Consider the following 54,794-nt stretch of genomic DNA (forward strand, 5'->3'; position numbering starts at 1 on the left):
GACACGAGGCCGCTCCTACAGGGGCTGGACTCAAGGCATAAAAAAAGGGCCCGGAGCGTGCGCTCGGGCCCTTGAAAGGTTGAGAGGTGTCTAGTCCCTCGACCTGGTGAGACTGTTTGCAGCGATCTGGTTACGCCTTCAGCGGAACCAGACGCGGAGCGATCATGTTTTCCGGACGCAGGATGTCGTTGAGCATCGCTTCGTCCAGCAGCTGTTCCTCGCGCACCAGTTCCAGCACGCCGCGGCCGGTTTCCAGGGCGACGCGGGCGATACGGGTGGCGTTTTCGTAGCCGATGTACGGGTTCAGGGCGGTGACCAGGCCGATCGAGTGCTCGACCAGTTCACGGCAGCGCTGTTCGTTGGCGGTGATGCCGACGATGCAGTGCTCGCGCAGCATGTCCATGGCGCGTTGCAGCAGGCGGATCGAGTCGAAGATCTTGTAGGCGATCAGCGGTTCCATCACGTTCAGCTGCAGCTGGCCACCTTCGGCGGCGACGGTCAGGGCCAGGTCGTTGCCCATGATGGCGAAGGCCACCTGGTTGACGGCTTCCGGGATCACCGGGTTGACCTTGCCTGGCATGATCGAGCTGCCCGGCTGGCGCGCCGGCAGGTTGATCTCGTTGATGCCGGTGCGCGGGCCGCTGGACAGCAGGCGCAGGTCGTTGCAGATCTTCGACAGCTTGACCGCGGTGCGCTTGAGCATGCCGGAGAACAGCACGAAGGCGCCCATGTCGGAGGTGGCTTCGATCAGGTCGGCGGCCGGGACCAGCGGCTGGCCGCTGATGGTCGCCAGGCGCTGCACGGCCAGGGCCTGGTAGCCTGGGTCGGCGTTGATGCCGGTGCCGATGGCGGTACCGCCCAGGTTGATTTCGGTCAGCAGTTCCGGGGCCAGCGAGCGCAGGCGCTGCAGGTCTTCGGTCATGGTGGTGGCGAAGGCGCGGAATTCCTGGCCCAGAGTCATCGGTACGGCGTCCTGCAGCTGGGTGCGGCCCATCTTCAGTACGTGGTCGAATTCCTTGCCTTTGGCGGCGAAGGCCTGGATCAGGCTGTCGAGGCTGGCCAGCAGGGCGTCGTGGCCCAGCAGCAGACCCAGACGGATCGCGGTCGGGTAGGCGTCGTTGGTCGACTGCGCCATGTTCACGTCGTTGTTCGGGTGCAGGTACTGGTACTCACCTTTCTGGTGGCCCATGTGCTCCAGCGCGACGTTGGCGATGACTTCGTTGGCGTTCATGTTGGTGGAGGTGCCGGCACCGCCCTGGATCATGTCCACCACGAATTGTTCGTGGAAGTCACCCTTGATCAGTCGGGCGCAGGCTGCGCTGATGGCAGCATGCTTGGCATCGCTCAGGTGCCCCAGCTCACGGTTGGCGTCGGCAGCGGCCTGCTTGACCATCGCCAGGCCGACTACCAGTTTCGGGTAGTGCGACAGCGGAACGCCGGAGAGGTGGAAGTTGTTGGCAGCGCGCAGGGTCTGGATGCCGTAGTAGGCATCGGCAGGGACTTCAAGGGTACCAAGCAGATCTTTTTCGACGCGGAACGATGCAGCAGCGGACATGATGGATATCATCTCGATTTTGACCCGGCACCTGCCGGAATGGCGCCAATGCTAGGGCTGGCCGGATTTTGCGGCCAATGCTGTTGCACGCTAACCTATGCGCAAACGGCATACGGTTTGATGTGACGCCGATTGACAATCGAGCGTGTTCCATTTTGGTGCACGCGTTGCGGAGTAGTCGATGAACCTCGAAAGCAAGTGGCTGGAAGATTTCAGTGCCCTGGCCTCCACCCGCAGTTTCTCCCAGGCGGCCGAACGCCGTTTCGTCACCCAGCCAGCGTTCAGTCGGCGCATACGCAGCCTGGAAGCAGCGCTGGGGTTGACCTTGGTGAATCGTTCCCGCACGCCCATCGAGCTGACCGAGGCAGGACAGCTGTTCCTCGTCACCGCGCGCACCGTTGTCGACCAGTTGAGCGAAGTTCTCCGCCATTTGCATCACCTGGAAGGTGGCCAGGGCGAGGTGATCCAGGTGGCGGCGGCGCACTCGCTGGCATCGGGCTTTTTCCCCCGTTGGGTGGCCCAGTTGCGCAACGAAGGTCTGAACATCGCCACCCGCCTGGTGGCCACCAACGTCGGGGATGCGGTGCATGCTCTACGCGAAGGCGGCTGCGACCTGATGCTCGCGTTCTACGACCCGGACGCGGCGCTGCAGATGGACGCCGAGATCTTCCCGTCGCTGCACATGGGCAACACCGAAATGCTGCCGGTGTGCGCGGTGGGCGCCGATGGCAAGCCGTTGTTCGACCTAGAAGGCGAGGGCAGTGTGCCGCTGCTGGCCTACAGCGCTGGCGCCTTCCTCGGTCGTTCGGTCAACCTGCTGCTGCGTCAGCGCAACCTGCGCTATACCACTGTCTATGAAACCGCGATGGCCGACAGTCTCAAGAGCATGGCGCTCGAAGGCATGGGCATCGCCTGGGTGCCGAAGCTGTCGATGCGCGGCGAGCTGGAGCGTGGCGAGCTGGCGATCTGCGGCGCCAGCCAGTGGCACGTGCCACTGGAAATCCGCCTGTACCGTTGCGCGCTGGTGCGCAAGGCCAACGTGCGGCTGCTGTGGCGCAAGCTTGAGGGTGGTTCAGTTGACCCGAAAGTCAGCCAAACCCCCGAAAAATAAGGCCGACAGTTGGTCGCCGGGGGTGCCGTGATCGCCTCGCGTTACGCTATACTGCGCGGCCCCTCGACCGGATAGATCCGGTCATGATCAGCAAACAAGCCACGCCGGTCGTCCCGCGTGGCTTGTTGTTTTTTGACGCGCCCGCGGGCGCACAAGCGAAGAGGCTCGACGATGAGTGCACTGGTTGGCGTGATCATGGGCTCCAAGTCCGATTGGTCCACCCTTAGCCACACCGCCGATATGCTGGAAAAACTCGGCATTCCCTACGAGGTGAAGGTGGTTTCCGCCCACCGGACCCCGGACCTGCTGTTCCAGTACGCCGAAGAGGCCGAAGGCCGCGGCATCGAGGTGATCATCGCTGGTGCCGGTGGCGCCGCCCACCTGCCGGGCATGTGCGCCGCCAAGACCCACCTGCCGGTGCTGGGCGTGCCGGTGCAGTCGTCGATGCTCTCGGGCGTCGACTCGCTGCTGTCGATCGTGCAGATGCCGGCGGGCGTGCCCGTTGCCACCTTGGCTATCGGCAAGGCTGGCGCGATCAACGCCGCGCTGCTCTCGGCGAGCATTCTCGGCGCCAAGTACCCGCAGTTCCACGCGGCGCTCAAGCAATTCCGCACGGAGCAGACCGACACCGTGCTGGACAATCCAGACCCGCGGCAGGCTTGAGGCTGACGACATGAAGATCGGTGTAATCGGTGGTGGCCAGCTGGGCCGCATGCTGGCCCTGGCGGGCACTCCGCTGGGCATGAACTTCGCCTTCCTCGACCCGGCCCCGGACGCCTGCGCCGCCCCGCTGGGCGAGCACCTGCGCGCCGACTACGGCGACCAGGACCACTTGCGCCAGCTGGCCGACGAGGTCGACCTGGTGACCTTCGAGTTCGAAAGCGTGCCGGCCGAGACGGTCGCTTTCCTCTCGCAGTTCGTGCCGGTCTACCCGAGCGCCGAGGCTCTGCGTATCGCTCGCGACCGCCTGTTCGAGAAGAGCATGTTCCGCGACCTGGGGATTCCGACCCCGGCCTTCGCCGACATCCTTTCGCAGGAAGACCTGGACGCCGCCGTCGCCAGCATCGGCCTGCCGGCCGTGCTCAAGACTCGCACCCTGGGCTATGACGGCAAGGGCCAGAAGGTCTTGCGCAAGCCCGAGGATGTGGTTGGCACCTTTGCCGAGCTGGGCAGCGTACCGTGCCTGCTGGAGGGCTTCGTGCCGTTCACCGGCGAAGTGTCGCTGGTGGCCGTACGTGCCCGCGATGGCGAAACCCGCTTCTACCCGCTGGTGCACAACACCCACGACAGCGGCATCCTGCGCCTGTCGGTGGCCAGCGTTGCCCACCCGCTGCAAGCGCTGGCCGAAGACTACGTCGGTCGTGTCCTGCAGAAGCTGGACTATGTCGGTGTGATGGCGTTCGAGTTCTTCGAAGTCGACGGCGGCCTGAAGGCCAACGAGATCGCCCCGCGGGTGCACAACTCCGGGCACTGGACCATCGAAGGCAGCGAGTGCAGCCAGTTCGAAAACCACCTGCGTGCCGTGGCCGGGCTGCCGCTGGGTTCGACCGCCAAGGTCGGCGAGAGCGCCATGCTCAACTTCATCGGCGAAGTACCGGCGGTGGACAAGGTCGTGGCCATCGACGACTGTCACCTGCACCACTACGGCAAGGCCTTCAAGGTCGGGCGCAAGGTCGGTCACGCCACCCTGCGCTGCGCCGATATGGCCACCCTCAAGGCCAAGATTGCCGAGGTAGAGGCTCTGATCGCCGGCTGATCGAACTTCTGCCCGGCAATTGCCCTCTGAAATGGCGACAAGCCAAAGCGCTGTCTAGGCTTTGGCTTGTTTCACTTTCACCACAGAGGGATTGTCATGGGCATCATTGGAACCATCTTCATCGGCCTGATCGTCGGCCTGCTGGCGCGTTTCCTGAAACCGGGAGACGACAGCATGGGCTGGATCATGACCATCCTCCTTGGCATCGCCGGATCCCTGGCCGCTACCTATGGCGGACAAGCCCTGGGCATCTATCAGGCCGGGCAGGCGGCGGGCTTCTTCGGCGCCCTGGTGGGCGCCATCATCCTTCTGGTGATCTACGGCTTCATCAAGAAGAACTGAACACAGGCTAGAATGCCCGGCAATTCACTCCCTGAGTTGCCGAGCATTCCCATGCGTGCGTTATTCCTCATCCCATTGCTGCTGGCCAGCGCCCTGGCCCATGCCGAACTGCCCGAGACCGACTGGCTGGAACTGATGCCCAAGTCGGACCAGAAGGCCCTCGAGCAGATGCCCGAGATCGATCACGACTCCCCGGAAGCCCAGGGCACCTTCACCGCCAAGGGTGGCTTGAAACAGAGCAAGGGCCTGCCGGCGGTGATGTATTCGACCAAGACGGTGGCCGCGATGAACGGCAGGCAGATCCGCCTGGGCGGTTATCCGGTACCGCTGGAAAGCGATGCCAAGGGCAACAGCACGCTGTTCTTCCTGGTGCCGTACCCGGGTGCGTGCATCCATGTGCCGCCGCCGCCGCCGAACCAGTTGGTGCTGGTGCGCTATCCGAAGGGGCTGAAGATCGACGATATCTACACGCCGTTGTGGGTGACCGGCACCTTGAAGGTTGAGAAGGTCAGCAATGACCTGGCGGACGCGGCGTATGCGCTGCAGGCGGGGCAGGTGAGGGTGGTGGAGGATGCCGACCTGTAACGCATTCTGGGGCTGCTTTGCAGCCCATCGCGACACAAGGCCGCTCCCACAGGGATCACGCGAGTCCTGTGGGAGCGGCCTTGTGTCGCGAAAGGACCGCGTAGCGGTCCCGGCAACCTCAGAGCACTTCGCTACCGATCGCCACGCTCATCGCATGACTCGCCCCCGGCTTGAGCACCACCACATCATCCAGCACATTCGCCGTCTCGATGCAAAGCATCCGCTGCCAGCCATCGTCGGCCATGTCCGGCAGGTCGCGGGCGCGCTCGGTCCACGGGTTCCAGATCACCGCGGTGCGTGAGCCGCCGGCCTGCAGGGTGATGCGGCGGTTCCAGTGTGGATCGACGATGGCCAGGCGCTCGGGTGCGTTCAGGTAGATGCGGTCGGTCTCGCCCGCGAAGCCCAGGTTGCCTTGCTGCGTGCGCCGCTCCCAGTTGGCCAGGGTCTCGATGTAACCAAGACCATCGACACCCTCCACCTGCACCTGGCGCACGTCGCTCACGGCGAAGTAGCTATGCAGGGCCTGGCTCAGGGTGACGCTGTCGTTGCCGAGGTTGTAGCTGGTGAGCGTCAACTTCAGGTGGGCGCCCAACGTCACCTGCAGTTTCAGCTCCACTTCGTGGGGCCAACCCGGCAGGTCGCCCTGGGCTTCGGGCAGGGTGAATTCGATCAGTAGCTGGTCGCCGGCTTCCTCGACCCCCAGTAGCTGCCAGTCCCGACCGCGCACCAGGCCATGGGCTGGCGCCTGTTCGCCCTGGTACATGGCTTTGACCGAATCGGGGTTGCGCTCGAAGATGCCGAACCAGGGCCAGCACACCGGGGCCCCGGCGCGCACCGACTTGCCCTGGCGAAAGATGGCCTGGTCGCTCAACCACAGCAGCGGTGGCTCGTCGAGGCGCTGATAGCTCAGCACCTGGGCGCCCTGTTGGGCAATCAGTAGTTCGGCAGTATCGCTGGTGATGCGCCAGCAGTTGAGTTCGCCGTGAAGCTCGGTCTCGACCGTGAAGTTAGCCATTGCGCTCGTCTCATTGATTGTCTGTCAGGCCGTTGGACCCGGTGACGTGCAATGAGTTTACCGCTCGCCTGGCTCAGCGACGAGGCACCGAGCGGGTGCGACCACTGCCATCGATGGCGACGAACACGAACACCGCCTCGGTGACCTTGCGCCATTCGCTGGACAGCGGGTCGTCGCTCCACACCTCGACCATCATCTGGATCGAGCTGCGGCCGATTTCCAGGGTCTGGGTATAGAAGGACAATTGCGCGCCCACGGCCACCGGGACCAGGAAGGCCATGCGGTCGATGGCCACCGTGGCCACCCGGCCACCGGCGACGCGGCTGGCCATGGCGGTGCCGGCGAGGTCCATCTGGGCGACCAGCCAGCCACCGAAGATATCGCCAAAACCGTTGGTTTCGCGCGGTAGCGCGGTGATCTGCAAGGCCAGGTCGCCTTGCGGGATAGGATCTTCTTGTTCGAGCTCAATCATGCCGTGGGGCCTCTGACCCGTAACGCTTCGTTGGTGGCGCAGTAACGGACGCCGTAAAAACGATTCAGCAACGCGCATACTACGCTGATTTCGCTTCGGGGCGGCCAAAGGGAGACTCTGCGAAACAGTCTGACGATACGACACGACGTTTTCGCACAATATCCCTTGTGCGGAGCAACCTTTTCCTACGAGCGGGCAGTATATATACCCACAAAGCCAGCGACGACCGTGCATTGATGAATATCTGTAGGGATTTTGTACCGCTATGAGCGCGGTTCGGCAATTTGCTATCTTCGCTGCCTGACCATTCCAGAAGCCGCACGCCAAGCGGCCTGCATACCTACAAGAAGAGAACGAACAGCGATGACCTCCGTGCAGAGCAGTATCGAGCAGCCGTCCCGGCCGCTGTCCCGCAGTGACTACAAGACCCTCTCGCTGTCCGCCCTGGGCGGTGCCCTCGAGTTCTACGACTTCATCATCTTCGTGTTCTTCGCCACGGTGGTGGGCAAGCTGTTCTTCCCCGCCGACATGCCCGAATGGCTGCGCCTGATGCAGACCTTCGGCATCTTTGCCGCCGGCTACCTCGCGCGCCCGCTGGGCGGCATCATCATGGCCCACTTCGGCGACCTGCTCGGGCGCAAGAAGATGTTCACCCTGAGCATCTTCATGATGGCCGTGCCGACCCTGATCATGGGCTTGTTGCCCACCTATGCGCAGATCGGCCTGTGGGCGCCGATCCTGCTGCTGCTGATGCGCGTGATCCAGGGCGCGGCCATCGGCGGCGAGGTGCCTGGCGCCTGGGTGTTCGTCTCCGAGCATGTGCCGGCGCGCAACACCGGCTATGCCTGCGGCACCCTGACCGCGGGCCTCACCTCGGGCATCCTGCTCGGCTCGCTGGTGGCGACCCTGATCAACACTGTCTATACCCCGGACGAGGTGGCGGATTACGCCTGGCGTATTCCATTCCTGCTCGGTGGGGTGTTCGGCTTCTTCGCTGTGTACTTGCGTCGCTGGTTGCACGAAACCCCGGTGTTCGCCGAGATGCAGGCGCGCAAGGCCCTGGCCGAGGAGCTGCCGCTGCGCGCGGTGCTGCGCGACCACCGTGGCGCCATCATCCTGTCGATGTTGCTGACCTGGCTGCTGTCGGCGGGCATCGTGGTGGTGATCCTGATGACCCCGGCGCTGCTGCAGAGCCTCTACCACATCAGCCCCACCGACTCGCTCAAGGCCAACAGCCTGGCCATCGTGCTGCTCAGCCTGGGTTGCATCGTGGCCGGCAGCCTGGCAGATCGTTTCGGCGCCGGACGGGTGTTCATCGTCGGCAGCCTGGCGTTGCTGGTGTCGTCGTGGGCCTTCTACCACAGCCTGCCGACCCGGCCCGACCTGCTGTTCCCGCTGTATGCGCTGACCGGCCTGTGCGTCGGCATCGTCGGCGCCGTGCCCTACGTGATGGTCAAGGCCTTCCCGCCGGTGGTGCGCTTCAGCGGCCTGTCGTTCTCCTACAACCTGGCGTACGCGATCTTCGGCGGTCTGACGCCGATGGTGGTCACCGCACTGCTCAAGTTCAGCCCCATGGCGCCGGCCTATTACGTCGCGTGCCTGTGTGCCGTTGGTCTGGCCGTGGGCCTGTACCTGCTCGCCAACAAGCGCTGACGCCTGACGCTGCCGACCCTGTGGGGGCGAGTTCACCCGCGAAGAGGTCGGACCTGCCCAGCATCTTCTGGAAACATCTTGAAAGGCCATCCCGGGTTTCCGGTGATGGCCTTTCATCCAATTGTCACATTCGAGTCATAGAGTGTTCATGCGGCCTGCAGATACTTGGGCCCGTTCCATCACAAACCCCACGATATTCCTGCTAGGAGCAAGGCATGAAACTGAAGCGTTTGATGGCGGCCCTGACCTTTGCCGCCGCTGGCGTCGCTGCCGCCAATGCGGTCGCCGCTGTCGATCCTGCGATCCCGACCTACACCAAGACCACCGGTGTTTCGGGCAACCTCTCCAGCGTCGGTTCCGACACCCTCGCGAACCTGATGACTCTGTGGGCCGAGGCCTACAAGAAGGAATATCCGAACGTAAACATCCAGATCCAGGCCGCCGGCTCCTCGACCGCGCCGCCCGCCCTGACCGAAGGCACCGCCAACCTGGGCCCGATGAGCCGCAAGATGAAGGACGTCGAGCTGCAGGCCTTCGAGCAGAAGTACGGCTACAAGCCGACCGCAATCCCGGTTGCCGTCGACGCCCTGGCCGTGTTCGTGCACAAGGACAACCCGATCAAGGGCCTGACCATGGCTCAGGTCGACGCCATCTTCTCCTCCACCCGCCTGTGCGGTGGCAAGGCTGACGTCAAGACCTGGGGCGACCTGGGCGTGACCGGCGACCTGGCCAACAAGCCAATCCAGCTGTTCGGTCGCAACTCGGTATCCGGCACCTACGGCTACTTCAAGGAAGAAGCCCTGTGCAAAGGCGACTTCAAGCCTAACGTCAACGAACAGCCTGGCTCGGCCTCGGTCGTGCAGTCGATCAGCTCCTCGCTGAACGGCATCGGCTACTCGGGCATCGGCTACAAGACCGCCAGCGTCAAGACCGTGGCCCTGGCCAAGAAAGACGGCGGCGCCTTCGTCGAAGACAACGAAGCCAACGCCCTGAACGGTACCTACCCGCTGTCGCGCTTCCTGTACGTCTACGTCAACAAGGCGCCGAACAAGCCTCTGGCCCCGCTGGAAGCCGAGTTCGTCAAGCTGGTGCTGTCCCAGGCCGGCCAGCAGGTTGTCGTGAAGGACGGCTACATTCCGCTGCCGGCCAAGGTGGTCGACAAGACCCTGGCTGACCTCGGTCTGTCCCACTCGGGCAACGTAGCAAAGAAGTAAGTAACTGAGGACGAGGCCGGTGCTCCCATGCCCGGCCTTTTCCACGAATCTCTCAGTCCGAAGCCAGGATCCCTGAGCGGCGGGCTTTTTTGCGTCACTGCACTGTCATGTTTTTGTCATACGGGACCGCTAGGGTGTGCGCATGAATGATCTGGCCAACTCCACCATGACCCAAAATTCTCCCCCCGTGCGCATTGACTTCAATACGCCCGAGTTGCAACGCAAGCGCCGCCTGCGCGCCCTCAAGGACCGCCTGACCCGCTGGTACGTCCTGGTGGGCGGGCTTGCCGTGCTGGCAGCGATCACGCTGATCTTCTTCTACCTGGCCTATGTGGTGCTGCCGCTGTTCCAGGGCGCCGAGCTGACCAGCAAGAAAGCCCTGGAGCCGACCTGGCTGCAGCAGGATGCCGGCAAGCCGCTGATGATCGCCCTCGAGGAACAGAACCTCGTGGGCATGCGTGTTTCCGACAAGGGCCAGGCCCTGTTCTTCGACACCAAGACCGGTGGCGAACTGAAGCGCGTCGACCTGCCGCTGCCCGCCGGCACCCAGGTCAGCTCCATCAGCACCGACCAGCCCGGCAGCCCGCTGGTGGTGCTGGGCCTGTCCAACGGCCAGGCGCTGGTGTTCCACCACACCTACAAGATCACCTACCCGGACAACAAGAAGACCATCGATCCGGGCATCGACTACCCCTATGGCCAGGCGCCGTTCACCCTCGACGAGCAGGGCCGTGCCCTGGAGCACGTGAGCGTCAACGTCAATGGCGAGACCCTGATGCTGGCCGGATCCACCGGCGCGCACCTGCAGGTGGTCGAGCTGACGCGCAGCGAAAACATGATGACCGGCGAGGTCACCACCGAGCAGAACCGCATCGAACTGCCGCAGATGACCGAGACGGTGAAGAACATCTTCATCGATCCGCGTCAGCAGTGGCTGTACGTGGTCAACGGCCGCGCCACCGCCGACGTGTTCAGCCTGCGCGACAAGAGCCTCAACGGTCGCTACAAGCTGTCCGAGAACGGTGACACCGAAATTACCGCCAGCGCCCAGCTGGTCGGCGGCATCTCGCTGATCTTCGGCGATTCCAAGGGTGGTCTGAGCCAGTGGTTCATGGCCCGCGACCCCGATGGCGAGTCGCGCTTCAAGCTGATCCGCAGCTTCCAGCTGGGCAAGGCCCCGGTGGTGCAGATCGACGCCGAGGAGCGCCGCAAGGGCTTCATCGCCCTGGACAGCGAAGGCAAGCTCGGCGTGTACCACAGCACCGCCCACCGCACCCTGCTGGTGGAGCCGGTCGCCGAAGGCGCGGGCATCCTCGCTCTGTCGCCGCGCGCCAACCGCATCATCATCGAGGAAGGTGGCAAGCTGCTGCCGCTGAGCCTGCGCAACCCGCACCCCGAGGTCTCCTTCAGCGCGCTGTGGGGCAAGGTCTGGTACGAGAACTACGACGAGCCCAAGTACGTCTGGCAGTCGACCGCCTCGAACACCGACTTCGAACCCAAGCTGAGCCTGTCGCCGCTGACCTTCGGTACGCTCAAGGCCGCGTTCTACGCGATGATCCTGGCCGCCCCGCTGGCCATTGCCGCCGCCATCTACACCGCCTACTTCATGGCACCGGGCATGCGCCGCAAGGTCAAGCCGGTGATCGAACTGATGGAAGCGATGCCGACGGTGATCCTCGGCTTCTTCGCCGGCCTGTTCCTCGCACCGTATCTTGAAGGTCACCTGCCGGGCGTGTTCAGCCTGCTGCTGATCCTGCCGATCGGCATCCTGGTCGCAGGCTTTGCCTGGAGCCGCCTGCCGGAGTCGATCCGCCTGCGCATTCCGGATGGCTGGGAAGCGGCGATCCTGATTCCGGTCATTCTCGCGATCGGCTGGTTCGCCCTGTACATGAGTCCGTTCCTCGAGAGCTGGTTCTTCGCGGGCGACATGCGCCTGTGGATCACCAACGATCTTGGCATCACCTACGACCAGCGCAACGCCCTGGTGGTCGGTATCGCCATGGGCTTCGCGGTCATCCCGAACATCTACTCCATCGCCGAGGACGCCGTGTTCAGCGTGCCGCGCAGCCTGACCCTGGGCTCGCTGGCCCTGGGCGCGACGCCGTGGCAGACCCTGACCCGCGTGGTCATCCTCACCGCCAGCCCGGGCATCTTCTCGGCGCTGATGATCGGCATGGGCCGCGCGGTGGGCGAGACCATGATCGTGCTCATGGCCACCGGCAACACCCCGGTGATGGAGCTGAACCTGTTCGAGGGCATGCGCACCCTGGCCGCCAACGTGGCCGTGGAAATGCCCGAATCGGAAGTCGGTGGCAGCCACTATCGTGTGCTGTTCCTCGCCGCCCTCGTGCTGCTGCTGTTCACGTTCATCATGAACACCTTGGCCGAGCTGATTCGCCAGCGCCTGCGCAAGAAATACTCGTCGCTTTGATAGAAAGGTAGAGATCCGTGAAAAAGGATTCCCTCAAAGGCTGGTTCAAGAGCGGCGCCCCCGGCGTCTGGATCAGTGGTGGCGCGGTGGCCATGGCGGTCATCATGACCGTCGGCCTGCTGGCCGTGATCGCCGTGCGTGGCCTGGGCCACTTCTGGCCCGCCGACCTGATCCAGGCCACCTACAAGGTGCCGGGCCAGGCCGACCACGTCATCATCGGTGAAGTGGTGCAGAAGGAAGAAGTGCCCCGCGAACGCCTCAAGGGTGCCGGCCTGCCGGTGCCCGACCAGGGCCCGGAGTTCATGACCCGCGAGCTGGTCAAGGTCGGTAACCGCGACCTCAACGGCAGCGATTTCACCTGGCTGGTCGGCGACTGGCTGGTGGACGAGAGCAAACCCGCCGAGCTGATCGCCCTGGAGCGCCGTGAATGGGGCAACTTCTATGGCTACCTGGTCAGCGTCAAGGAAGAGGGCCGCGTGGTCGCCCAGGGGCCTGAAGCCTGGAACGAACTGCAAGCCCGTCTCAAGCGCGCCAGCGAGCTCAACGACCAGCTGGTCAAGCTCGAGAAGAAGGACATCGGCGCCATCAACCATGGCCTCGAACGCCTGCGCCTGCATAGCCGCAAGCTGGAACTGGACGGCAAGCTGGATGCCGCCGCCCAGGCCGACATGGACGCCGAGCGCGCCGAGCTGAACAACCGCTACAAGGCCATCGAGGAGCGCCTGAGCAGCCTGCACCAGGCCTTCGCCCGGGACAGCCTGGTGGCCCGCGATGGCAACGGCCGCGAAGTGGAGATCAACCTGAGCAAGGTGGTCCACGCCATCCAGCCGAACGCCATGTCCGGTTTCACCAAGATGGGCGCCTACTTCGGCAAGATGTGGGAATTCCTCAGCGACGACCCGCGTGAAGCCAACACCGAGGGCGGTATCTTCCCGGCCATCTTCGGCACCGTGATGATGACCCTGATCATGGCCGTGATCGTCACCCCGTTCGGCGTGCTGGCGGCTGTCTACCTGCGCGAATACGCCAAGCAGGGTCCGGTGACCCGGCTGATCCGGATCGCGGTGAACAACCTGGCCGGCGTGCCGGCGATCGTCTACGGCGTATTCGGCCTGGGCTTCTTCGTCTACGTGCTGGGCGGTTCCATCGACCGGCTGTTCTTCCCCGAATCGCTGCCAGCGCCGACACTGGGTACGCCAGGTCTGCTGTGGGCCTCGCTGACCCTGGCGCTGCTGGCGGTGCCGGTGGTGATCGTGGCCACCGAGGAAGGCCTGGCGCGTATTCCGCGGACCGTGCGCGAAGGCTCGCTGGCCCTGGGCGCGACCAAGGCCGAGACCCTGTGGAAGATCGTCCTGCCGATGGCCAGCCCGGCCATGATGACCGGCATGATCCTCGCCGTGGCCCGCGCCGCCGGCGAAGTGGCGCCGCTGATGCTGGTGGGTGTGGTGAAGCTGGCGCCATCGCTGCCGGTGGACGGCAACTACCCGTACCTGCACCTGGACCAGAAGATCATGCACCTGGGCTTCCACATCTACGACGTCGGCTTCCAGAGCCCCAACGTCGAGGCCGCGCGACCGCTGGTGTATGCCACGGCGCTGCTGCTGGTGCTGGTGATCGCCATCCTCAACCTCTCGGCGGTGTGGATTCGTAACCACCTGCGCGAGAAGTACAAGGCCCTCGACCACTGATTTCCAAGCCTTAAGCCACAAGCGGCAAGCACCAAGCTGCTCGCCGCTTTGCTCAAACTTGCAGCTTGCAGCTGATAGCTTGCAGCTACAAAAGGAGTAAGAACATGCAACACGAAGCTCATACCCACGGCATCGACATGTCGGCCCTGGGCCGCGACAAGCAGAGCCTGCGCCTGGCAGAAGAGACCGTGGCCATCGAAGTGCCCGGTCTGTCCCTGTTCTACGGCGACAAGCAAGCGCTGTTCGACGTCAGCATGAACATCCCCAAGCAGCGTGTGACCGCCTTCATCGGCCCGTCCGGCTGTGGCAAGTCCACACTCCTGCGGACCTTCAACCGCATGAACGACCTGGTCGACGGCTGCCGTGTGGAAGGCGCCATCAACCTGTACGGCAACAACATCTACCGCAAGGGCGAGGACGTGGCCGAGCTGCGCCGCCGTGTCGGCATGGTGTTCCAGAAGCCCAACCCGTTCCCCAAGACCATTTATGAAAACGTGGTCTACGGCCTGCGCATCCAGGGCATCAACAAGAAGCGTACCCTCGACGAAGCGGTCGAGTGGGCCCTGAAGGGCGCAGCCCTGTGGGACGAGGTCAAGGACCGCCTGCACGAGTCCGCATTGGGTCTGTCCGGTGGCCAGCAGCAGCGTCTGGTGATCGCCCGTACCATTGCCGTGGAGCCGGAAGTGCTGTTGCTCGACGAACCTTGCTCGGCACTGGACCCGATCTCGACGTTGAAGGTCGAAGAACTGATCTACGAACTGAAATCCAAGTACACCATCGTTATCGTGACCCACAACATGCAGCAGGCGGCCCGTGTTTCGGACTACACCGCGTTCATGTACATGGGCAAACTGATCGAATTCGGTGATACCGACACCCTGTTCACCAACCCGGCGAAGAAGCAGACCGAAGACTACATCACCGGTCGCTACGGCTAACCACCGGCCACTGGGTGCTTGTGTAGGAGCGGCCTTGTGTCGCGAAAGGGCTGCAGAGCAGCCCCAGCGATTTATGCATCACGGCTGAAACCCTGGGGCCGCTTCGCGGCCCTATCGCGACACAAGGCCGCTCCTACACGCCAGGGAACGACACGAACCACTTGAAGCTTGCAGCTGCTTCGCGGAGCGAAACGATGATCAACAAAGAAAGCCTTACCCACCACATCTCCCAGCAGTTCAATGCCGAGCTCGAGGAGGTGCGCAGCCACCTGCTGGCCATGGGCGGCCTGGTCGAGAAACAGGTGAACGACGCCGTCACCGCGCTGATCGAGGCCGACTCGGGCCTGGCCCAGCAGGTGCGCGAGGTCGACGAACAGATCAATCAGATGGAGCGCAACATCGACGAGGAATGCGTGCGCATCCTCGCTCGTCGCCAACCGGCCGCCTCCGACCTGCGTCTGATCATCAGCATCTCCAAGTCGGTGATCGATCTGGAGCGCATCGGCGACGAGTCCACCAAGATCGCCCGCCGCGCCATCCAGCTGTGCGAGGAAGGCGAGTCGCCGCGCGGCTACGTCGAGGTGCGCCACATCGGCGACCAGGTGCGCAACATGGTCCGCGACGCGCTGGACGCCTTCGCCCGCTTCGACGCCGACCTGGCGTTGTCGGTGGCCCAGTACGACAAGACCATCGACCGTGAGTACAAGACCGCGCTGCGCGAGCTGGTCACCTACATGATGGAAGACCCGCGCTCGATCTCCCGGGTGCTGAGCGTGATCTGGGCCCTGCGCTCGCTGGAGCGGATCGGCGACCACGCGCGCAACATCTCGGAGCTGGTGATCTACCTGGTGCGCGGCACCGACGTGCGTCACCTGGGCCTCAAGCGCATGAAGGCCGAGGTTCAGGGCGAGTCCGTCGACGCGGGCGAAATCGCTAATGTTCCGGCCGAACCGGACGATAAATAGGATTGCTCCCGAGCATGAACGCCCGGCACTCGCCGGGCGTTTTCGTTTGCGTGCGAGCACCAGCAGGCACCCGCGAACGAGCACAGAAGTCCCGGCGTGACCAGTGGTTTGGCAAATGGCCATCAGTCGGCGGTATGCTAGCCGGGATTCAAGAGGAGTATCGATGAGTAAAGTGAATGTGCTGGTCGTGGATGATGCTCCGTTCATCCGCGACCTGGTGAGGAAGTGCCTGCGCAATGCCTTTCCGGGCATGGTGATCGAGGACGCGGTCAACGGTCGCAAGGCCATGGCCATGCTGGGCAAGGAACGTTTCGACCTGGTCCTGTGCGACTGGGAAATGCCGGAGATGTCCGGCCTCGAACTGCTGACCTGGTGCCGCCAGCAGGAAGAGATGAAAGCCATGCAGTTCATCATGGTGACCAGCCGTGGTGACAAGGAGAACGTGATCCAGGCCATCCAGGCCGGCGTCTCCGACTTCGTCGGCAAACCGTTCACCAACGAGCAGCTGCTGACCAAGGTGAAGAAGTCCCTGGCCAAGATCGGCAAGCTCGACGGCCTGGTGGCCAGTGCGCCGGCACGGGTCAACTCGGCGTTCGCCAACGACTCGCTCAGCGCCCTGACCGGGGGCCGTCCGGAAGCCGCCAAGGCCGCCGCGCCAGCCCCTGTCGCCGGCGCCAAGCCGCTGATCAATGCCCCTGCGCCGAAATCGGCGGCGGCGGCGGCCCAGGGTGGACGTGGCCAGGGCCAGCTGCGCCTGTCCAGCGGTACCCAGCCGTGCGTTATCAAGGCGCTCAGCCTCAAGGAGGCACTGCTGGTGGTGCGCCGTAGCGCCAACCTGCCACAGGTGCTCGAAGGTGCGGTGCTGGACCTGGAGCAGGGCGAGAATGCCGAAGTGGCGCGTCTGAACGGCTACCTGCACGCCATCGCCGCGCTGGAGCCCAAGCCTGAGAGCGACTGGTTGCAACTGACCTTCAAGTTCGTCGATCAGGATGCGCAGAAGCTCGACTACCTGTCGCGCCTGATCGCCCGCGGGACGGCGCAGAAGCACTTCACGCCCGGCGCCTGATTCAGGCCTGTGCATTTGACCCTGTGGGAGCGGGTGGACCCGCTCCCACGGCGACTCACTTCACTCACCCGACCAACTGTCATATCCCTCTCAAATCCGGCTGCTAGGCTTCGACAGAACGCACCTGTCAAAAAGCCACCATCATGCCGCCCGCTCGCCTGCTGCTGTTCTGTGCCTTGCTCACGGCCTCGGCGTCGAGCCTGGGCATGACCATCTACAAGACCACGGACAACTTCGGCGTGGTTTCCTACTCCGACCGCCCCAGCCCGGGCGCCAAGGCTTTCGTGTTTCGCGAACCCATGGTCGAGCGCCTGGATGGCCAGGTACGCCTGAAGACTGAGGATTTCGCTGGCGGCGTACGCTTTGTCGCGCGCAACGAGTTGTTCGTGCCGATGGAGGTGGAACTGCGAGTCGAGCGCCTGGCCAATGCCCAGGGTGGCAATGCCCCGCGTATCGTCCGGCGCCTGGTGCCGGCGCGTTCGACCCAGGTGCTCAGCGTGGTACAGGCTCGTCAGGGCGCACGCCTGAAATACGACACCCGGTTTCGCTATGCCATGGGTGATCCCGGCCAGCGCCCGCAAGGCTATCGTTATCCGTTCCCGTGGAAGGGCGGGCCATTTCGCCTGAGCCAGGGACCCAATGGACGCTTCAGCCATTTCGGGCCCAAGGGTCGCTACGCCATGGACATCGCCATGCCCGAAGGCACGCCGATCATCGCGGCGCGTGGCGGGGTGGTGGTGAAGATCGAGAACAACCAGAGCGGACGCGGCACCAACCCGTCGGGCAATTTCGTGCGGATACTGCATCCGGACGGCACCATGGGCGTGTACCTGCACCTGATGCGGGGTTCGGTGGTGGTGGGCGAGGGGCAGCGTGTGGCGCAGGGGCAGCCATTGGCCAAGTCGGGCAACACCGGCAACAGCAGCGGGCCCCACCTGCATTTCGTGGTGCAGCGCAACGTGGGGCTGGCGTTGGAGTCGATACCGTATCAGTTCGAGCGGCCGATTGGCGGGTTGCCGGATTTCACCGCAGGCAACCCTTGAGGCTTTTGGGGCCGCGTTGCGGCCCTTTCGCGACACAAGGCCGCTCCTACAGTAGATCGCAATCCCCTGTAGGAGCGCGAAAGGGCTGCGCAGCAGCCCCCAAAATATCAATCCAGCTTGAGTACCTTGGCCAGCACGATCTTCGGCCCTTTCATCTTCTTGATGATGATACGCAGGCCTTCGACCTCCAGCAGTTCCTCTTCCTCCGGCACGCGCTTGAGCGTCTCGTAGACCAGCCCTGCGAGGGTTTCCGCCTCGATATGGTCGAGGTCCACGCCCAGCAGGCGTTCGATCTTGAACAGCGGCGTGTCGCCACGTACCAGCAGCTTGCCGGGCTGATAGGCGAGGATGCCGCGCTCGGTCTTGCGGTGTTCGTCCTGGATATCGCCAACCAGCACTTCCAGCACGTCTTCCATGGTCAGGTAGCCGATCACCTTGCCGTCGGCTTCCTCCACCAGCACGAAGTGCGCGCCGCCTTTGCGGAACTGCTCCAGCAGCTGGGCCAGCGGCATGTGGCGGGATACGCGTTCCAGCGGGCGGGCCAGGTCCTCGAGGTCGACGGTCTCGGGCAGGTGATCCAGTTCGGCCAGCTCCAGCAGCAGGTCCTTGATATGCAGCAGCCCGGTGAACTCTTCGCGCTCGGCGTCATAGACCGGGTAGCGGCTGAACTTGTGGCGACGCAGCAGTGCCAGGATCTCCTTCAATGGCGCATGGGCGTCGATGCTGACCATGTCCTCGCGCGAGTTGGCCCAGTCGACCACCTCCAGCTCGCCCATCTCCACGGCAGAGGCCAGCACGCGCATGCCCTGGTCGCTCGGGTCCTGGCCACGGCTGGAATGCAGGATCAGCTTGAGCTCATCGCGACTGTAATGGTGCTCGTGGTGTGGGCCGGGCTCGCCCTGGCCGGCGATGCGCAGGATGGTGTTGGCACTGGCGTTGAGCAGGTAGATGGCCGGGTACATCGCCCAGTAGAACAGGTACAGCGGCACGGCGGTCCACAGCGACAGCAGCTCGGGCTTGCGGATCGCCCAGGACTTGGGTGCCAGCTCGCCGACCACGATGTGCAGGTAGGAGATCACGAAGAAGGCGACGAAGAACGAGATCGCCTTGATCAGCTCGGGAGTGTCGACTCCGATATAGGCCAGCAGTGGTTCGAGCAGGTGGGCGAATGCCGGTTCACCGACCCAGCCCAGGCCCAGGGAGGCGAGGGTGATGCCCAGCTGGCAGGCCGACAGGTAGGCGTCGAGCTGGTTGTGAACTTTGCGCAGGATGCTGCCGCGCCAGCCGTGCAGTTCGGCGATGGACTCGACGCGGGTGGAGCGCAGCTTGACCATGGCGAACTCGGCGGCGACGAAGAAGCCGTTGAGCAGCACCAGGAACAAGGCAAAGAGAATCATGCCGAAATCGGCGAACAACGAGGTGAGGCTGATACCAGGGGAAGGGTCCATGATGGGGTTTTACGGGGGCCGTCTTTGAAAGGGAGAGAAAAAAAGTGCCAGCTTTGGCTGGCACAGGGGATCCAATGTAGCGGCTGGAGTCGCAAAAGCAAAGGGCCGCTTCGCGCCCCATCGCCGGCAAGCCGGCTCCCACAAGGTAATGCGGAACCTGTGGGAGCCGGCTTGCCGGCGAAAGGGCTGCAAAGCAGCCCCGGTAATGTCAGGCTTTGTTTGCGACCAATTGCGCCGGCGCGAAGTGGCAGGTAAAGGTGCTGCCATGCCCCGGCACGCTGCTGATCTCCAGGCGCCCGCGATGGCGCATCAGTACGTGCTTGACGATGGCCAGCCCCAGCCCGGTGCCGCCGGTGTTGGAGGCGCGGCTGGAATCGACGCGGTAGAAGCGCTCGGTCAGGCGGGGCAGGTGCTTGGCTTCGATGCCGACCCCCGAATCCTGCACGCTCAGGTGCGCACCCTGGTCGTCGGCCCACCAGCGGATGCGGATGTTGCCTTCGTCCTGGGTGTACTTGACCGCGTTGAACACCAGGTTGGAAAACGCGCTGCGCAGCTCCGACTCGCTGCCCTTGAGACGGATGCCGGGCGCGGCCTCCAGGGTGATGCGCTGGTTGCGCGGGCCGGACAGGGCCTGGGCGTCGTTCTTGATGGCGGTGAGCAGGGTATCGACCAGCACCGGCTGGTTGTCCGAGGGGTAGTCGGTGGCCTCGAGCTTGGCCAGCAGCAACAGGTCGTTGAGCAGGGTCTGCATGCGCGAGCCTTGCTGGCTCATCTGCTGCAGGGCGCGGCTCCAGCGCGGATTCACGTCCTCGACGTTGTCCAGCAGCGTCTCGAGATAGCCGGTGATCACCGTCAATGGCGTGCGCAGTTCGTGGGAGACGTTGGCGACGAAGTCCTTGCGCATCTGCTCGAGCTGATGAATGCGGGTCACGTCGCGCACCAGCATCAGGTGTTCGTTGTTGCCGTAGCGGGTGATGTGCAGTTGCACGCGCAGGCGGTCGTTGATCGGTGACGGGATTTCCAGCGGCTCGGCGTAGTTCTCCGACTCGAAGTACTCCTTGAAGCGCGGGTGGCGCACCAGGTTGGTCACCGGCTGGCCGCTGTCCTGTGGCGTCTTGAAGCCCAGCAGGGTTTCGGCGGCGCGGTTCCACCACTCCAGGTTGCCTTCGCTGTCGAGCATGATCACCGCGTCACGCAGCGCGGCGGTGGACTCCTGGACCCGGTCGATCACCGCCTGCAGGCGGCCGCGCACGCGCTGGTCGCGGCGTTGCAGGTGGTAGATGCTGTCGAACACCTCGCCCCACAGGCCGTAGCCGTCGGGCGGTGCTTCGTCGGGCTGGTGGTTGCGCAGCCAGTCGTGCAGGCGCAGCAACTGCTTCAGCGTCCAGCCCAGGTAGATCGCCAGGCCGATGGCCAGGCTCCAGCCGTAGTAGCCGCTGACCAGTCCGCCGATCAGGCAGACGGTGATCAGCAGCAGCATGTGGCGAATCAGGGTCGCGTGCCAGTTCTGGTTCAATTGACAGTCCTTGTACAGCGGGCGCTTGGGCTTCGATCAGCTCTTGGTCGAGAAGCGATAGCCGGTGCCGCGGACGGTTTGTACCAGATTTTCATAGGCTTCACCCAGCGCCTTGCGCAGGCGACGGATGTGCACGTCGACGGTGCGCTCCTCGACATAGACGTTGCCGCCCCAGACCTGGTCGAGCAGTTGGCCGCGGGTGTAGGCGCGCTCCTGGTGGGTCATGAAGAACTGCAGCAGGCGGTATTCGGTAGGGCCCATCTCGGCCGGCTTGCCATCGATGGTCACGCGGTGGCTGATCGGATCGAGCAGCAGGCCGCCGACTTCGATCGGCGCTTCGCTGTCGCTCGGGCCGGTGCGGCGCAACACGGCTTTCAGGCGCGCCACCAGCTCGCGGGGCGAGAAGGGCTTGGTGATGTAGTCGTCGGCGCCGACCTCCAGGCCCTGGATCTTGTTGTCCTCTTCGCCCTTGGCGGTGAGCATGATGATCGGGATGTCGCCGGTCAGCTCGTCGCGCTTGAGGCGGCGGGCCAGTTCGATGCCCGAAGTGCCCGGCAGCATCCAGTCGAGCAGGATCAGGTCCGGCTTGCGGTCGACGATGATGGCATGGGCCTGCTGCGAGTTCTCCGCCTCGAGGCAGTCATAGCCGGCCATTTCCAATGCAACGGCGATCATCTCGCGGATAGGCGCTTCGTCGTCGACGATCAGAATGTTTCTGCCAACCATGCTCAATTACCTCTCCCAGGAACGGTGTCTTGGCCCGCATTAGATAACGGAATTATTGCAGCTGTGTGACAGGGCGTTGGCCATTCTGGCGACATTGCGTGACTGAACTAGGCTTCAAGGGGCCGCCAGGGCGGCTGACAGAACCCATTCCACCCCCGAAACAACGGTGATTCCAATGACACGACATACGCTGAGCTGGATGGCCCTTTGCGCTGCGCTGGCAGTGCCGGGGGTGGCGTCCGCTCATCACGCCATGGAAAAAGACGGCATGTGGGTCGATCACAATGGCATGACCCTGTACACCTTCGACAAGGATGCCGGCGGCAAGTCCATGTGCAATGGCGAGTGCGCCAAGAACTGGCCGCCGCTGATGGTCAGCGATGGCGAGAAGGCCGAAGGCAAGTGGACGCAGATCGAGCGTGACGACGGCTCGATGCAGTGGGCCTATGACGGCAAGCCGCTGTACACCTTCGTCAAGGACAAGAAGGCCGGGGAGACTACCGGTGATGGCATGAAGGACGTCTGGCACGTCGCCAAGCCCTGAGATTGCCGGGGTCGCATCGCGCCCCTTTCGCCGCGGTTCGCGGCGAGAGGGCTGCAAAGCAGCCCCAAAGGTTTTCAGCGTAACGCGTAATCCAGCACCACCCCGACAAAGATCAGCATCCCCGCCCAATGGTTGTGCAGGAACGCCTTGAAGCACGACTCGCGGTCCAGCTTGCGCGTCGACCAGAATTCCCAGGCAAAGCACGCCGCCGCCGCCAGCAGTCCCAGGTGGAACCAGCCGCCCAGCTCGAAACGATTGCCCGCCAACAGCAGGCAGCCCAGCGACAGCAGTTGCAGGGTGAGAATGATCACCCGGTCGGCCTCGCCGAACAGGATGGCGGTGGACTTCACCCCGATCTTCAGGTCGTCGTCGCGGTCGACCATGGCGTAGTAGGTGTCGTAGCCCACCGTCCACAGCAGGTTGGCGATGTACAGCAGCCAGGCGCTGGCCGGCAGCTCGCCTCCCGCGGCGGTGAAGGCCATGGGAATGCCCCAGGAGTATGCCGCGCCCAGCACCACCTGCGGGTAGTAGGTGTAGCGCTTCATGAACGGGTAGCAGAATGCCAGGGCGACAGCGCCGAACGACAGCCACACGGTCTGCGCATTGGTGCACAGCACCAGCAGGAAGCTCACCCCGACCAACACGGCGAACAGCACCAGCGCCTCGCGGGGTTTCACCCGACCGCTGGCCAGTGGCCTGTCGGCGGTGCGCTTGACGTGACCATCCACCTTGCGATCGGCGAAGTCGTTGATGCAGCAGCCGGCGGCACGCATCAGCACCACGCCCAGGCCGAAGATCAACACGTTGGCCAGGGTCGGCGACCCGTTGCCGGCGATCCACACCGCCGACAACGTCGGCCACAGCAGCAGGTAGATGCCGATCGGGCGATCCATGCGGCTGAGCTGGACGAAGTCCCAGGCCCGCGGATGCAGGCGGTTGAGCGACTTGAGCAGTTGCAGGTACATCAGCGTTTTTCCTCCTTGGCCGCCTGCCACAGGGCGGGCAGGAATACTTCGGCCACCAGCAGGTCGAGGCCGTCGCGCGTGAAGCGCGAGCGTCGTCCCCACAGTCCGGCATGTGCGGCCTCGGCGGGCAGCCACGGCTGCGGATAACGGCACACTTCGATGGGGTGGCGGACGAACGCCTGGTCACAGAACAGCAACTCGCCCAGCGAGCGGCTGCCCAGGGTCTCCAGGTCCAGCCCCCCGCGCTCCAGTGCCGTGCGGCTCGCCACGCTGCGGGCAAATACCCAGGGGTGGCCATGGCCGCGCAAGTAGACCTCGCGCACCCAGCCTTGCGCGCCGGGCGCCAGGCCCAGGGCAATGCATTCATCTTCACGCAGGGGCTGCCAACCCTCGAACAGGGGGGTGACGCTGAAGTGATCGTGGGAGAGCTGGGTCAGGCGACGGGTCAGGGAACCTTCGTCGAACAGCCAGTCCAGGGTCGGCTGGTCGAGTGTGCTCGCCAGCTGTGGATACGCCAGCCACGCGACAGCGGCTGCTTGCGGGGTTTCGTACGGCACGTCGGTATGCTTGATACAGGCCAGAGAGGCGGCGAGCTTAGCATGTTTGCCGTCGTGGCTTGCATCCTGCCAGCAGGCCCAGTACAAAGCCCACACGATTTGCGCGGTGGCCCTTTCGCCGGCAAGCCCGCGAAAGGGCCATCAGCGGCAACACAACGCCTGAGTCTGTACCGAGGAAAGACATCCGATGAAGAAGTGGCAATGCATTGTCTGTGGTCTGATCTATGACGAAGCCGAAGGCTGGCCTGACGACGGCATCGCTCCCGGCACTCGTTGGGAAGACGTGCCGGAAGACTGGCTGTGCCCCGATTGCGGCGTGGGCAAGAGCGACTTCGAAATGATCGCCATCGGCTGATCGCAACCCCTGAACTGAACAAGGAAGCACGACATGACGTCCCCTGTGGTGATCATTGGTACCGGCCTGGCCGGCTACAACCTGGCGCGAGAGTTTCGCAAGCTCGACGGCGAGACGCCGCTGCTGCTGATCACCGCCGACGACGGTCGGTCCTATTCCAAGCCCATGCTCTCCACCGGCTATGCCAAGCAGAAGGATGCCGATGGTCTGTGCATGGCCGAGCCGGGCGCCATGGCCGAGCAACTCAAGGCCGAGATCCGCACCCACACTCGCATCAGCGGCATCGACCCGGGCCACAAGCGCCTGTGGATCGGCGAGGAAGCCGTCGAATACCGCGACCTGGTGCTGGCCTGGGGCGCACAGACCGTACAGGTGCCGGTCGAGGGCGATGCCAGCGAGCTGATCTTCCCGATCAACGACCTCGAGGACTACGCGCGCTTTCGCGCCGCCGCCGCAGGCAAGCAGCGGGTGCTGATCCTCGGTGCCGGCCTGATCGGTTGCGAGTTCGCCAACGACCTGACCCTGGGTGGCTTGCAGTGCGAGGTCGTCGCCCCGTGCGAACAGGTCATGCCGACACTGTTGCACCCAGCGGTCGCCGCCGCCGTGCAGGCCGGCCTGGAAGGGCTGGGCGTGCGTTTTCACCTGGGCCCCGTGCTGACCCGTCTGCAACACGCAGGCGAAGCACTCGAGGCACACCTGTCCGACGGCAGCGTGATCAGCTGCGATCTGGTGGTGTCGGCCATCGGCCTTCGTCCCCGTACCGACCTCGCCGCTGCGGCGGGGCTGCTGGTCAATCGTGGGGTGGTGGTGGACCGCCAGTTGCGCACCTCCCACGCCAATATCTTCGCCCTGGGCGACTGCGCCGAGGTCGATGGCATCAACCTGCTGTATGTCATGCCGTTGATGACCTGTGCCCGGGCCCTGGCCCAGACCCTGGCCGGCAACTCGACTGCGGTGGCCTATGGACCCATGCCGATCACGGTGAAGACCCCGGCCTGCCCGCTGGTGGTATCGCCGCCGCCGCATGGCTGCGAGGGGACCTGGACTGTGGAAGGCGCGGGAGCCGATCTCAAGGTGCTCTGCCATGGCCCTGACGGCCAATTGCTGGGTTACGCCCTGACCGGCGGCGCGGTCATGGAAAAACTTGCCCTGAATCGCCAGTTGCCTGCCTTGATGGCGTAAATAGCGGGCGTTCTGTCGGAATTATCCTGTTCTTGCCGCGACAATGGCCGCCCAGATACTGGCGCGGCCCCTGACGGCGTGCCATCCTCACTGGCGTCTGCCGCAGCCTAGAGCCTGCGGTGCCTTGAACGCTGCTCCGTTCGGCAGCACGGCATAACAACAAGAAATCCCGTCAAAGAGGCTTCACTATGCGTAAACCAGAACTCGCCGCCGTCATCGCCGAAAAGGCCGATCTGACCAAGGAAAAGGCCAACCAGGTCCTCAACGCGATTCTCGACAGCATCACCGGCGCGCTCGACAAGGACACCGTTACCCTGGTCGGTTTCGGCACCTTCGAAAAACGCCATCGTGGCGCCCGTACCGGCAAGAACCCACAGACCGGCCAGCCAGTGAAGATCAAGGCCAGCAATACCGTTGCCTTCAAGCCAGGCAAGAACCTGCGTGACAGCGTCAATGTCCCGGCCAAACCCGCCAAGAAAAAATGATCGACAGATCTTCCCGACGGGCGCCTTGAGGCGCCCGTTGCGTTTCTGGTGATCAAATGCGGCGAACTTGCATAAACCGGGCGAGAAACGGATAAACTGCGCGACTCAGTCACTTTTCATTCGAGGCGTGTTGATGAAGTTTCGCTTTCTTCTCTGGGCCATGGGCTTGCTGATGGCCAAGGCCAGCCGCAATAGCCCGGCGTTCCAGCAGCAGCTGCAGGACAAGGACCTGGTCTTTCAGATGCAGACGCTCGATGGCAAGGTTGCCCGCCACTTCATCGTCAAGGACCTGCGCATCAGCAGCAAGGGCGGCCTGCACCCGCAGCCGGCCTTCGCCATCGCGTTCAAGGACGCCGCCTACGGCTTCGCCACGCTGCAGGCTGGCAACAAGCAGTTGGCGTTCATGCAGGGGATTCAGGACAAGAGCATCCAGATCAAGGGCAATCCGGCACTGGTGATCTGGTTCCAGGGCTTGATGAAGTACCTGAAACCGAAGAAGAAAGCCTGAAATCGCCGGGGCTGCATTGCGGCCCATCGCTGCGGTTCGTCGCCACGACAAGCCAGTTCCCGCAAAGTACAGGCTTGTACGATCCCTGTGGGAGCCGGCTTGCCGGCGAAAGGGGCGCGAGGCGCCCCCACCATTTTCAATGCGGTGTGTGGAACTGCGACGCCAGCTCGCGCAGCAAGGCCTCGGCCTCCAGCACCTTGTTCACCACCTCTTCGGCCTTGTCCCGGGTCAGGCCCAGGCGCTCGAGCAGGGCATCGGGAATCTCGTCCTGTGGCCCCGAGCCGATCCCCCGCGAGCGCAGCAGGCGAATCGCCAGGCACACCAGGTTCGGGAAGGCCGAATACTCACCGTCATACGTCGGGTCGTGCTGGAACCGTAGCGCCGTGGACAGCTCATCGGGCATGTCCCACAGCTTCATCAGCCAGGCGCCGATCTGTTCACGGCTGATCCCCAGCAGGTGCTGTTCCACATAGCTGTGGCACAGGTGCGGGTTGACCTCCAGATGGCGGCAGATCAGCGAGAAATGCGGCGGGAAGACGTGGGCCAGCAGCAGGTAGCCGAAGTTGTGCAGCAGGCCGGCCAGGTAGGTCAGGCCCGCTTCCGGCCGCTCGGCGCGCGGCATGGCGCGGGTCAGGCCCTCGATCACCGCGGCGGTGTAGATCGACTGCTGCCAGTATGGCGTGGCCTGCTGTGGATGGTCCTTGGGCAGGCTCAGGGTCTTGCCCAAGGCCAGGCCCAGGGCCAGGTTGATCACCAGATCGAAGCCGAGCACGCGGACGATGGCGTCCTCCACCGAGCGGATCTTGCCCGGTGACGCGTAATAGGGCGAGCCGGCCCAGCTGACCACCTGGGCGGCCAGGGCCGGGTCGGTCTCCACCACGCCGGTGATGTCGTCGATGCTGGCGTTGGGATCGACCCGCAGCTTGATGATCTTTTGCGCGGTGTCGGCCAGTGGTGGGATCTCGATGGTCTCTTCGAGCCGCTTCTGGATGCGCCGGGCGGTGAACGCCTGCACGGCCTTGGTGATTTCGTGTGGGTCGTCATCCGGGCGGTCGAGGTTCGGGCGAATGTCCTTGACCTCCTGCCCGAAGCTGCTGGCGCTGGCCTTGGCGAGCATCTTCTTGAACGCGGTCCGGCCGATCTCCAGCAGCAGGCCCGCCTCGCCGGACTGGATCAGCACGACCTCGTTGTCGAGCAGGCTCTTTTCGTACTGGCACGGCGAACTGGTCAGGGCCGGGATGGCGGGCAGGGTCTTGAGGTGGTGCTTGTCGAGCATCTGCCTCAGGCGTGCCAGCGGCACGGCGGTGAGTTTGCGGCCGGTCAGTTCTTCGAGGCGCTTGAGGTCCAGCAGCTGACTCTGCGGAAACAGCACCATCAGCGCGCCGATCTCGTCGTCGAGCAGCACCGCCCGCACGATGGCGGCGGCGGGCAGGGCCGGATGTTCGGGCACTTCGCGATAGCTGACGCCGAGTTTGTCGAGCAACAGCCGGATGACAGACGGTGCGTGTGGGGTTGCGGTATCCAAGGCAACTTCAGTCATGGTCTGTATCCAAAAATTTCTCTAAACGCGAAGTATAACCAGCCTGACACTCAAGCTGGATCCATTATGGGACGGGCGTCACACCTGGCCATATTGCTGGCCGTGGCGCAGCCAGCGGTCGAGCAATGGACTGACATGGTCGGGCCAGCGTGCCAGCAGGGCCTGGGCGGCATCGCGCACGGCCGGCAGCAGGTCGGCGTCGCGCATCAGGTCGGCGACCTTGAACTGCAGCAGGCCGGTCTGGCGGGTCCCGAGCATCTCGCCGGGGCCACGCAACTCCAGGTCCTTCTCTGCTATGACGAATCCGTCGTTGGTTTCCCGCATGATGCCCAGGCGTTCACGGCCGATCTGCGACAGCGGCGGGTGATAGAGCAGCACGCAATGGCTCACCGCGCTGCCCCGGCCGACTCGGCCGCGTAGCTGGTGCAACTGGGCCAGGCCCAGGCGCTCGGGGTTCTCGATGATCATCAGGCTGGCGTTGGGCACGTCCACGCCGACCTCGATCACCGTGGTGGCGACCAGCAGTTGCAGGTCGCCGGCCTTGAACTCGGCCATCACCGCCGCCTTTTCCGCAGGCTTCATGCGCCCGTGGATCAGGCCCACGCGCAGTTCGCCCAGGGCGCTGCCCAGCTCCTCGAAGGTGCTCTCGGCGGCCTGGCAGGTCAACTCCTCGGACTCCTCGATCAGGGTGCAGACCCAGTAGGCCTGGCGGCCTTCGGCGCAGGCGGCGCGGACTCGCTCGACCACCTCGAAACGGCGGCTGTCGGCCACCAGCACGGTGTTCACCGGGGTTCGGCCGGGCGGCAGTTCATCGAGGATCGAGGTGTCCAGGTCGGCGTAGGCGCTCATGGCCAGGGTGCGCGGGATCGGGGTGGCGGTCATGATCAGCTGGTGCGGGCACAACTGGCCCATCACGCCCTTCTTGCGCAGGGCCAGGCGCTGCTGCACGCCGAAGCGGTGCTGTTCGTCGATGATCGCCAGGGCCAGGTGCTTGAACTGCACCTCGTCCTGGAACAGCGCGTGGGTGCCGACCACCATGGGCGCGCCATTGGCGATCTGCTCCAGGGCGCTGGCGCGGGCCTTGCCCTTGAGCTTGCCGGCCAGCCAGGCGACTTCGATGCCCAGCGGTTCCAGCCAGCGCTTGAAGGTGATGAAGTGCTGTTCGGCCAGGATCTCGGTGGGCGCCATCAATGCCACCTGATAACCGGCCTCCAGGGCCTGCAGCGCCGCCAGGGCGGCGACCACGGTCTTGCCGGCGCCGACATCGCCCTGAACCAGGCGCATCATCGGCTCTGCCTGGCTGAGGTCGTAGGCGATTTCGTTGCCGACGCGCTGCTGGGCGCCCGTGGGCGTGAAGCCGAGATTGGCCAGGTACTGCGCCGGCAGGCGGCTGGCCTTGGGCAATACCGGCGCGCGCAGGCTGCGCAGGCTCTCGCGCAGGCGTTGTTGCGAGAGCTGATGGGTCAGCAGTTCCTCGAAGGCCAGGCGGTGCTGGGCCCAGTGGTGCCCTTCGGCGAGCTCGTCGAGGTCGGCGTCGGCTGGCGGGTTGTGCAGGTAGCGGATGGCGTCGCTCAGCGGCGCCAACTGGTAGTCGCGGGCCAGTTCGTCGGGCAGCCAGTCGGGCAGGCTGCGCGGGCCGAGCAGGCCGAGGCTCTGCTGGCAGAGCAGGCGCAGGCGTTGCTGGGTCAGGCCTTCGGTGGTCGGGTAGATGGGGGTGAGCGTCTGTTCGACCGGCGGCGGTGCCTCGTCGCCGTTCAGTGCACGGTATTCCGGATGGTAGATCTCCAGCCCCGAGGCGCCTGGGCGGGCTTCGCCGTAGCAGCGCAGGTGGGTGCCTCGCTTGAGGCCTTCCTTCTGCGCGTTGCTGAAGTGGTAGAAGCGCAGGCTCAACGTGCCGCTACCGTCCCCCAGGCGCACGACCAGACTGCGGCGCTTGCCCATGGTCACGTCGGCACCGCTGACCACGCCTTCGATCACCGCGTCCTGGCCAGGGCGCAGCTGGCCGATGGGTACCACGCGGGTACGGTCCTGGTAGCGCAGCGGCAGGTGGAACAGCAGGTCCTGCAGGTTCTCCAGGCCGACCTTGGCGAGTTTTTCCGCCATGGCCTCGCCAACGCCCTTGAGCGTGGTGACCGGGACGTTCGACAGCTCGGTCATGGGCTCAGGCCGGTTGTTCCACGGGCGGCTTGGCGACCGAGCAGAGACGGATCGAGTCGGCGAGGATCTCGATGGCCTTCGGTCGTGGGAAGCTGGCGCGCCAGGCGATGGCCACCGTGCGGAACGGCGCGGGCGCGGTCAGCGGGCGGACCTCGATGACCCCAGGGGCGTAGTGGTGGCTGTGTACGGCGGACAGCGGCAGGATCGAAACGCCCAGACCGGAGGCGACCATGTGGCGGATGGTTTCCAGCGAGCTGGACTCGACTGTGGTGTGCTTGGAGCCTTCACTGCCTTTGTTCAGTGTCGGACAGGCTTCCAGCACCTGGTCGCGGAAGCAGTGGCCCTCGCCAAGCAGCAGCAGGCTCTTGTCGTTGAGCATGGCGGTGTCGATGGTGTCCTTGGCGGTCCACGGGTGGTCCGCTGGCATCAGCGCGCAGAATGGCTCGTCGTACAGCGGCAGGGTCAGCACGTCGGCTTCGTTGAACGGCAGGGCGATGATCACCGCGTCCAGCTCGCCGTTGCGCAGCTTCTCGCGCAGCACGTGGGTGAAGTTCTCTTCGATGTACAGCGGCATCTGCGGCGCAACGCGGTGCAGTTGCGGGATCAGGTGCGGGAAGAGGTAGGGGCCGACGGTGTAGATGGCGCCGACCTTGAGCGGGGCGGTCAGCTGGTTCTTGCCGGCCTGGGCCAGTTCGCGGATGCCCTGGGCCTGCTCCAGGACCTTCTGCGCCTGGGCGACGATGCTTTCGCCGACCGGGGTCAGGCGCACCGCGCTCTTGCTGCGCTCGAAGATCAGCACGCCGAGTTCGTCCTCGAGCTTCTTCACGCCCACCGACAGGGTCGGCTGGCTGACATGGCAACGCTCGGCCGCGTGGCCGAAGTGCTGCTCTTGCGCGAGGGTGACGATGTAGCGAAGTTCGGTGAGGGTCATAACGTGCGTCCATGAAGTTGCGGCCCCAGCATAGCGGCTGCAATCGATAGACGCACGTTATCAGACTTGCCGTTTTGTGACAGAAACAAAAACGTCAGCGTCGGTCCAGCGAGTAGACGAACGGGGCGACGACTTCGATCGTGCCGTTGTTCAGCAATTCCGCCGGGGGCTTCGGTACCGTGCCGGCACGGCGGATCATCTCCATCGTGGCCCGGTCCAGCGCCGCGCTGCCGGAACCACCGGCCAGCGAGTACGAGATCACCTTGCCTTCGGCGTCGACCACGAAGCGCAGGCGGTTGATGCCCTGCAGGCCTCGACGGCGAGCGTCCTCGGGGTACTTCTTGTACTTGGCCAGATGGCGCAGCAGGTCGCTCTGCCAGCTCGGCAGGGCATTGCTGTTGGACGCGATGCTCGGCTGTGGCGCCGCCGACTTCTGCGCAGGCGAGTTGCTGGGCGGCGTGTCCGCGACATCTTCCTTGGCCGGTGGCTCGTCCTTCGGCGGCTCAGGCTTCTTCTCGGGCTTGGGCGGCTGCGGCTTGGCCTTGGGCTTGGGCGGCTTGGCGATGGCGATCTTCGGCTTCGGTGCCTCCGCCAGCTTGGGCAGGGGCGGCTCCTCGACCGGTGCCGGTGGCTTGGGCGCGGCCTTTGGCGGTGGTGGCGGCGCGGGCTCGGGCAGCGGTGCCAGCTCGACCATCATCGCTGCCGGCGGCAGCTCGAGGGCCTGGGGCACCGACCAGTTGAGCGTCAGCAGCACGGCGACCGCGTGCACACCCAGCACGATCGCCAGGCTGCCACCGTAGCGCGCCATGTTTGAGCGCGTTTTCGTCATTTCTTGGCTGCCGTCTCGAGTCCGACCAGGCCGACCTTCAGGTAACCGGCGGCGCGCATGGTGTTCATCACTTCCATCAGGTCGCCGTAGTCGACGCCTTTGTCAGCCTGGAAGAAGATGGTGGTTTCCTTGTCGCCCTTGGTCTTGGCGTCGAGCATCGTGCCAAGCTGGTCGGGCTGGGCCACCTGGTCGTCGCCGACATACAGCTTCTTGTCGGCCTTGACGCTGACGAACACCGGCTTCTCGGGCCTCGGCGCCGGCTTGGCGGTCGAGGCGGGCAGGTCGACCTTGATGTCGACCGTGGCCAGGGGCGCCGCGACCATGAAGATGATCAGCAGCACCAGCATGACGTCGATGAACGGCGTGACGTTGATTTCGTGGTTTTCGGCGAGGTCGTCGCCACCTTCGTTGAGATGCAGGCCCATGGCTTACCCCACTTTCACCATGTGCGGGGCGGCGCGCTCGCCACCCTGGTGGTCCAGATCACGGCTGACCAGCAGCAGGACCTGCGCAGAAGCGTCGGAGACCTGCGCCTTGTAGCCGGCGATGGAGCGCGCGAAGACGTTGTAGATGACCACGGCCGGAATCGCGGCGACCAGGCCCAGGGCGGTAGCCAGCAGGGCCTCGGCGATGCCTGGGGCGACCACGGCCAGGTTGGTGGTCTGGGTCTTGGCGATGCCGATGAAGCTGTTCATGATCCCCCACACGGTACCGAACAGGCCGACGAACGGCGCGGTGGAACCGATGGTGGCCAGTACGCCGGTGCCGCTGCTCATGTTGCGGCCGCTGGCATGAACCAGGCGCTCGAGGCGGAAGCTGACGCGCTCCTTGATGCCTTCCTTTTCACGGGCGTTTGCCGACAGGCGCATTTCCTCGAGGGCGTCATGCACCAGGGTGTGGGCCAGGGTGCCTTCCTTGTTCGCCAGCTCGCTGGCTTCCTTCAGGCTCACGGACCTTTTCAGGGCCGCGATTTCACCGCGCAGGCGACGCTTGGCGCCCATCAGCTCGAAGCCTTTGGCGATCCAGATGGTCCAGGTGATGATCGAGGCGATGACCAGGCCGATCATCACGGCCTTCACCACCACGTCGGCGTTCTTGTACATGCCCCACGGGGACAGGTCGTGGGCCATGCCCAGCGAGGTGTCTTCGACCACCGCCTGCACGCTCTCGTCGACCGCTGGCTGGCCTTCCACCGCTGCGTTCGCCTCGGCGGGCGCGCCGATCGGCGCGGCTGCCGGCGCCTGGCCTTCGGCGGCTGGCGCGGCCGGGGCGGTGGCGGCGGCGGGAGTCGCGGTGCCGGTGGTCGGCTCTTCGGCCATGGCTGCCGGGGCCAGAACCAGGCTGAACATCAGCGCGGCAATGGCGCGCCAGGCGCGCGACGGGGTTGGCGAAGCGGAAGGTTGAGTGCGTGTCATGCTGGCCGGACCTGATGAAGAGAAATGGGTTGAGTTCTCCAAGGCCTCGAAGCAGGCCGAGAACAGACAAGGCCGCCATTATTGCAAGTAATTCTTGTTAACAGAAGTAATGAGATTGGTTTTTTTAACCTTTGTCTAGCCGTTGATCGTGTAATCCGGCTAGCCTGCGCCTTTGGATTTGGAGTTTCGTGATGTCGGGCATCAGCGCATTGATCGTAGGTTGTGGCGATGTGGGAGGGCGTCTGGCGCTTCAGTTGCTGGCCAAAGGCTGGCAGGTCAGCGGCCTTCGGCGCTCGGTGGACCAGCTTCCTCAAGGGGTTCGGCCCATCGCCGCCGATCTGTCCGACCGCCGTCAGCCGGGCGCTTGGCCTGAGCGCGCCCCGGACTACCTGGTCTACTGCGTGGCCGCCAGCCAGCATGACGAAGCGGGCTACCGGGCTGCCTATGTTGAGGGGCTGCGTCATGTCCTGGGCTGGCTGGAAGCAAAAGGGCAACGGCCGCGGCGCTTGCTGTTCGTGTCCAGCAGCAGTGTTCATGCGCAGCAGGACGGCGAGTGGATCGACGAGACGGCGGCCACCGAGCCGGAGGGCTATTCCGGCAGGGTGATGCTGGAGGCTGAGCGTCTCGCGCTGGGCAGCGGTATTGCGACCAGCATCGTGCGTCTGACCGGCATCTATGGCCCGGGGCGCGAGTGGCTGCTGAGCCAGGTGCGCCAGGGCTATCGCGTGGCTGAAGAGCCGCCGCTGTACGGCAACCGTATCCATGCCGAGGATGCCGCCAGCCTGCTGGCTCACCTGCTGCAGGCCGAAGCCCGGGGCGTGGTGCTGGATGACTGCTATCTCGGCGTCGATGACGATCCGGTGCCACTGGCCGAGGTGGTGGCCTGGCTGCGCGAGTATATGGGTGTCACCGAGTGGTCGGATGAACAGCGGGTACGACGTACCGGCAGCAAGCGTTGCAGCAATGCGCGGGCCCGGGCGTTGGGGTGGGTGCCGCAGTACCCCAGCTATAAAGAGGGCTATGCCGCCATTCTTGAGGGAAGAAACTAACCTTCAAGGCTGGATGCGCCCCCTGTAGGAGCGGCCTTGTGTCGCGAAAGGGCCGCAAAGCGGCCCCTGGATTCATGGGTCAGCGCATGGATTGCCGGGGCTGCTTCGCAGACCTTTCGCGACACAAGGCCGCTCCTACAGGGGTCGTGTGCGTGCTTCAGTCTTTCTCCAGCACCCACTGCCGTGCGCCGGCGGCCAGCTGCGGCATTTCGTCGGGCTGGGCGCGGTTCACCGCCTGGAAGATTTCCAGTGTGTCGCCGTCACGCTTGAAGATCCATGGCGCGCCACGCTGGTTGCGCTCCAGCCACAGGCTGTCATTGCCATCGCCCATGGTCGCGCAATCGCCAGCCAGGCACAGGGCGAAGCGGTCCGGCCCAGGCAGGCCGGTGATGTTGCCGGTATCGCCGAAGCGCACCATGGCCCCTTTGCCCTGGCCCTCGACGATCTTCCATTCGCCGCCCAGATACTGCTGGTACAGCGCCTTCTCGAAGCTGCCGCCCAGGGGGGCGTTGTCCGGGCTCTTGCTGCGCACGAAGGTCTGCTCATGGCCCGAAGGGTCGATTGCCTGCAGCTCGTCGCCATCGAGTTTGAGCTGTTCGCTCTGGCCACCTTCGAAGCTGACCTGCCAGTCCTTCTCGTTGGCGCTCAGGCGCCCGTCGGCGGCTTCGAAGCCGTTGCTGAAGCTGGCCTGCTGGTTCTTGACGTCGATCTTCCATTCGAACACCGGCCCGTGCTCGCCCAGCGCCTGGCGCAGGCTGGTGCCTTTGACAGCGGCATCGATGGCGGCCTGGTTGATCCAGGTGCCGTTGAAATCTTCGGGTTTGTGGCTGGCGCAGCCGCCCAGGAGCAGGGCTGCCAGCGCGAGAGGCAATGCGTGGCGCATGGTGGGGACCTTGGGGCAGGAAAGGGCGGTGACGGGCCTGGCGCCCGTCACCCGGGGCATTACTCGAGGACCAGGATGGCGTCCATCTCGACCTGCGCGCCCTTCGGCAGCGCAGCCACGCCGATGGCGGCGCGGGCCGGGTAAGGCTGCTCGAAGTAGCGGCCCATGACTTCGTTGACCTTGGCGAAGTGGCTCAGGTCGGTGAGGAAGATGTTCAGCTTGACGATGTCCTTGAACGAACCGCCGGCGGCTTCGGCGACCGACTTCAGGTTCTCGAACACCTGCACGGTCTGGGCTTCGAAGCCTTCGACCAGCTCCATGGTCTTTGGATCGAGGGGGATCTGGCCCGACATGTACACGGTGTTGCCAGCCTTGATCGCTTGCGAGTAGGTGCCGATGGCGGCAGGGGCCTTGTCGCTGGTGATGACGGTCTTGCTCATGATGACTCCTTGCGGTTGGCGGACTACGCACGCGTCCGGGTGATACGGACCACGCCGGTCAAGGTGCGCAGCTTCTTGATCACGCGGGCCAGGTGCACGCGGTCGCGCACGCTGACCACCAGTTGGACCACGCTGATACGGCCGTCGCGTTCGTCCATGCTGATTTTCTCGATGTTGCCGTCGGCGGCGTTGACGCTGCTGGCCAGCAGCGCGATCAGGCCGCGCTGGTGCTCCAGTTCGACGCGCAGTTCGACGTTGAACTCGCCGGTGATGTCCTTGGCCCAGGAGAGTTGCAGGCACTTCTCGGGGTTGTGGCGGATCTCGCTGATGTTGCGACAGTCCTCCAGGTGCACGACCATGCCTTTGCCTGCCGACAGGTGGCCGACGATCGGGTCGCCAGGAATCGGCGTGCAGCACTTGGCGTAGCTGAGTACCAGGCCTTCGGTACCGCGGATCGCCAGCGGGCCTTCCGGCGCCGGCAGTTGCTCGCCTTCGGCGGACAGCAGGCGGCGGGCGACCACGTAGGCCATGCGGTTGCCCAGGCCGATGTCTTCGAGCAGGTCCTCGACCAGTTCCAGACGGTACTCGGCGAGGATCGCCTGGATGCGCTCCTGGGGGATCTTCTCCAGGCTGCTGTCGAAGCCGGTGAGTACCTTGTTCAGCAGGCGCTCGCCAAGGCTGATGGACTCGGAGCGGCGTTGCTGCTTGAGGGCGTGGCGAATGTGCGTGCGCGCCTTGCCGGTGACCACGAAGTTGAGCCAGGCCGGATTGGGGCGCGCGCCCGGGGCGCTGACGATCTCGACGGTGGAGCCGCTCTGCAGCGGCTCGGACAACGGCGCCAGGCGACGGTTGATGCGGCAGGCGATGCAGCTGTTGCCGACATCGGTGTGCACCGCGTAGGCGAAGTCGACGGCGGTGGAGCCTTTGGGCAGCTCCATGATCCGCCCTTTCGGGGTGAAGACGTAGACCTCGTCCGGGAACAGGTCGATCTTCACGCTCTCGATGAATTCCAGCGAGTTGCCGGCGCGCTGCTGCAGCTCTAGGATGCCCTTGACCCATTGGCGAGCGCGGGCATGGCTGCCCTTGGGCTGTTCTTCCTCGTTGGACTTGTACAGCCAGTGCGCGGCGATGCCGTTGTTGGCCATCTCTTCCATTTCGCGGGTGCGGATCTGGATCTCGATGGGCACCCCGTGCATGCCGAACAGCGTGGTGTGCAACGACTGGTAGCCGTTGGCCTTGGGAATCGCGATGTAGTCCTTGAAGCGGCCCGGCAGCGGCTTGTACAGGTTGTGCACGGCGCCGAGCACGCGGTAGCAGGTGTCGACCTTGTCGACGATGATGCGGAAGGCGTACACGTCCATGATCTCGGTGAAGGCGCGGCGTTTGCCGCGCATCTTCTTGTAGATGCCATAGAGGTGCTTCTGCCGGCCGCTGACCTCGCCCTCGATGCCGTCGGCGGCCAGGCAGTTGGCCAGCGAGGTCTCGATCTTGGCGACGATTTCCTTGCGGTTGCCGCGCGCTGCCTTCACCGCCCGATGGATCAGCGACGAGCGCATCGGATGCATGGCCTTGAAGCCGAGGTCCTCGAACTCCACGCGCACGGTGTGCATCCCCAGGCGGTTGGCGATGGGGGCGTAGATCTCGAGGGTTTCCTTGGCGATGCGCCGGCGCTTTTCGCCGGACAGCACTTCCAGGGTGCGCATGTTGTGCAGGCGGTCGGCCAGCTTGACCAGGATCACGCGGATGTCGCGGGCCATGGCCATGGCCATCTTCTGGAAGTTCTCGGCCTGCGCCTCGGCCTTGGTCTCGAAGTTCATCTGGGTCAGCTTGCTGACCCCATCGACCAGCTCGGCGACGGTCTCGCCGAACTGCTGGCTCAAGGCTTCCTTGGCGATGCCGGTGTCCTCGATCACGTCGTGCAGCATGGCCGCCATCAGGCTCTGATGGTCCATGTGCATGTCGGCGAGGATGCTGGCGACCGCCAGCGGATGGGTCACGTAGGGCTCGCCGCTGCGGCGGCGCTGCCCGTCGTGGGCCTGTTCGGCGTAGAAATAGGCCCGACGAACCAGGTTGACCTGTTCGGGGCCCAGATAGGTCGACAGCCGTTCGGCGAGGGCTTCTATACCCGGCATGGTTTCACCTCTTGCTGAAGAAGAGGGCCTTGCGCCGCACGGTGTCGACTGGGCATCAATCAGACGGCCTCGTTGTTCTCGTCCTCGAACGCGGCGAATACCGGATCTTCGGTGACGATCTCTTCGGCGGCGATGAACTCTGGAGTGACGATGCCTTCGGCGATTTCACGCAGGGCGACGACGGTCGGCTTGTCGTTTTCCCACGCAACGCGTGGCTCCTTGCCGCCGGTAGCCAGCTGGCGAGCGCGCTTGGTCGAGAGCATGACCAGCTCGAAGCGGTTATCCACGTGTTCCAGGCAGTCTTCAACAGTTACGCGGGCCATGGTCTTCCTCAGTAGCAAATGCGGTAGGCGTCCAGCCCAGAATGGGCAGGCGGACTCGATAGTTTAAAAAATCACCAGCCAATAGGGAAGGGTTGTTTTGTCGGGTGCCTGTCCTGGAGGGTGCAGTGAGGGCTATTCGCGGGTAACCCCGCTCCCACAGGGACTGCACTGTTCTCTCGGCGTGCAGCGAACCCGTGGGAGTGGGGTTACCCGCGAAAAGGCCCACGTAAAGCGCCAATCCTGACGCCGACGATAACGGTTCCCGTCACCCGAAAACAACCGCCCTTGACGCGTTAACGCAACATCGCGTCGCGCAGGCGCGGGGTCAACTCCTCGAACAGCGTCTGCACCGAGCGCAAGGCGCGGCAGTCTGGTCGGGTCAGCAGCCACAATTGGGTGTCACAACCCGGCAGCGGGCCGCTGAGCGCCTCCACACCGGGCAGATCGTGGACCATGTAGTCGGGCAGCGCCGCCACGCCCAGGCCGGTGGTTACCAGCTGGGCGATGGTCGACATGCCACTGCACTGGTAGCGCGGGATCAGCCCCGGGTGGTGCTGGTTGCGCCAGACCACGGTGGCGTGGTCCTGCATGGAGTCGTCGGGAGCGATCCACGGCACGCTGGTGGCGGACTCCTGCAAGCGCTCACGCAATGCCGGCCGGCCACAGACCACGTAGGAGGTCGAGCCCAGGCAGCGGCCCACCAGATGCTCCGGCGGCGTGTTGGTCAGGCGCAGGGCGATGTCGGCATCGCGGCGGCTGAGGTTGGCGAAGGTGTTGGAGGTGCCCATCTCCAGTGACAGTGCCGGGTAGTTGGGCATGAACTCGGCCAGCGCCGGCAGCAGCAGGCTGTGCAGCACGGCTTCGGTGCAGGTCAGGCGCACGGTGCCGCTGACCACTTGCTCGCCGCTGGTCAGCGCGATGCGCGCCGCGTCCAGCGCCTGTTCGGCGCGCTCGGCCTGCTCGGCCAGGGCCTGGGCGGTGTCGGTGGGCAGGTAGCCCTTGCGGCTCTTGACGAACAGCGCGGTGCCCAGCGCCGACTCCAGTCGGCGGATCGAGCGGAACACGGTGGAAACGTCGACCTTGAGCAGTTCGGCAGCCTTGGCCAGCGAGCGGCCACGTTCCAGTGCCAGGACCAGGGCGAGGTCCGCATGGTTGATCTGATATTGCATCGATGCACGCTCTGCTTGCCGAAATGCCAATGTCTGTTGCGTTGGGGCCATTTTATAGTGGAACGGCCCCCGGGAATCAATGCAACCGGTCGGCAACCAGCCCCCAACGATGGGCCAGTGAAAAGAACAACAGCAGCACCATCGTCGCCTTCCGAGGCGTCATCCGCAGTTCCCCACATCGCCGCTCCGAATCAAAGGATGTACAGCCATGACGTCGGTCTCCCCGTGCGCCAGTTCTTCCCGCGAGATGCTTGAGTTCCTGGATGCCCATCCGGATACCCAGTACGTCGACCTGCTGATCTCCGACATGAACGGCGTGGTGCGCGGCAAGCGCATCGAGCGCGCCAGCCTGCACAAGGTGTACGAGAAGGGCATCAACCTGCCGGCCTCGCTGTTCGCCCTGGATATCAACGGCTCTACCGTCGAGAGCACCGGCCTGGGCCTGGACATCGGCGACGCTGATCGCATCTGTTTTCCGATCCCCGGCACGCTGTGCGACGAACCGTGGCAGAAGCGCCCGACCGCGCAGTTGCTGATGACCATGCACGAGCTGGACGGCGCGCCGTTCTTCGCCGACCCACGGGAAGTGCTGCGCCAGGTGGTGAGCAAGTTCGACGACCTGGGCCTGGACATCTGCGCCGCGTTCGAGCTGGAGTTCTACCTGATCGATCAGGACAACCTCAACGGTCGTCCGCAGCCGCCGCGCTCGCCCATTTCGGGCAAGCGTCCGCAGTCGACCCAGGTGTACCTGATCGACGACCTCGACGAGTACGCCGACTGCCTGCAGGACATGCTCGAAGCCGCCAAGGAGCAGGGCCTGCCGGCCGACGCGATCGTCAAGGAAAGCGCCCCGGCGCAGTTCGAGGTGAACCTGCACCACGTCGCCGACCCGATGAAGGCCTGCGACTACGCGATCCTGCTCAAGCGCCTGATCAAGAACGTCGCCTATGACCATGAAATGGACTCCACCTTCATGGCCAAGCCCTATCCGGGCCAGGCGGGCAACGGCCTGCACGTGCATATCTCGTTGCTCGACAAGAAGACCGGCAAGAACATCTTCGCTCACGAAGATCCGCTGCAAAGCGACACCCTGCGCCACGCCATCGGTGGCGTGCTGGAGACCATGCCGGCGTCGATGGCGTTCCTCTGCCCGAACATCAACTCCTATCGCCGCTTCGGCGCCCAGTTCTACGTGCCCAACGCGCCGAGCTGGGGCCTGGACAATCGCACCGTGGCGGTCCGCGTGCCGACCGACAGCAGCGAGAACGTGCGCATCGAGCACCGCGTTGCTGGTGCCGACGCCAACCCGTACCTGATGCTCGCGGCGATCCTCGCCGGCATCCACCACGGCCTGACCAACAAGGTCGAGCCGGACGCGCCGATCGAAGGCAACTCCTACGAACAGCTGGAGCAGAGCCTGCCGAACAACCTGCGCGACGCCCTGCGCGCGCTGGACGACAGCGAAGTCCTCAACCAATACATCAGCCCGGACTACATCGATATCTTCGTGGCCTGCAAGGAGAGCGAGCTGGCCGAGTTCGAAGTGTCGATCTCCGACCTCGAGTACAACTGGTACCTGCACACGGTGTAAGCCCATGAGCGCAATTGCGGTCCCCTTGATCGGTGTCAGCGCCTGCCGCCAGCAGGTGGGGAAGAACTCGTCGCACACGGTGGGCGACAAGTATGTCGAGGCCGCGGGCTTTGCCGGGCTGCCGCTGATCCTGCCGGCCCGCGATGGCGGCAGCGACACGCAGGCCCTGCTGGCCCGGCTCGATGGCATTCTTTTTACCGGTTCGCCTTCAAATGTCGAGCCGCATCATTACAATGGCGCGCCCAGCGCGGAAGGTACCCGGCACGATCTTGCCCGTGACCGGCTGACCTTGCCGCTGCTGCAGGCGGCGATTGCCGCCGGTGTGCCGGTGTTCTGCATCTGCCGTGGCTTCCAGGAGCTGAACGTGGCCCTGGGCGGCAGCCTGCACCAGCGGGTGCAGGAGCTGCCCGGCTACCTGGACCACCGTGAACCTGAGGACGCACCCCTGGAGGTGCAATACGGCCCTCGTCACCCCGTTGGCCTTGAGCCTGGCGGGTTGTTCGAGCGCCTGGGCCTGGCTGCGCAGTTCGAGGTCAACTCGCTGCACAGCCAGGGCGTCGACCGCCTGGCCCCGGGCCTGCGTGTCGAGGCACGGGCCCCGGATGGCCTGATCGAAGCGGTGTCGATGCCTGATGCGCCGGGCTTTGTACTTGGCGTGCAGTGGCACCCTGAATGGCGTTTCGCCGAAAACCCGGTCTCGCTGCGCCTGTTCGAGGCGTTCCGCGAGGCCTGCATTGCCCATGCTGCACGGGAGGGTGAGCGCCAGAAGCGCTTCTGACGTCACCCGAAAGTCTCGGATGACTCACCCCCGACAGCGAGCTTTCAATGAGTGGAAGCGGGCCCTCCACGGCGGGCCTGTGACAACAATTCCAATAGTTACGGCAAATACTCATGAGCGATTACACAGAAGCCGGACGCCCACCCGACGTGGCGTCCGACTCGGGCAACACCCCACGCAGCAAGGGCCTGGCCAAGGGCCGCCTCGGTCTGCTGGCCAGCGTCGTGCTGGGCATTTCCACCATCGCCCCGGTCTACACCCTGACCGGGGCGCTCGGCCCGACCGTGCGCGAAGTCGGCGCCCATCTGCCGGCGGTGTTCATCGTCGGCTTCCTGCCGATGCTGCTGGTGGCCCTGGGCTACCGCGAGCTGAACTCGGCGGAGCCTGACAGCGGCACGTCCTTCACCTGGTCGGCCCGCGCCTTCGGCCCGATGATCGGCTGGATCGGTGGCTGGGGCCTGGTGGTGGCCACCACCATCGTGCTGTCCAACCTGGCTGGGGTGGCGGTGGACTTCTTCTACCTGTTCCTGGCCCAGATCACCGGCAACCAGGAACTGGCGGCGCTGGCGGACAACTTGCTGGTCAACGTCACCACCTGTTGCGTGTTCATCGCCCTGGCGGTGTGGATATGTTGTCGCGGCATGGCCACTACCATGACGGTGCAGTACGGTCTGGTGGCCTTGCAGTTGCTGGTGCTGATCGGCTTTGCCTTCGCCGCGTTCGGCGAGACCACGGCGCCGCCTCCGCTGGAATTCGACTTCGCCTGGTTCAACCCGTTCGGCGTCGAGTCGTTCTCCGCCTTCGCCGCGGGTCTGTCGCTGTCGATCTTCATCTTCTGGGGCTGGGACGTGTGCCTGACCGTCAGCGAAGAGTCGGTCGGCAGTGAAGAGGTACCCGGCAAGGCCGCCACCTGGACCGTGCTGCTGATCCTCGGCCTGTACCTGCTCACCGCCATCGCCACCCTGCAGTTCGCCGGGATCAGCGAGCATGGCCTGGGCCTGGGCAATCCGCGCATCCAGGAGAACGTCTTCGCCCACCTGGCGGGCCCGGTCATGGGGCCGTTGGCGATCCTGATGTCCATCGCGGTGCTGGCCAGCACCGCCGCCTCGCTGCAGTCGACCTTCGTCTCGCCGGCGCGCACCCTGCTTGCCATGGGCTACTACGGCGCGGTGCCGCAGCGCTTCGCCAAGGTGTGCCCGCGTTCGCAGACGCCGCGCTACGCGACCATCTGCGCCGGTATTGCCGCGGGCCTGTTCTACGTGACCATGCGCACGCTGAGCGAGAACGTGCTGGCCGACACCATCACTGCCCTGGGCATGATGATCTGCTTCTACTACTCGCTGACCGCGTTCGCCTGTGTGTGGTACTTCCGCCACAGCCTGTTCGACAGCGTGCGTCACTTCTTCATGCGCGGCGTATGTCCGCTGGTGGGCGGGGCGATCCTGTCGGTGATCTTCGTGCGCACCGCCATCGACAGCGCTTCGCCGGACTTCGGCAGCGGCTCGCATGTGGGCGGGCTGGGGCTGGTGTTCGTGATCGCGGCGATCATCTCGGCACTGGGGATCGTGCTGATGATGCTGTCGCGGCTGCGAGCGCCGGCGTATTTCCTCGGGGCTACCCTGCGTCAGCAGGCGACCATTCAGTTGCAGGACTAATGCATGGGGGCGCTTTGCGCCCCTATCGCGACACAAGGCCGCTCCCACAGGCGATCGCGTCAGTCCATATTGACGCGATCCCTTGTGGGAGCGGCCTCGTATCGCGAAAGGGCCTCGAAGAGGCCCCCGGCGGTCTTCAGCCGATCAGCTGCTTGAGCAACTCACCATGCCGCGCCTGCTGTTTCTTCAGCAACAGGCGATTTGAGGCGAATACCGCCTTCATTTCTTCCAGCGCCACGTCGAAGTCATCGTTGATGATGACGTACTCATACTCGTCGTAGTGCACCATCTCGCTGACCGCTTCCTTCATGCGCCCGGCGATGATTTCCTCGCTGTCCTGGCCGCGACCGTCCAGACGCTGGCGCAGAGCCTCCTGGCTAGGCGGCAGGATGAAGATCGAACGCGCCTCGGGCATCAGCTTGCGCACCTGCTGGGCACCCTGCCAGTCGATCTCGAGGATCAGGTCGTAGCCCTGGTCGAGGGTTTCCTGCAGGGCGCTGCGCGAGGTGCCGTAGAAGTTGCCGAACACCTCGGCGTGTTCGACGAAGTCGCCCTTGGTGATCAGCGCCTTGAATTCTTCGTGGGCGACGAAGTGATAGTTCACTCCGTGTTCTTCGCCCGGACGCATGGCGCGAGTGGTGTGGGAAACCGAGACGCGGACGTTCGGGTCGTCCTTGCGCAGTGCCGTGACCAGGCTGGTCTTGCCGGCGCCGGACGGGGCCGAGACGATGTAGAGGGTGCCGCTGCTGTGATTCATGGTAGGGGTGGCCTTACTCGATGTTCTGTACTTGTTCACGCATCTGCTCGATCAGCACCTTCAGGTTGACCGCCGCTTGCGTGCTGCGTGGGTCGAAGGCCTTGGAGCCGAGGGTGTTGGCTTCGCGGTTGAGCTCCTGCATCAGGAAGTCCAGGCGTCGACCGGCGGCGCCGCCGGACTTGAGCACCCGGCGCACTTCGGTGACGTGGGTGCTGAGGCGGTCCAGCTCTTCGGCGACGTCGCTCTTCTGCGCCAGCAGGACCATTTCCTGCTCCAGGCGCTGCGGGTCGAGCTCGGCCTGCATGTCGCCGAAGCGGTCGAGGATCTTCTGCCTTTGCGCGGCCAGCATCTGCGGCACCAGGGCGCGCAGGGTGGCCACTTCGCCCGCCATGCTGTCCAGGCGCTCGTTGATCAGCCGGGCCAATTCGGCACCTTCGCGCTGACGGCCTGCCTTGAGCTCGCTCAGGGCGTCGTTGAACAGGGCAACGGCTTCGGCGTTGAGCGCCTGCGGATCCGTCGCGTCAGCCACCAGCACGCCCGGCCAGGCCAGCACCTCCAGCGGGTTGAGCGGTGCCGGCTGCTTGATCAGGCTGGCGACGGTCTCGGCGGCGGCGACCAGCTGCGCGGCACGCTCGCGATCGACCTGCAGTGGCTTGCCGGTGCTGTCCTCGCTCAGGCGCAGGGTGCATTCGACCTTGCCACGGGACAGGCCTTGGCGCAGGCCTTCACGCACGGCACCTTCGAGGTCGCGCAGGGCTTCGGGCAGGCGCAGATGGGGTTCGAGATAGCGGTGGTTGACCGAGCGCAGCTCCCAGATCAGGGTGCCTTGGCTGCCAGCGCGCTCGACACGAGCAAAAGCGGTCATGCTATGCACCATGGGGAGTACCTCGCGTAATCAGGTGAACGGGGAGCCTGTCGGCTGCAAGGCGCAGGATTGTAGCGCAGTGCGGCCCAGGCGCCCAATCCACCCATGCTACCGGCCCATCTGCAGCCCGTAGGAAAAGGCGACAGGCTGCGCGACCGCGACGACAGGCGTGCCTTCGCCGGGCTGCGGGCCCTATAATGCTCGGCAGATTCAAAGTCCCGGTACAGGTATCCCAGATGAAACGTCCAAGTGGTCGCGCCGCCGATCAGCTCCGCTCGATCCGCATTACCCGCAACTACACCAAGCACGCCGAGGGATCGGTACTGGTCGAGTTCGGTGACACCAAAGTCATCTGCACGGTCAGCGTCGAGAATGGTGTCCCCCGCTTCCTCAAAGGTCAGGGCCAAGGCTGGCTGACTGCCGAATACGGCATGCTGCCGCGCTCCACCGGCGAGCGTAACCAGCGTGAAGCCAGCCGCGGCAAGCAAGGTGGCCGCACCCTCGAGATCCAACGCCTGATTGGCCGTTCCCTGCGCGCCGCGCTGGACATGAGCAAGCTCGGCGACATCACCCTGTACGTCGACTGCGACGTGATTCAGGCCGATGGCGGCACCCGTACCGCCTCGATCACCGGCGCGATGGTCGCCCTGTGCGACGCGCTGGCGGTGATCAAGAAGCGTGGCGGCCTGAAGGGCGGCAACCCGCTCAAGCACATGATCGCCGCCGTGTCGGTGGGAATGTACCAGGGCGAGGCCGTGCTCGACCTCGATTACCTCGAGGACTCCGCCGCCGAGACCGACCTCAACGTGGTCATGACCAGCGCCGGTGGCTTCATCGAAGTGCAGGGCACCGCCGAAGGCGCGCCATTCCAGCCTGAAGACTTCAACGCCATGCTGGCGCTGGCGCAAAAAGGCATGGGCGAGATCTTCGAGCTGCAGCAGGCCGCGCTCGCCGACTGACAGCACGCCAGGGAGGTGCGGAACATGAACGATGTCCGGCAGTGGGCGATGTTCTGCCACCTCTCGGCGCTGCTCGGGCTGGTGCTGCCGCTCGGGCATCTGCTCGGTCCGCTGGTGCTGTGGCACCTTAAGCGCGAGCAGGATCCTTTCATCGATGCCCAGGGCAAGGAGGCGCTGAACTTTCAGATCAGCGTGACCATTGCCGGGTTCGTCTGCTTCCTGCTGATGTTCGTGGTCATCGGGATCGTGCTGTTCGCCGCGCTGATGGTGGCAGTGCTGATCCTGATCATCCTGGCGGCGGTGAGGGCCAATGAAGGGAAGCCGTATCGGTACCCCTGGATCTGGCGGCCGATCAGATAAGCATGAAAAAGCCGACCTGATGGTCGGCTTTTTTGTGCGTGCCATCCTCAGATGGTCAGCGTCCAGTCGTAGTCCACGATCAATGGCGCGTGCTGGGAGAAGCGCGGCTGACGCGGCAGGCGGGCGTTGCGCACGAAGCGGCGCAGGCCAGGGGTAAGGATCTGGTAGTCGAACCGGTAGCCCAGGTTGAGCATCTCGGCCTGCTCGTTGTCCGGCCACCAGCTGTACTGGTCGCCTTCACGGCTGACTTCACGCAGCGCGTCGACATAGCCCATGTCGCCGGTGATCGCATCCATCCAGGCGCGCTCAGGGGGCAGGAAACCAACCGCCTGCTGGCTGTCACGCCAGTTCTTGATATCGAGCTTCTGCTGCGCCACGTAGAACGAACCGCAGTAGATGTACTCGCGGCGCTTGCGACGTTGCTTGTCCAGGTACTTGGCGAAGTCGTCCATCAACTTGAACTTCTGGTTCAAGTCTTCGTCGCCGTTCATGCCCGAAGGCAGCAACAGGCTGGCAATACTGACTTTGTCGAAATCTGCTTGCAGATAACGCCCGTAGCGATCGGCTGTCTCGAAGCCCAGGCCGGTGATGACTGCCTTGGGCTGCATGCGCGAGTACAGTGCCACGCCACCTTGGGTGGGCACCTCCGCATCGCAGGCGTAAAGGAAATAGCCATCGAGCTGGAAAGCTGGGTCGTCGAGTTCAAAGGCCGAGGCGCGGGTATCCTGAAGGCAGATGACGTCGGCATTCTGGGCTTGCAACCAGCTGAGCAATCCACGCTCGGCCGCAGCCTGAATGCCATTTACGTTCACACTGATGATCCGCATAAATGGCCCCAAAAATCTCGTGCGTGTATGATACCCGAGCTCAACACATTTAGCTAAATCCGTGGTGTCCGGGACCTTTCATGCAGCCGTATCAGCGCGACTTCATCCGTTTTGCCATCGATCGCGGCGTTCTGCGCTTCGGTGAATTCACCCTGAAATCGGGACGTACCAGCCCGTATTTCTTCAATGCCGGCCTGTTCAACACAGGCTCCGCGCTGGCCCAGCTGGGGCGTTGCTACGCCGCGGCGATCGTCGACAGCAAGATCCCGTTCGACGTCCTGTTCGGCCCGGCCTACAAAGGCATTCCCCTGGCGGCGGCCACTGCCGTGGCCCTCGCCGAGCAGCACCAGCTCGACGTGCCATGGTGCTTCAACCGCAAGGAAGCCAAGGATCACGGTGAAGGCGGCAGCCTGGTCGGCGCTCCGCTGGCCGGCGACGTGCTGATCATCGACGACGTGATCACCGCCGGTACCGCCATCCGCGAGGTCATGCAGATCATCAACGCCCAGCAGGCCAAGGCCGCCGGCGTGCTGATCGCGCTGAACCGCGAGGAGCGTGGCAATGGCGAGCTGTCGGCGATCCAGGAAGTCGAGCGCGACTTCGCTATCCCGGTGGTGAGCATCGTCTCGCTGACCCAGGTGCTGGAGTTCCTGGCCGACGATCCTCAGCTCAAGCAGCATCTGCCGGCGGTCGAGGCGTATCGCGCTCAGTACGGGATCTGATTCCGGCTCGACAATGAAAAAGGCGACCTTCGCAGGAAGGTCGCCTTTTTTGTGTCGCTGTTCCGGCCTCTTCGCGGGCTTGTCCGCGAAGAGGCCAGTGCAGGTTGTCAGTGCCGCTTGCGGTTGGTGATCAGTGTGCCCACGCCGCTGTCGGTGAAGATCTCCAGCAGTACGGCATTCGGCACGCGACCGTCGATGATGTGCGAGCTGTTGACGCCACCCTGGACCGCATCCAGCGCGCATTTGATCTTCGGCAGCATGCCGCCGTAGATGGTGCCGTCGGCGATCAGTTCGTTGACCTGCTCGGTGGTCAGCCCGGTGAGCACCTCGCCCTGCTTGTCCATCAGGCCGGCGATATTGGTCAGCAGCATCAGCTTCTCGGCCTTCAGTGCCTCGGCCACCTTGCCGGCCACCAGGTCGGCGTTGATGTTGTAGGACTCGCCATTGGCGCCTACGCCGATCGGTGCGATCACTGGAATGAAGTCACCCTTGACCAGCATGTTCAGCAGGTCGGTGTTGACGCTCACGACTTCGCCCACGTGGCCGATGTCGATGATTTCCGGGGTGGTCATCTCCGGGGTCTGGCGGGTGACGGTCAGCTTCTTGGCGCGGATCAGTTCCGCGTCCTTGCCGGTCAGGCCGATGGCGCTGCCGCCGTGGCGGTTGATCAGGTTGACGATGTCCTTGTTCACCTGGCCACCGAGGACCATCTCCACTACATCCATGGTCGCCGCGTCGGTGACGCGCATGCCGTCGATGAAGTGGCTCTCGATCGACAGGCGCTTGAGCAGGTCGCCGATCTGCGGGCCGCCACCATGCACGACCACCGGGTTGATGCCCACGGCCTTCATCAGCACGATGTCACGGGCGAAGCCGGTCTTGAGCTCTTCGCTCTCCATCGCGTTGCCGCCGTACTTGATCACCAGAGTCTTGCCGACGAAGCGGCGAATGTAAGGCAGTGCTTCGGACAAAACCTCGGCTACATGGGAAGCGGCATCGCGATCGAGGGTCATGCAGGGCTCCAGGTAAGGAACGGATAGTCGTCAGAACGGCAGTTGCAGGCCTGGTTGGACCCGCAGCAACTGCGTGCGGAATACAGCCTTGATTCGGTCGAGTTCTGCCGCGCTGTCGGCCTCGAAGCGCAGTACCAGCACCGGCGTGGTGTTGGAAGCACGGACCAGGCCCCAGCCGTGGGGATAGTCGACCCGCACACCGTCGATGGTGGTCAGGTTGGCGTCGCCCCAGTCGGCGTTGCGTTGCAGAGCATCAATGATGCTGAATTTACCCTCGTCGGTCACATCAATGTTGATTTCCGGCGTGGAAATATCATTGGGGAACGCGGCGAACAGGCTTTCGGCGTCCTGCCCGGCCTTGCTGAGGATCTCCAGCAGGCGCGCGGCGCTGTAGATGCCGTCGTCGAAGCCGTACCAGCGCTCCTTGATGAAGATGTGGCCGCTCATCTCGCCGGCGAGCAAGGAGCCGGTCTGCTTCATCTTCTTCTTGATCAACGAGTGGCCAGTCTTCCACATTAGCGCACGGCCACCGTGCTGTTCGATCAGCGGGGTCAGGCGGCGAGTGCACTTGACGTCGAAGATGATCTCGGCGCCCGGGTTGCGCGACAGCACGTCCTGGGCGAACAGCATCAGCAGGCGGTCGGGGTAGACGATGCTGCCGGTGTTGGTCACCACGCCGACGCGGTCGCCGTCGCCGTCGAAGGCCAGGCCGATATCGGCGCCGGTCTCTTTCACCTTGGCGATCAGGTCTTCCAGGTTCTCTGGCTTGCCCGGGTCCGGGTGGTGGTTGGGGAAGTTGCCGTCGACCTCGCAGAACAGTGGGATCACGTCGCAACCCAGGGCTTCGATCAGTTGCGGAGCGACCACGCCGGCGGCGCCGTTGCCGCAGTCCACCACCACTTTCAGGCGCTTGGCCAGTTTCACGTCGTCGGTGATCTGCTGGAAGTAGCGGTCGAGGATCTCGACTTTTTCCACACGCCCTTCGCCACGGCTCAGGTCGTTGGTCTTCAGGCGGGTCAGCAGGGCCTGGATCTGTTCGTTGGCCAGGGTGTCGCCAGCGATGACGATCTTGAAACCGTTGTAGTCCGAAGGGTTGTGGCTGCCGGTGAGCATCACCCCCGACTTGCCGGCCAGCACGTTGGCGGCGTAGTACAGTGCGGGAGTCGGTACCAGGCCTACGTCGCTGACCTGGCAGCCGGCGTCGACCAGGCCCTTGATCAGTTGCTCGACCAGCATCGGGCCGGACAGGCGGCCATCGCGGCCGACCGAAATCTGCGGCTCGCCCTGGGCGAGGGTCTGGGCGCCGATGGCGCGGCCGATCCAGTAGGCGGTTTCGGCGTGCAGGTTCTTGCCGACCACGCCGCGAATGTCATAGGCGCGGAAGATGCTGTCGGGCAGTGCGGGGACCAGGTGGGCCATGTCGTTCATCTCTGGGGACTCCATAAGTCAAAGGCTTCTGGGCAGGCGCAAACTGAACGCTTGGACGGCGGTTTCGCCAGAGAGTTCGCCATCCATGGCCCGAACGGTCCGCTGTCGGCTCAGCGGGTACCGGAGTGGCCGAAGCCACCGGCGCCGCGCTGGGTCTCGTCGAACTGCTCGACGATGTCGAAGTGCGCCTGCACCACCGGCACCAGGATCAGCTGCGCGATGCGCTCGCCGACGGCGATGGTGAACGGCGTGTTACCGCGGTTCCAGCAGGACACCATCAGCTCGCCCTGGTAGTCCGAGTCGATCAGTCCGACCAGATTGCCCAGCACGATGCCGTGCTTGTGGCCCAGGCCCGAGCGCGGCAGGATCATGGCCGCCAGGCCCGGGTCGCCGATGTACACCGACAGGCCGGTGGGGATCAGCAGGGTCTGGCCCGGCTCGAGAACGGTGTCTTCCTTGAGCAGGGCGCGCAGGTCCAGGCCGGCGGAGCCGGGGGTGGCGTACTGCGGCAGGGGGAATTCGGTGCCCAGGCGTGGGTCGAGGATCTTGGCTTGAAGAGCGTGCATGTAACTTATTGAACCTGGTTGAGCCGTTCGGCGATGAAGGCAACCAGCTGACGGGCGATCTTGCCCTTGCTGGTCTGCGCGAAGAGGGTCTGATGCTGCTGGCGGTCGATCACGGTCAGGGCGTTTTCCTCGCTGTTGAAGCCGATGCTGGGGTTGGCCACATCATTGGCGACGATCAGGTCGAGGTTCTTGTCCTTGAGCTTGCGCGTGGCGTAGTCGAGCAGGTGCTCGGTCTCGGCGGCGAAGCCCACGCTGAACGGGCGATCAGGCCGGCCGGCAATGGTCGCAAGGATATCCGGATTGCGCACCATCTGCAGCAGCATGCCGTCGCCGGTGGTGGGATCTTTCTTGAGCTTCTGTGGGGCGACGACTTCAGGGCGGTAGTCCGCGACTGCGGCCGAGGCGATGAACAGGTCGCAGGGCATGGCCGCTTCGCAGGCCGCGAGCATGTCCCGCGCGCTGACCACGTCGATGCGGCTGACCCGATCGGGCGTCTGCAGGTGCACCGGGCCGGTGACGAGGGTGACCCGAGCCCCGGCTTCGGCGGCGGCTTCGGCCAGGGCGAAGCCCATCTTCCCTGAACTATGGTTGGTGATGTAGCGCACCGGGTCGATGTTTTCCTGCGTCGGGCCGGCGGTGATCAGCACGTGCTTGCCGGTCAGGGCCTGGCGCTTGAAGCTCTCGGCGGCGCACCAGGCAAGATCCGTTGCCTCAAGCATGCGGCCCAGGCCGACGTCGCCGCAGGCCTGGCTGCCGGAGGCTGGGCCGAATACCTGGATACCACGGCTCTTGAGCAGCTCGAGGTTGGCCTGGGTGGCCGGGTCGCGCCACATGGCCTGGTTCATCGCCGGGGCGACGGCCACGGTGGCGTCGGTGGCCAGTACCAGGGTGGTCAGCAGGTCGTCGGCCATGCCCTGGGCCAGGCGCGCCATCAGGTCGGCGGTGGCCGGGGCGATCAGCACCAGGTCGGCCCACTTGGCCAGTTCGATATGACCCATGGCCGCTTCGGCGGCGGGGTCGAGCAGGTCCATGTGGACCGGGTGGCCGGACAGCGCCTGCAGCGTGAGCGGGGTGATGAACTCGGCACCACCGCGGGTCATGACCACGCGCACCTGCGCGCCGTGTTCCAGGAGTCGGCGAATCAGCTCGGCGCTCTTGTAGGCGGCGATTCCGCCACCGACGCCGAGAACGATGCGCTTGCGATACAACCGCTGCATAGGCCTTGCCTTATTCCAGTGAAAGCGGGCGGCGACGACAGCTGCCTGCGGCAGATCGTCGCATTTTCGAAGCGAACTAGATTAACACAGCGCCCAAAAGGGCCGTAGTGGCAGGCGAGGAGGGGGGATGGGCATCAGGGAATGGCCGGCTGAAGAACGGCCGAGGGAGAAGTTGTTGCAGCGCGGTGCGGCGGTCCTTTCGGACGCGGAGTTGCTGGCCGTGCTGCTGGGGTCGGGGGTTGCCGGGCGCAATGTGCTCGACCTCGCCCGTGGCCTGCTGGCGAAGTTCGGCGGGCTCAGGCCGTTCCTCGAGGCGGATCGGACCAAGGTGCTGCGCGAGCCAGGCCTGGGACCGGTGAGGTATGCGCAGTTGCAGGCATTGCTGGAGATCGGTAGGCGCTACCTGGACGAACACATCGAGCGTGCTTCGGTCCTGGAGAGTCCGGCATCCGTGAGGCGTTATCTCAAGTCCATGCTGCGGCACGAGTCCAGCGAGGTGTTCGGCTGCCTGTTTCTGGACACCAAGCATCGGCCATTGGCATTCGAGATACTGTTTCGCGGCACCATCGACCGCGCGAGCATCTATCCCCGCGAGGTCGTGCGTCGTTCGTTGCTGCACAACGCGGCGGCGCTGATCCTCTGCCATAACCATCCGTCGGGCAGTTGCGAGCCGAGCCAGGATGATGTGCATCTGACGCTGATGCTCAAGCGTTCTCTGGCGTTGATCGATGTGCGGGTGATGGACCATGTCATCGTCGGCGATGGCGAACCGCTGTCGATGCTTGAGCACGGTTGGTTGGCAGGTTAGGCATGGGCAGGTTGCACCGGCCCTTTCGCGGGTAAGCCCGCGAAGAGGCCGGTTGAGGCGGTGCAAGGCTCAGCGGGTAATCGTGACCTTGCTGAAATCCTGCCGGCCGAACGGACTCACCTGATAACCCTCGACCCCTTGGCGCAGCAACGCCGCCGCCGTCGGATGCGCCAACGGCAGCCACAGCGCCTGCTGCTGGATCAACGTCTGCGCCTGCTGGTACAGCCGGCTGCGTACGCTCTGGTCGTTGGTGGTGCGCCCGGCATTGATCAACTGGTCCAGGCGGGTGTCGCAGAAGCGTGCGAAGTTGGTCCCGGACTTGACCGCCGCGCAGGAAAACTGCGGGCTGAGGAAGTTGTCCGGGTCGCCGTTGTCACCCGCCCAGCCCATGAACAGCAGGTCGTGCTCGCCGGCCTTGGCGCGGCGGATCAATTCGCCCCACTCGATGGTGCGAATTTCGGCCTTGATACCGACCTTCGCAAGGTCCGCCTGGAGCATCTGCGCGCCCAGGCTGGGGTTGGGGTTGAGCAGACTGCCGGACGGGCGGGTCCAGATCGTGGTCTCGAAGCCGTTGGCCAGGCCAGCCTTGGCCAGCAAGGCCTTGGCCTTCTTGTGGTCCATGGCGTAGCCGGGCAGGTCCTTGGCGTAGCTCCAGGTGTTCGGCGGGTAGGGGCCGTTGGCGGCGGTGGCGGTGTCTTCGAACACGGCTTTCAGGTAGGCCGGCTTGTCGAAGGCCAGGTTGATCGCCTGGCGCACTTCGGGTTTGTCCAGCGGCGGGTGCTGGCTGTTGATGGCGACGAAGGCGGTCATGAACGCCGGCGTGGTGGCGACCTTGAGGTTGCCGTCCTTGCCGGCTTCGGCGATGTCCAGCGGCTTGGGCGACAGCGCGACCTGGCATTCGCCGCGCTTGAGCTTTTGCAGGCGCACGTTGGCATCGGTGGTGATGGCGAAGATCAGCGGGTCGACCGCGGGCTTGCCGTCGAAGTAGTCAGGGTTGGCGCGGTAGCGCACCACGGCGTCCTTCTGGAAGCGCTGGAAGACGAACGGGCCGGTACCCACCGGCTGACTGTTGAGCTTGTCCGGGGTGTCGGCCTTGAGCAGCTTGTCGGCGTACTCGGCGGAATAGATCGAGGCGAAGCCCATGCTCAGGGTGGCCAGGAAGGTGGCGTCGGGGTGGGTGAGGGTGAAGCGCACGCTGTTCTGCTGCGGCGCCTCGATCAGCTTGATCAGGCTGCCCAGCTGCAGCGACTGGGCGTGCGGGTAGCCGCCCGCCGCGGTCTTGTGCCAGGGATGGGCGGGGTAGAGCATGCGCTGGAAGCTGAACAGCACGTCGTCGGCGTTCAGCTCGCGGGTCGGCTTGAAGTACGGCGTGGTGTGGAATTTGACGCCGGGGCGCAGCTTGAAGTCGTAGATCAGGCCATCCGCAGACACCGTCCAGCTTTTGGCCAGGCTGGGCACCACCTTGCCAAGCCCTGCATCGAATTCGACCAGGCGATTCATCAGCACGTCGGCCGAGGCGTTGGTGGTGGTCAGCGAGTTGTACTGGACCACGTCGAAGCCCTCGGGGCTGGCTTCGGTGCACACCTTGAGTGGCTCGGCCTGGGCCAGGCCGGCGGCGCACAGCGTGGTGAACAATAAGGAAAGGGCGGCGGCACGCATGGTGGCTCCTTGGCTGGTCGGTGACCCATCTGCCGGTGCAGTCTGGAAATTGCCCTACCCTAGTGTGCGTTACCAAAAATGACCACTCTCTTTTTCAGGCAGTTGGCGACGAGCGGTCGACAGTGCGGCGGGCGAGTCGCTATGCTGCTCCCCCGCGATTTGCAGCACGTGGATGCTCACTTTCTGTTGTTGCGGCGTAGTCTTTCTGGTATAAAGCAGCGCTCTTTTCTAGGGGCTCGGCCTGTCGCATCAGCGAATCCGGTCGATAAGACCTCCAGAATCACGGCGCCTGGCGCCAAAGACTGAGAGATTAAGCGGCCAACCCATGCCGGGTTGGGCATGTGGTTTTAGAGGGCTGAGTCATGTCGAGAGTCTGTCAAGTTACTGGTAAGGGTCCAGTAACCGGGAACAACATTTCCCACGCAAACAACAAAACCCGTCGTCGTTTCCTGCCGAACCTGCAGCACCACCGTTTCTGGGTTGAGTCCGAGAAGCGTTTCGTGCGTCTGCGCGTATCCGCCAAAGGCATGCGCGTCATTGACAAGCGTGGTATCGACGTAGTGCTGGCCGAGCTGCGCGCTCGCGGCGAAAAGTTCTAAGG

At 64.5% G+C, this 54,794-nt stretch carries 53 protein-coding genes and 1 pseudogene; 27 read left to right on the plus strand and 27 right to left on the minus strand.

Features of this window, described 5'->3' with window-relative positions:
• Window positions 1-130 precede the first annotated feature (130 nt).
• Entirely contained in the window at window positions 131-1,555 is a 1,425-nt protein-coding gene (gene aspA, locus N7422_RS24670) for an aspartate ammonia-lyase (protein ID WP_279808975.1), read from the minus strand.
• A 181-nt stretch (window positions 1,556-1,736) separates the two neighbouring features.
• Between aspA and N7422_RS24675 the strand changes: the two genes are divergently transcribed.
• The 5 genes from N7422_RS24675 to N7422_RS24695 all read left to right on the plus strand — a co-directional run bounded on the left by N7422_RS24675 (window position 1,737) and on the right by N7422_RS24695 (window position 5,349).
• Window positions 1,737-2,666, plus strand: a complete 930-nt coding sequence (locus N7422_RS24675; RefSeq protein WP_279808976.1) for a LysR substrate-binding domain-containing protein — start codon at window positions 1,737-1,739, stop codon at window positions 2,664-2,666.
• 171 nt (window positions 2,667-2,837) lie between these two features.
• The gene (purE, locus tag N7422_RS24680) at window positions 2,838-3,329 is read left to right on the plus strand and encodes a 5-(carboxyamino)imidazole ribonucleotide mutase (RefSeq protein WP_050707559.1); all 492 of its coding nucleotides are present in this window, start codon (window positions 2,838-2,840) and stop codon (window positions 3,327-3,329) included.
• Between the two features lie 10 nt (window positions 3,330-3,339).
• The gene (locus tag N7422_RS24685; RefSeq protein ID WP_279808977.1) at window positions 3,340-4,422 is read left to right on the plus strand and encodes a 5-(carboxyamino)imidazole ribonucleotide synthase; all 1,083 of its coding nucleotides are present in this window, start codon (window positions 3,340-3,342) and stop codon (window positions 4,420-4,422) included.
• Between the two features lie 96 nt (window positions 4,423-4,518).
• Complete coding sequence (locus N7422_RS24690) at window positions 4,519-4,764, plus strand: GlsB/YeaQ/YmgE family stress response membrane protein (RefSeq protein ID WP_050707557.1); 246 nt, start codon at window positions 4,519-4,521, stop codon at window positions 4,762-4,764.
• A gap of 12 nt (window positions 4,765-4,776) precedes the next feature.
• Window positions 4,777-5,349, plus strand: coding sequence for a DUF3299 domain-containing protein (locus tag N7422_RS24695; protein WP_279808978.1), 573 nt, complete (start codon window positions 4,777-4,779; stop codon window positions 5,347-5,349).
• Between the two features lie 118 nt (window positions 5,350-5,467).
• Here the strand turns inward: N7422_RS24695 and N7422_RS24700 are convergent, their stop codons facing one another.
• Together N7422_RS24700 and N7422_RS24705 are read right to left on the minus strand one after the other, a co-directional pair.
• Entirely contained in the window at window positions 5,468-6,364 is an 897-nt protein-coding gene (locus tag N7422_RS24700; RefSeq protein ID WP_279808979.1) for a D-hexose-6-phosphate mutarotase, read from the minus strand.
• A gap of 73 nt (window positions 6,365-6,437) precedes the next feature.
• The gene (locus tag N7422_RS24705; RefSeq protein WP_003253317.1) at window positions 6,438-6,836 is read right to left on the minus strand and encodes an acyl-CoA thioesterase; all 399 of its coding nucleotides are present in this window, start codon (window positions 6,834-6,836) and stop codon (window positions 6,438-6,440) included.
• Window positions 6,837-7,199: 363 nt separating this feature from the next.
• Between N7422_RS24705 and N7422_RS24710 the strand changes: the two genes are divergently transcribed.
• The 8 genes from N7422_RS24710 (at window position 7,200) to N7422_RS24745 (ending at window position 17,834) form a co-directional block, all read left to right on the plus strand.
• Complete coding sequence (locus tag N7422_RS24710; RefSeq protein ID WP_279808980.1) at window positions 7,200-8,489, plus strand: MFS transporter; 1,290 nt, start codon at window positions 7,200-7,202, stop codon at window positions 8,487-8,489.
• Between the two features lie 215 nt (window positions 8,490-8,704).
• Window positions 8,705-9,703, plus strand: coding sequence for a phosphate ABC transporter substrate-binding protein PstS (locus N7422_RS24715; RefSeq protein ID WP_279808981.1), 999 nt, complete (start codon window positions 8,705-8,707; stop codon window positions 9,701-9,703).
• 142 nt (window positions 9,704-9,845) lie between these two features.
• Complete coding sequence (locus N7422_RS24720) at window positions 9,846-12,134, plus strand: ABC transporter permease subunit (RefSeq protein WP_279808982.1); 2,289 nt, start codon at window positions 9,846-9,848, stop codon at window positions 12,132-12,134.
• A gap of 17 nt (window positions 12,135-12,151) precedes the next feature.
• The gene (gene pstA / locus N7422_RS24725) at window positions 12,152-13,822 is read left to right on the plus strand and encodes a phosphate ABC transporter permease PstA (RefSeq protein ID WP_279808983.1); all 1,671 of its coding nucleotides are present in this window, start codon (window positions 12,152-12,154) and stop codon (window positions 13,820-13,822) included.
• 104 nt (window positions 13,823-13,926) lie between these two features.
• Window positions 13,927-14,760, plus strand: a complete 834-nt coding sequence (gene pstB, locus N7422_RS24730) for a phosphate ABC transporter ATP-binding protein PstB (protein WP_279808984.1) — start codon at window positions 13,927-13,929, stop codon at window positions 14,758-14,760.
• Between the two features lie 194 nt (window positions 14,761-14,954).
• Window positions 14,955-15,725 (plus strand): phosphate signaling complex protein PhoU, encoded by a 771-nt coding sequence (phoU, locus tag N7422_RS24735; protein WP_279808985.1) that lies wholly within the window; start codon window positions 14,955-14,957, stop codon window positions 15,723-15,725.
• A 163-nt stretch (window positions 15,726-15,888) separates the two neighbouring features.
• Entirely contained in the window at window positions 15,889-16,791 is a 903-nt protein-coding gene (locus tag N7422_RS24740; protein WP_279808986.1) for a response regulator, read from the plus strand.
• 143 nt (window positions 16,792-16,934) lie between these two features.
• Complete coding sequence (locus tag N7422_RS24745; RefSeq protein WP_279808987.1) at window positions 16,935-17,834, plus strand: M23 family metallopeptidase; 900 nt, start codon at window positions 16,935-16,937, stop codon at window positions 17,832-17,834.
• 107 nt (window positions 17,835-17,941) lie between these two features.
• On the opposite strand, the gene N7422_RS24750 is transcribed toward N7422_RS24745, so the two are convergent.
• The 3 genes from N7422_RS24750 to phoB form a co-directional block, all read right to left on the minus strand.
• A complete protein-coding gene (locus tag N7422_RS24750) occupies window positions 17,942-19,282 on the minus strand; it encodes a hemolysin family protein (RefSeq protein WP_279808988.1) in 1,341 nt (446 codons plus the stop codon).
• Between the two features lie 208 nt (window positions 19,283-19,490).
• Window positions 19,491-20,762 carry a phosphate regulon sensor histidine kinase PhoR gene (gene phoR / locus N7422_RS24755; protein ID WP_279809023.1) on the minus strand — a complete coding sequence of 424 codons (1,272 nt, stop codon included), beginning with the start codon at window positions 20,760-20,762 and terminating at the stop codon, window positions 19,491-19,493.
• A gap of 72 nt (window positions 20,763-20,834) precedes the next feature.
• Complete coding sequence (gene phoB / locus N7422_RS24760) at window positions 20,835-21,524, minus strand: phosphate regulon transcriptional regulator PhoB (protein ID WP_003253341.1); 690 nt, start codon at window positions 21,522-21,524, stop codon at window positions 20,835-20,837.
• 175 nt (window positions 21,525-21,699) lie between these two features.
• Here phoB and N7422_RS24765 point away from each other — a divergent pair, with 175 nt between their 5' ends.
• Window positions 21,700-22,068 (plus strand): hypothetical protein, encoded by a 369-nt coding sequence (locus N7422_RS24765; protein ID WP_279808989.1) that lies wholly within the window; start codon window positions 21,700-21,702, stop codon window positions 22,066-22,068.
• 74 nt (window positions 22,069-22,142) lie between these two features.
• On the opposite strand, the gene ubiA is transcribed toward N7422_RS24765, so the two are convergent.
• Window positions 22,143-23,033, minus strand: a complete 891-nt coding sequence (gene ubiA, locus N7422_RS24770; RefSeq protein WP_279808990.1) for a 4-hydroxybenzoate octaprenyltransferase — start codon at window positions 23,031-23,033, stop codon at window positions 22,143-22,145.
• Window positions 23,033-23,590: a chorismate lyase gene (locus tag N7422_RS24775; RefSeq protein ID WP_279808991.1), complete on the minus strand. Its 558-nt coding sequence runs from the start codon at window positions 23,588-23,590 to the stop codon at window positions 23,033-23,035. Before N7422_RS24775 ends, ubiA begins: the two co-directional genes overlap by 1 nt.
• Window positions 23,591-23,777: 187 nt before the next feature.
• Here N7422_RS24775 and N7422_RS24780 point away from each other — a divergent pair, with 187 nt between their 5' ends.
• The 4 genes from N7422_RS24780 (at window position 23,778) to N7422_RS24795 (ending at window position 26,120) form a co-directional block, all read left to right on the plus strand.
• Window positions 23,778-23,945 carry a rubredoxin gene (locus tag N7422_RS24780; RefSeq protein WP_011536423.1) on the plus strand — a complete coding sequence of 56 codons (168 nt, stop codon included), beginning with the start codon at window positions 23,778-23,780 and terminating at the stop codon, window positions 23,943-23,945.
• A gap of 33 nt (window positions 23,946-23,978) precedes the next feature.
• Complete coding sequence (locus N7422_RS24785; protein WP_279808992.1) at window positions 23,979-25,127, plus strand: FAD-dependent oxidoreductase; 1,149 nt, start codon at window positions 23,979-23,981, stop codon at window positions 25,125-25,127.
• 188 nt (window positions 25,128-25,315) lie between these two features.
• Window positions 25,316-25,612, plus strand: coding sequence for an HU family DNA-binding protein (locus tag N7422_RS24790; RefSeq protein ID WP_027917040.1), 297 nt, complete (start codon window positions 25,316-25,318; stop codon window positions 25,610-25,612).
• Window positions 25,613-25,745: 133 nt separating this feature from the next.
• Window positions 25,746-26,120: a helicase gene (locus tag N7422_RS24795; RefSeq protein ID WP_279808993.1), complete on the plus strand. Its 375-nt coding sequence runs from the start codon at window positions 25,746-25,748 to the stop codon at window positions 26,118-26,120.
• Window positions 26,121-26,256: 136 nt separating this feature from the next.
• Here the strand turns inward: N7422_RS24795 and N7422_RS24800 are convergent, their stop codons facing one another.
• From N7422_RS24800 to exbB, 6 genes are all read right to left on the minus strand, one after another.
• Complete coding sequence (locus tag N7422_RS24800; RefSeq protein WP_279808994.1) at window positions 26,257-27,660, minus strand: aminoacyl-tRNA deacylase and HDOD domain-containing protein; 1,404 nt, start codon at window positions 27,658-27,660, stop codon at window positions 26,257-26,259.
• Window positions 27,661-27,738: 78 nt separating this feature from the next.
• Window positions 27,739-29,817 carry an ATP-dependent DNA helicase RecG gene (gene recG / locus N7422_RS24805; protein WP_279808995.1) on the minus strand — a complete coding sequence of 693 codons (2,079 nt, stop codon included), beginning with the start codon at window positions 29,815-29,817 and terminating at the stop codon, window positions 27,739-27,741.
• Window positions 29,818-29,821: 4 nt separating this feature from the next.
• Window positions 29,822-30,748: a hydrogen peroxide-inducible genes activator gene (locus tag N7422_RS24810; RefSeq protein WP_279808996.1), complete on the minus strand. Its 927-nt coding sequence runs from the start codon at window positions 30,746-30,748 to the stop codon at window positions 29,822-29,824.
• A 94-nt stretch (window positions 30,749-30,842) separates the two neighbouring features.
• Window positions 30,843-31,577: an energy transducer TonB gene (locus N7422_RS24815; RefSeq protein ID WP_279808997.1), complete on the minus strand. Its 735-nt coding sequence runs from the start codon at window positions 31,575-31,577 to the stop codon at window positions 30,843-30,845.
• Entirely contained in the window at window positions 31,574-32,002 is a 429-nt protein-coding gene (gene exbD / locus N7422_RS24820) for a TonB system transport protein ExbD (protein ID WP_186653025.1), read from the minus strand. The genes N7422_RS24815 and exbD overlap by 4 nt, the downstream gene beginning before the upstream one ends.
• Before the next feature lie 3 nt (window positions 32,003-32,005).
• On the minus strand, window positions 32,006-32,992 hold the full coding sequence (gene exbB, locus N7422_RS24825) for a tonB-system energizer ExbB (protein ID WP_279808998.1): 987 nt from the start codon (window positions 32,990-32,992) through the stop codon (window positions 32,006-32,008).
• Between the two features lie 191 nt (window positions 32,993-33,183).
• On the opposite strand from exbB, the gene N7422_RS24830 reads away from it, so the two are divergent.
• Window positions 33,184-34,041 (plus strand): SDR family oxidoreductase, encoded by an 858-nt coding sequence (locus tag N7422_RS24830; protein WP_279808999.1) that lies wholly within the window; start codon window positions 33,184-33,186, stop codon window positions 34,039-34,041.
• Window positions 34,042-34,198: 157 nt separating this feature from the next.
• Here the strand turns inward: N7422_RS24830 and N7422_RS24835 are convergent, their stop codons facing one another.
• From N7422_RS24835 to N7422_RS24855, 5 genes are all read right to left on the minus strand, one after another.
• Window positions 34,199-34,924 (minus strand): hypothetical protein, encoded by a 726-nt coding sequence (locus N7422_RS24835; protein WP_279809000.1) that lies wholly within the window; start codon window positions 34,922-34,924, stop codon window positions 34,199-34,201.
• Window positions 34,925-34,983: 59 nt separating this feature from the next.
• Complete coding sequence (locus N7422_RS24840) at window positions 34,984-35,364, minus strand: RidA family protein (RefSeq protein WP_110991989.1); 381 nt, start codon at window positions 35,362-35,364, stop codon at window positions 34,984-34,986.
• Window positions 35,365-35,387: 23 nt separating this feature from the next.
• Window positions 35,388-37,496 (minus strand): bifunctional GTP diphosphokinase/guanosine-3',5'-bis pyrophosphate 3'-pyrophosphohydrolase, encoded by a 2,109-nt coding sequence (gene spoT, locus N7422_RS24845; protein ID WP_279809001.1) that lies wholly within the window; start codon window positions 37,494-37,496, stop codon window positions 35,388-35,390.
• Window positions 37,497-37,555: 59 nt separating this feature from the next.
• Complete coding sequence (gene rpoZ, locus N7422_RS24850; RefSeq protein ID WP_008091595.1) at window positions 37,556-37,819, minus strand: DNA-directed RNA polymerase subunit omega; 264 nt, start codon at window positions 37,817-37,819, stop codon at window positions 37,556-37,558.
• Between the two features lie 293 nt (window positions 37,820-38,112).
• Window positions 38,113-38,988 carry a LysR family transcriptional regulator gene (locus tag N7422_RS24855; protein WP_279809002.1) on the minus strand — a complete coding sequence of 292 codons (876 nt, stop codon included), beginning with the start codon at window positions 38,986-38,988 and terminating at the stop codon, window positions 38,113-38,115.
• A gap of 208 nt (window positions 38,989-39,196) precedes the next feature.
• Here N7422_RS24855 and N7422_RS24860 point away from each other — a divergent pair, with 208 nt between their 5' ends.
• The 3 genes from N7422_RS24860 to N7422_RS24870 all read left to right on the plus strand — a co-directional run bounded on the left by N7422_RS24860 (window position 39,197) and on the right by N7422_RS24870 (window position 43,012).
• Complete coding sequence (locus N7422_RS24860; protein ID WP_279809003.1) at window positions 39,197-40,579, plus strand: glutamine synthetase family protein; 1,383 nt, start codon at window positions 39,197-39,199, stop codon at window positions 40,577-40,579.
• A 4-nt stretch (window positions 40,580-40,583) separates the two neighbouring features.
• On the plus strand, window positions 40,584-41,357 hold the full coding sequence (locus N7422_RS24865; RefSeq protein WP_279809004.1) for a gamma-glutamyl-gamma-aminobutyrate hydrolase family protein: 774 nt from the start codon (window positions 40,584-40,586) through the stop codon (window positions 41,355-41,357).
• 113 nt (window positions 41,358-41,470) lie between these two features.
• Window positions 41,471-43,012, plus strand: a complete 1,542-nt coding sequence (locus tag N7422_RS24870; protein ID WP_279809005.1) for an APC family permease — start codon at window positions 41,471-41,473, stop codon at window positions 43,010-43,012.
• 136 nt (window positions 43,013-43,148) lie between these two features.
• On the opposite strand, the gene gmk is transcribed toward N7422_RS24870, so the two are convergent.
• Window positions 43,149-43,769, minus strand: a complete 621-nt coding sequence (gmk, locus tag N7422_RS24875) for a guanylate kinase (protein ID WP_279809006.1) — start codon at window positions 43,767-43,769, stop codon at window positions 43,149-43,151.
• A 13-nt stretch (window positions 43,770-43,782) separates the two neighbouring features.
• Complete coding sequence (locus tag N7422_RS24880; RefSeq protein WP_279809007.1) at window positions 43,783-44,646, minus strand: YicC/YloC family endoribonuclease; 864 nt, start codon at window positions 44,644-44,646, stop codon at window positions 43,783-43,785.
• Window positions 44,647-44,870: 224 nt separating this feature from the next.
• Here N7422_RS24880 and rph point away from each other — a divergent pair, with 224 nt between their 5' ends.
• Window positions 44,871-45,593 carry a ribonuclease PH gene (gene rph / locus N7422_RS24885; RefSeq protein WP_011536403.1) on the plus strand — a complete coding sequence of 241 codons (723 nt, stop codon included), beginning with the start codon at window positions 44,871-44,873 and terminating at the stop codon, window positions 45,591-45,593.
• Window positions 45,594-45,617: 24 nt separating this feature from the next.
• On the plus strand, window positions 45,618-45,953 hold the full coding sequence (locus tag N7422_RS24890; protein ID WP_279809008.1) for a DUF4870 domain-containing protein: 336 nt from the start codon (window positions 45,618-45,620) through the stop codon (window positions 45,951-45,953).
• Window positions 45,954-46,000: 47 nt separating this feature from the next.
• Here the strand turns inward: N7422_RS24890 and N7422_RS24895 are convergent, their stop codons facing one another.
• The gene (locus N7422_RS24895; RefSeq protein WP_186653056.1) at window positions 46,001-46,780 is read right to left on the minus strand and encodes an exodeoxyribonuclease III; all 780 of its coding nucleotides are present in this window, start codon (window positions 46,778-46,780) and stop codon (window positions 46,001-46,003) included.
• Window positions 46,781-46,860: 80 nt separating this feature from the next.
• On the opposite strand from N7422_RS24895, the gene pyrE reads away from it, so the two are divergent.
• On the plus strand, window positions 46,861-47,502 hold the full coding sequence (gene pyrE, locus N7422_RS24900) for an orotate phosphoribosyltransferase (RefSeq protein WP_217851740.1): 642 nt from the start codon (window positions 46,861-46,863) through the stop codon (window positions 47,500-47,502).
• A 107-nt stretch (window positions 47,503-47,609) separates the two neighbouring features.
• Here the strand turns inward: pyrE and argB are convergent, their stop codons facing one another.
• The 4 genes and pseudogenes from argB to coaBC all read right to left on the minus strand — a co-directional run bounded on the left by argB (window position 47,610) and on the right by coaBC (window position 51,726).
• The gene (argB, locus tag N7422_RS24905) at window positions 47,610-48,515 is read right to left on the minus strand and encodes an acetylglutamate kinase (RefSeq protein ID WP_240066711.1); all 906 of its coding nucleotides are present in this window, start codon (window positions 48,513-48,515) and stop codon (window positions 47,610-47,612) included.
• 30 nt (window positions 48,516-48,545) lie between these two features.
• A pseudogene (locus N7422_RS24910) lies at window positions 48,546-49,913 on the minus strand (phosphomannomutase/phosphoglucomutase); the annotation flags it as partial.
• 140 nt (window positions 49,914-50,053) lie between these two features.
• Window positions 50,054-50,509, minus strand: a complete 456-nt coding sequence (gene dut / locus N7422_RS24915) for a dUTP diphosphatase (RefSeq protein WP_279809009.1) — start codon at window positions 50,507-50,509, stop codon at window positions 50,054-50,056.
• Window positions 50,510-50,514: 5 nt separating this feature from the next.
• Window positions 50,515-51,726 (minus strand): bifunctional phosphopantothenoylcysteine decarboxylase/phosphopantothenate--cysteine ligase CoaBC, encoded by a 1,212-nt coding sequence (coaBC, locus tag N7422_RS24920; protein WP_279809010.1) that lies wholly within the window; start codon window positions 51,724-51,726, stop codon window positions 50,515-50,517.
• Between the two features lie 127 nt (window positions 51,727-51,853).
• Between coaBC and radC the strand changes: the two genes are divergently transcribed.
• On the plus strand, window positions 51,854-52,534 hold the full coding sequence (gene radC, locus N7422_RS24925) for a DNA repair protein RadC (RefSeq protein WP_279809011.1): 681 nt from the start codon (window positions 51,854-51,856) through the stop codon (window positions 52,532-52,534).
• 69 nt (window positions 52,535-52,603) lie between these two features.
• Here the strand turns inward: radC and N7422_RS24930 are convergent, their stop codons facing one another.
• Complete coding sequence (locus N7422_RS24930) at window positions 52,604-54,193, minus strand: ABC transporter substrate-binding protein (RefSeq protein ID WP_279809012.1); 1,590 nt, start codon at window positions 54,191-54,193, stop codon at window positions 52,604-52,606.
• 362 nt (window positions 54,194-54,555) lie between these two features.
• Between N7422_RS24930 and rpmB the strand changes: the two genes are divergently transcribed.
• Window positions 54,556-54,792, plus strand: coding sequence for a 50S ribosomal protein L28 (gene rpmB, locus N7422_RS24935; protein WP_003258972.1), 237 nt, complete (start codon window positions 54,556-54,558; stop codon window positions 54,790-54,792).
• The last annotated feature ends 2 nt before the right edge of the window (window positions 54,793-54,794 follow it).

Origin of the sequence: Pseudomonas sp. GD04091 (assembly GCF_029836165.1) — a bacterium.
Classification (GTDB): domain Bacteria; phylum Pseudomonadota; class Gammaproteobacteria; order Pseudomonadales; family Pseudomonadaceae; genus Aquipseudomonas.

Excerpts from the sequence above, each read along its gene's own strand:
- N7422_RS24815 (WP_279808997.1), bottom strand. The coding sequence starts at position 31,577 with ATGACGAAAACGCGCTCAAACATGGCGCGCTACGGTGGCAGCCTGGCG.
- N7422_RS24895 (WP_186653056.1), bottom strand. The coding sequence starts at position 46,780 with ATGCGGATCATCAGTGTGAACGTAAATGGCATTCAGGCTGCGGCCGAG.
- N7422_RS24710 (WP_279808980.1), top strand. The coding sequence starts at position 7,200 with ATGACCTCCGTGCAGAGCAGTATCGAGCAGCCGTCCCGGCCGCTGTCC.
- N7422_RS24810 (WP_279808996.1), bottom strand. The coding sequence starts at position 30,748 with ATGACCCTCACCGAACTTCGCTACATCGTCACCCTCGCGCAAGAGCAG.
- N7422_RS24705 (WP_003253317.1), bottom strand. The coding sequence starts at position 6,836 with ATGATTGAGCTCGAACAAGAAGATCCTATCCCGCAAGGCGACCTGGCC.
- rph (WP_011536403.1), top strand. The coding sequence starts at position 44,871 with ATGAAACGTCCAAGTGGTCGCGCCGCCGATCAGCTCCGCTCGATCCGC.
- N7422_RS24685 (WP_279808977.1), top strand. The coding sequence starts at position 3,340 with ATGAAGATCGGTGTAATCGGTGGTGGCCAGCTGGGCCGCATGCTGGCC.
- N7422_RS24830 (WP_279808999.1), top strand. The coding sequence starts at position 33,184 with ATGTCGGGCATCAGCGCATTGATCGTAGGTTGTGGCGATGTGGGAGGG.
- N7422_RS24860 (WP_279809003.1), top strand. The coding sequence starts at position 39,197 with ATGACGTCGGTCTCCCCGTGCGCCAGTTCTTCCCGCGAGATGCTTGAG.
- recG (WP_279808995.1), bottom strand. The coding sequence starts at position 29,817 with ATGACCGAGCTGTCGAACGTCCCGGTCACCACGCTCAAGGGCGTTGGC.
- N7422_RS24865 (WP_279809004.1), top strand. The coding sequence starts at position 40,584 with ATGAGCGCAATTGCGGTCCCCTTGATCGGTGTCAGCGCCTGCCGCCAG.
- ubiA (WP_279808990.1), bottom strand. The coding sequence starts at position 23,033 with ATGTACCTGCAACTGCTCAAGTCGCTCAACCGCCTGCATCCGCGGGCC.
- exbD (WP_186653025.1), bottom strand. The coding sequence starts at position 32,002 with ATGGGCCTGCATCTCAACGAAGGTGGCGACGACCTCGCCGAAAACCAC.
- coaBC (WP_279809010.1), bottom strand. The coding sequence starts at position 51,726 with ATGCAGCGGTTGTATCGCAAGCGCATCGTTCTCGGCGTCGGTGGCGGA.
- N7422_RS24795 (WP_279808993.1), top strand. The coding sequence starts at position 25,746 with ATGAAGTTTCGCTTTCTTCTCTGGGCCATGGGCTTGCTGATGGCCAAG.
- radC (WP_279809011.1), top strand. The coding sequence starts at position 51,854 with ATGGGCATCAGGGAATGGCCGGCTGAAGAACGGCCGAGGGAGAAGTTG.
- dut (WP_279809009.1), bottom strand. The coding sequence starts at position 50,509 with ATGCACGCTCTTCAAGCCAAGATCCTCGACCCACGCCTGGGCACCGAA.
- N7422_RS24740 (WP_279808986.1), top strand. The coding sequence starts at position 15,889 with ATGAGTAAAGTGAATGTGCTGGTCGTGGATGATGCTCCGTTCATCCGC.
- N7422_RS24695 (WP_279808978.1), top strand. The coding sequence starts at position 4,777 with ATGCCCGGCAATTCACTCCCTGAGTTGCCGAGCATTCCCATGCGTGCG.
- N7422_RS24720 (WP_279808982.1), top strand. The coding sequence starts at position 9,846 with ATGAATGATCTGGCCAACTCCACCATGACCCAAAATTCTCCCCCCGTG.
- pstB (WP_279808984.1), top strand. The coding sequence starts at position 13,927 with ATGCAACACGAAGCTCATACCCACGGCATCGACATGTCGGCCCTGGGC.
- pyrE (WP_217851740.1), top strand. The coding sequence starts at position 46,861 with ATGCAGCCGTATCAGCGCGACTTCATCCGTTTTGCCATCGATCGCGGC.
- rpmB (WP_003258972.1), top strand. The coding sequence starts at position 54,556 with ATGTCGAGAGTCTGTCAAGTTACTGGTAAGGGTCCAGTAACCGGGAAC.
- N7422_RS24675 (WP_279808976.1), top strand. The coding sequence starts at position 1,737 with ATGAACCTCGAAAGCAAGTGGCTGGAAGATTTCAGTGCCCTGGCCTCC.
- N7422_RS24840 (WP_110991989.1), bottom strand. The coding sequence starts at position 35,364 with ATGAGCAAGACCGTCATCACCAGCGACAAGGCCCCTGCCGCCATCGGC.
- phoU (WP_279808985.1), top strand. The coding sequence starts at position 14,955 with ATGATCAACAAAGAAAGCCTTACCCACCACATCTCCCAGCAGTTCAAT.
- rpoZ (WP_008091595.1), bottom strand. The coding sequence starts at position 37,819 with ATGGCCCGCGTAACTGTTGAAGACTGCCTGGAACACGTGGATAACCGC.
- N7422_RS24690 (WP_050707557.1), top strand. The coding sequence starts at position 4,519 with ATGGGCATCATTGGAACCATCTTCATCGGCCTGATCGTCGGCCTGCTG.
- N7422_RS24700 (WP_279808979.1), bottom strand. The coding sequence starts at position 6,364 with ATGGCTAACTTCACGGTCGAGACCGAGCTTCACGGCGAACTCAACTGC.
- N7422_RS24880 (WP_279809007.1), bottom strand. The coding sequence starts at position 44,646 with ATGGTGCATAGCATGACCGCTTTTGCTCGTGTCGAGCGCGCTGGCAGC.
- N7422_RS24790 (WP_027917040.1), top strand. The coding sequence starts at position 25,316 with ATGCGTAAACCAGAACTCGCCGCCGTCATCGCCGAAAAGGCCGATCTG.
- N7422_RS24715 (WP_279808981.1), top strand. The coding sequence starts at position 8,705 with ATGAAACTGAAGCGTTTGATGGCGGCCCTGACCTTTGCCGCCGCTGGC.
- gmk (WP_279809006.1), bottom strand. The coding sequence starts at position 43,769 with ATGAATCACAGCAGCGGCACCCTCTACATCGTCTCGGCCCCGTCCGGC.
- N7422_RS24930 (WP_279809012.1), bottom strand. The coding sequence starts at position 54,193 with ATGCGTGCCGCCGCCCTTTCCTTATTGTTCACCACGCTGTGCGCCGCC.
- argB (WP_240066711.1), bottom strand. The coding sequence starts at position 48,515 with ATGACCCTCGATCGCGATGCCGCTTCCCATGTAGCCGAGGTTTTGTCC.
- spoT (WP_279809001.1), bottom strand. The coding sequence starts at position 37,496 with ATGCCGGGTATAGAAGCCCTCGCCGAACGGCTGTCGACCTATCTGGGC.
- N7422_RS24890 (WP_279809008.1), top strand. The coding sequence starts at position 45,618 with ATGAACGATGTCCGGCAGTGGGCGATGTTCTGCCACCTCTCGGCGCTG.
- exbB (WP_279808998.1), bottom strand. The coding sequence starts at position 32,992 with ATGACACGCACTCAACCTTCCGCTTCGCCAACCCCGTCGCGCGCCTGG.
- N7422_RS24835 (WP_279809000.1), bottom strand. The coding sequence starts at position 34,924 with ATGCGCCACGCATTGCCTCTCGCGCTGGCAGCCCTGCTCCTGGGCGGC.
- N7422_RS24870 (WP_279809005.1), top strand. The coding sequence starts at position 41,471 with ATGAGCGATTACACAGAAGCCGGACGCCCACCCGACGTGGCGTCCGAC.
- phoB (WP_003253341.1), bottom strand. The coding sequence starts at position 21,524 with ATGGTTGGCAGAAACATTCTGATCGTCGACGACGAAGCGCCTATCCGC.
- N7422_RS24785 (WP_279808992.1), top strand. The coding sequence starts at position 23,979 with ATGACGTCCCCTGTGGTGATCATTGGTACCGGCCTGGCCGGCTACAAC.
- N7422_RS24750 (WP_279808988.1), bottom strand. The coding sequence starts at position 19,282 with ATGGACCCTTCCCCTGGTATCAGCCTCACCTCGTTGTTCGCCGATTTC.
- N7422_RS24765 (WP_279808989.1), top strand. The coding sequence starts at position 21,700 with ATGACACGACATACGCTGAGCTGGATGGCCCTTTGCGCTGCGCTGGCA.
- N7422_RS24780 (WP_011536423.1), top strand. The coding sequence starts at position 23,778 with ATGAAGAAGTGGCAATGCATTGTCTGTGGTCTGATCTATGACGAAGCC.
- phoR (WP_279809023.1), bottom strand. The coding sequence starts at position 20,762 with ATGCTGCTGCTGATCACCGTCTGCCTGATCGGCGGACTGGTCAGCGGC.
- N7422_RS24745 (WP_279808987.1), top strand. The coding sequence starts at position 16,935 with ATGCCGCCCGCTCGCCTGCTGCTGTTCTGTGCCTTGCTCACGGCCTCG.
- purE (WP_050707559.1), top strand. The coding sequence starts at position 2,838 with ATGAGTGCACTGGTTGGCGTGATCATGGGCTCCAAGTCCGATTGGTCC.
- N7422_RS24855 (WP_279809002.1), bottom strand. The coding sequence starts at position 38,988 with ATGCAATATCAGATCAACCATGCGGACCTCGCCCTGGTCCTGGCACTG.
- aspA (WP_279808975.1), bottom strand. The coding sequence starts at position 1,555 with ATGTCCGCTGCTGCATCGTTCCGCGTCGAAAAAGATCTGCTTGGTACC.
- N7422_RS24800 (WP_279808994.1), bottom strand. The coding sequence starts at position 27,660 with ATGACTGAAGTTGCCTTGGATACCGCAACCCCACACGCACCGTCTGTC.